This window comes from Pedobacter ginsengiterrae, from assembly GCF_039537385.1.
Taxonomy (GTDB): Bacteria; Bacteroidota; Bacteroidia; order Sphingobacteriales; family Sphingobacteriaceae; genus Pedobacter; species Pedobacter ginsengiterrae.
In genome coordinates this window covers 288,358-346,028 of the sequence record NZ_BAABAK010000015.1, presented here as the reverse complement: position 1 = coordinate 346,028, position 57,671 = coordinate 288,358, and the positions used below count along the sequence as shown (strand labels likewise).

At 35.3% G+C, this 57,671-nt stretch carries 51 protein-coding genes (2 of these 51 only partly in view); 28 read left to right on the top strand and 23 right to left on the bottom strand.

All coding sequences use genetic code 11. The annotated features are described in order from the left end of the window. A protein-coding gene (locus ABD692_RS14605) for an aldose 1-epimerase family protein (protein WP_344768145.1) crosses the window boundary here: on the bottom strand, positions 1-168 show its beginning. 699 nt of this gene lie to the left of the window's left edge; the window shows 168 of its 867 coding nt (coding positions 1-168); the start codon lies at positions 166-168; the stop codon falls past the left edge of the window. Between the two features lie 174 nt (positions 169-342). Between ABD692_RS14605 and ABD692_RS14600 the strand changes: the two genes are divergently transcribed. Further along, on the top strand, positions 343-669 hold the full coding sequence (locus ABD692_RS14600) for a hypothetical protein (protein WP_316755063.1): 327 nt from the start codon (positions 343-345) through the stop codon (positions 667-669). A gap of 45 nt (positions 670-714) precedes the next feature. Here ABD692_RS14600 and pepT read toward each other — a convergent pair whose 3' ends face one another. After that, positions 715-1,968: a peptidase T gene (gene pepT / locus ABD692_RS14595; protein ID WP_344768143.1), complete on the bottom strand. Its 1,254-nt coding sequence runs from the start codon at positions 1,966-1,968 to the stop codon at positions 715-717. 59 nt (positions 1,969-2,027) lie between these two features. On the opposite strand from pepT, the gene ABD692_RS14590 reads away from it, so the two are divergent. Genes ABD692_RS14590 through ABD692_RS14580 form a run of 3 tightly spaced genes read left to right on the top strand, consistent with a single transcriptional unit; the run spans position 2,028 to position 5,126 of the window. Next, positions 2,028-2,759, top strand: a complete 732-nt coding sequence (locus ABD692_RS14590) for a hypothetical protein (protein ID WP_344768142.1) — start codon at positions 2,028-2,030, stop codon at positions 2,757-2,759. 7 nt (positions 2,760-2,766) lie between these two features. Further along, positions 2,767-4,506: a M14 family metallopeptidase gene (locus ABD692_RS14585; protein WP_344768140.1), complete on the top strand. Its 1,740-nt coding sequence runs from the start codon at positions 2,767-2,769 to the stop codon at positions 4,504-4,506. 5 nt (positions 4,507-4,511) lie between these two features. After that, complete coding sequence (locus tag ABD692_RS14580; protein ID WP_316755072.1) at positions 4,512-5,126, top strand: rhomboid family intramembrane serine protease; 615 nt, start codon at positions 4,512-4,514, stop codon at positions 5,124-5,126. Here ABD692_RS14580 and ABD692_RS14575 read toward each other — a convergent pair. Then, on the bottom strand, positions 5,109-6,074 hold the full coding sequence (locus ABD692_RS14575) for a hypothetical protein (RefSeq protein ID WP_344768138.1): 966 nt from the start codon (positions 6,072-6,074) through the stop codon (positions 5,109-5,111). The two genes, ABD692_RS14580 and ABD692_RS14575, sit on opposite strands and share 18 nt — an antisense overlap. A gap of 253 nt (positions 6,075-6,327) precedes the next feature. Beyond that, positions 6,328-7,464, bottom strand: a complete 1,137-nt coding sequence (locus ABD692_RS14570) for a hypothetical protein (RefSeq protein WP_344768136.1) — start codon at positions 7,462-7,464, stop codon at positions 6,328-6,330. A gap of 80 nt (positions 7,465-7,544) precedes the next feature. On the opposite strand from ABD692_RS14570, the gene ABD692_RS14565 reads away from it, so the two are divergent. Then, on the top strand, positions 7,545-8,588 hold the full coding sequence (locus tag ABD692_RS14565; protein WP_344768135.1) for a dipeptide epimerase: 1,044 nt from the start codon (positions 7,545-7,547) through the stop codon (positions 8,586-8,588). Here ABD692_RS14565 and ABD692_RS14560 read toward each other — a convergent pair. Together ABD692_RS14560 and ABD692_RS14555 are read right to left on the bottom strand one after the other, a co-directional pair. Further along, positions 8,554-8,751, bottom strand: coding sequence for a DUF6358 family protein (locus ABD692_RS14560; protein ID WP_316755081.1), 198 nt, complete (start codon positions 8,749-8,751; stop codon positions 8,554-8,556). The genes ABD692_RS14565 and ABD692_RS14560 overlap by 35 nt on opposite strands. Positions 8,752-8,878: 127 nt before the next feature. After that, the gene (locus ABD692_RS14555; protein ID WP_316755083.1) at positions 8,879-9,196 is read right to left on the bottom strand and encodes a rhodanese-like domain-containing protein; all 318 of its coding nucleotides are present in this window, start codon (positions 9,194-9,196) and stop codon (positions 8,879-8,881) included. Between the two features lie 160 nt (positions 9,197-9,356). Between ABD692_RS14555 and ABD692_RS14550 the strand changes: the two genes are divergently transcribed. The 3 genes from ABD692_RS14550 to ABD692_RS14540 all read left to right on the top strand — a co-directional run bounded on the left by ABD692_RS14550 (position 9,357) and on the right by ABD692_RS14540 (position 13,760). Continuing rightward, positions 9,357-10,481 carry a DUF4407 domain-containing protein gene (locus tag ABD692_RS14550; RefSeq protein WP_344768132.1) on the top strand — a complete coding sequence of 375 codons (1,125 nt, stop codon included), beginning with the start codon at positions 9,357-9,359 and terminating at the stop codon, positions 10,479-10,481. A 94-nt stretch (positions 10,482-10,575) separates the two neighbouring features. Further along, entirely contained in the window at positions 10,576-12,408 is a 1,833-nt protein-coding gene (locus tag ABD692_RS14545) for a M61 family metallopeptidase (RefSeq protein WP_344768130.1), read from the top strand. Between the two features lie 44 nt (positions 12,409-12,452). Further along, on the top strand, positions 12,453-13,760 hold the full coding sequence (locus tag ABD692_RS14540) for a M20/M25/M40 family metallo-hydrolase (protein WP_344768128.1): 1,308 nt from the start codon (positions 12,453-12,455) through the stop codon (positions 13,758-13,760). 170 nt (positions 13,761-13,930) lie between these two features. Here the strand turns inward: ABD692_RS14540 and ABD692_RS14535 are convergent, their stop codons facing one another. The 6 genes from ABD692_RS14535 to ABD692_RS14510 all read right to left on the bottom strand — a co-directional run bounded on the left by ABD692_RS14535 (position 13,931) and on the right by ABD692_RS14510 (position 20,881). Continuing rightward, the gene (locus ABD692_RS14535) at positions 13,931-14,425 is read right to left on the bottom strand and encodes a GNAT family N-acetyltransferase (protein WP_344768126.1); all 495 of its coding nucleotides are present in this window, start codon (positions 14,423-14,425) and stop codon (positions 13,931-13,933) included. Then, on the bottom strand, positions 14,422-14,982 hold the full coding sequence (locus ABD692_RS14530) for a thiamine pyrophosphokinase (RefSeq protein ID WP_344768124.1): 561 nt from the start codon (positions 14,980-14,982) through the stop codon (positions 14,422-14,424). The genes ABD692_RS14535 and ABD692_RS14530 overlap by 4 nt, the downstream gene beginning before the upstream one ends. Positions 14,983-15,045: 63 nt before the next feature. Beyond that, positions 15,046-16,338 carry a hypothetical protein gene (locus ABD692_RS14525; protein ID WP_344768122.1) on the bottom strand — a complete coding sequence of 431 codons (1,293 nt, stop codon included), beginning with the start codon at positions 16,336-16,338 and terminating at the stop codon, positions 15,046-15,048. 52 nt (positions 16,339-16,390) lie between these two features. Further along, positions 16,391-17,023, bottom strand: a complete 633-nt coding sequence (locus ABD692_RS14520; RefSeq protein ID WP_344768120.1) for a thiamine phosphate synthase — start codon at positions 17,021-17,023, stop codon at positions 16,391-16,393. Between the two features lie 181 nt (positions 17,024-17,204). Continuing rightward, positions 17,205-19,646: a TonB-dependent receptor gene (locus tag ABD692_RS14515; RefSeq protein WP_344768118.1), complete on the bottom strand. Its 2,442-nt coding sequence runs from the start codon at positions 19,644-19,646 to the stop codon at positions 17,205-17,207. 701 nt (positions 19,647-20,347) lie between these two features. Then, positions 20,348-20,881 carry an AAA family ATPase gene (locus ABD692_RS14510; RefSeq protein ID WP_316755099.1) on the bottom strand — a complete coding sequence of 178 codons (534 nt, stop codon included), beginning with the start codon at positions 20,879-20,881 and terminating at the stop codon, positions 20,348-20,350. A gap of 492 nt (positions 20,882-21,373) precedes the next feature. On the opposite strand from ABD692_RS14510, the gene ABD692_RS14505 reads away from it, so the two are divergent. The 4 genes from ABD692_RS14505 (at position 21,374) to ABD692_RS14490 (ending at position 26,149) form a co-directional block, all read left to right on the top strand. Next, complete coding sequence (locus ABD692_RS14505) at positions 21,374-21,691, top strand: carboxypeptidase regulatory-like domain-containing protein (protein WP_316755101.1); 318 nt, start codon at positions 21,374-21,376, stop codon at positions 21,689-21,691. 209 nt (positions 21,692-21,900) lie between these two features. Continuing rightward, on the top strand, positions 21,901-24,738 hold the full coding sequence (gene carB / locus ABD692_RS14500; protein ID WP_344768115.1) for a carbamoyl-phosphate synthase large subunit: 2,838 nt from the start codon (positions 21,901-21,903) through the stop codon (positions 24,736-24,738). Positions 24,739-24,854: 116 nt separating this feature from the next. Continuing rightward, a complete protein-coding gene (locus ABD692_RS14495; RefSeq protein ID WP_344768113.1) occupies positions 24,855-25,373 on the top strand; it encodes a hypothetical protein in 519 nt (172 codons plus the stop codon). A 101-nt stretch (positions 25,374-25,474) separates the two neighbouring features. Continuing rightward, a complete protein-coding gene (locus ABD692_RS14490) occupies positions 25,475-26,149 on the top strand; it encodes a hypothetical protein (RefSeq protein ID WP_344768112.1) in 675 nt (224 codons plus the stop codon). A gap of 79 nt (positions 26,150-26,228) precedes the next feature. Here the strand turns inward: ABD692_RS14490 and ABD692_RS14485 are convergent, their stop codons facing one another. The 4 genes from ABD692_RS14485 to ABD692_RS14470 all read right to left on the bottom strand — a co-directional run bounded on the left by ABD692_RS14485 (position 26,229) and on the right by ABD692_RS14470 (position 34,883). Beyond that, positions 26,229-28,466: a S41 family peptidase gene (locus tag ABD692_RS14485; protein WP_344768110.1), complete on the bottom strand. Its 2,238-nt coding sequence runs from the start codon at positions 28,464-28,466 to the stop codon at positions 26,229-26,231. A 222-nt stretch (positions 28,467-28,688) separates the two neighbouring features. Continuing rightward, positions 28,689-29,993, bottom strand: a complete 1,305-nt coding sequence (locus ABD692_RS14480) for an IS110 family RNA-guided transposase (RefSeq protein ID WP_344768108.1) — start codon at positions 29,991-29,993, stop codon at positions 28,689-28,691. A gap of 313 nt (positions 29,994-30,306) precedes the next feature. Next, on the bottom strand, positions 30,307-32,748 hold the full coding sequence (locus ABD692_RS14475) for a TonB-dependent receptor domain-containing protein (RefSeq protein ID WP_344768107.1): 2,442 nt from the start codon (positions 32,746-32,748) through the stop codon (positions 30,307-30,309). 452 nt (positions 32,749-33,200) lie between these two features. Continuing rightward, positions 33,201-34,883, bottom strand: a complete 1,683-nt coding sequence (locus ABD692_RS14470) for a dipeptidyl-peptidase 3 family protein (protein ID WP_344768105.1) — start codon at positions 34,881-34,883, stop codon at positions 33,201-33,203. Between the two features lie 114 nt (positions 34,884-34,997). On the opposite strand from ABD692_RS14470, the gene ABD692_RS14465 reads away from it, so the two are divergent. Next, positions 34,998-35,834 carry an N-acetylmuramoyl-L-alanine amidase gene (locus tag ABD692_RS14465; RefSeq protein ID WP_344768103.1) on the top strand — a complete coding sequence of 279 codons (837 nt, stop codon included), beginning with the start codon at positions 34,998-35,000 and terminating at the stop codon, positions 35,832-35,834. A gap of 177 nt (positions 35,835-36,011) precedes the next feature. Here the strand turns inward: ABD692_RS14465 and ABD692_RS14460 are convergent, their stop codons facing one another. Further along, a complete protein-coding gene (locus ABD692_RS14460) occupies positions 36,012-37,667 on the bottom strand; it encodes a glutamine--tRNA ligase/YqeY domain fusion protein (protein ID WP_316755114.1) in 1,656 nt (551 codons plus the stop codon). 116 nt (positions 37,668-37,783) lie between these two features. On the opposite strand from ABD692_RS14460, the gene ABD692_RS14455 reads away from it, so the two are divergent. The 6 genes from ABD692_RS14455 (at position 37,784) to ABD692_RS14430 (ending at position 41,709) form a co-directional block, all read left to right on the top strand. Continuing rightward, positions 37,784-38,203, top strand: coding sequence for a cobalamin B12-binding domain-containing protein (locus tag ABD692_RS14455; protein ID WP_316755116.1), 420 nt, complete (start codon positions 37,784-37,786; stop codon positions 38,201-38,203). Positions 38,204-38,206: 3 nt separating this feature from the next. After that, on the top strand, positions 38,207-38,986 hold the full coding sequence (locus ABD692_RS14450; RefSeq protein WP_344768100.1) for an enoyl-CoA hydratase/isomerase family protein: 780 nt from the start codon (positions 38,207-38,209) through the stop codon (positions 38,984-38,986). 480 nt (positions 38,987-39,466) lie between these two features. Beyond that, positions 39,467-40,516, top strand: a complete 1,050-nt coding sequence (locus ABD692_RS14445) for an AI-2E family transporter (protein WP_344768098.1) — start codon at positions 39,467-39,469, stop codon at positions 40,514-40,516. Between the two features lie 68 nt (positions 40,517-40,584). After that, entirely contained in the window at positions 40,585-40,851 is a 267-nt protein-coding gene (locus ABD692_RS14440) for a YtxH domain-containing protein (protein ID WP_316738034.1), read from the top strand. Positions 40,852-40,904: 53 nt separating this feature from the next. Continuing rightward, on the top strand, positions 40,905-41,285 hold the full coding sequence (locus ABD692_RS14435) for a phage holin family protein (protein WP_316755122.1): 381 nt from the start codon (positions 40,905-40,907) through the stop codon (positions 41,283-41,285). Beyond that, positions 41,269-41,709, top strand: coding sequence for a hypothetical protein (locus ABD692_RS14430; RefSeq protein WP_344768095.1), 441 nt, complete (start codon positions 41,269-41,271; stop codon positions 41,707-41,709). Before ABD692_RS14435 ends, ABD692_RS14430 begins: the two co-directional genes overlap by 17 nt. 179 nt (positions 41,710-41,888) lie before the next feature. On the opposite strand, the gene aspS is transcribed toward ABD692_RS14430, so the two are convergent. From aspS to ABD692_RS14415, 3 genes are all read right to left on the bottom strand, one after another. Continuing rightward, positions 41,889-43,634 carry an aspartate--tRNA ligase gene (aspS, locus tag ABD692_RS14425; protein ID WP_316755126.1) on the bottom strand — a complete coding sequence of 582 codons (1,746 nt, stop codon included), beginning with the start codon at positions 43,632-43,634 and terminating at the stop codon, positions 41,889-41,891. Positions 43,635-43,783: 149 nt separating this feature from the next. Continuing rightward, positions 43,784-44,254: a DUF4265 domain-containing protein gene (locus ABD692_RS14420; protein ID WP_344768093.1), complete on the bottom strand. Its 471-nt coding sequence runs from the start codon at positions 44,252-44,254 to the stop codon at positions 43,784-43,786. A 1-nt stretch (position 44,255) separates the two neighbouring features. Next, entirely contained in the window at positions 44,256-44,657 is a 402-nt protein-coding gene (locus tag ABD692_RS14415; RefSeq protein WP_344768092.1) for a hypothetical protein, read from the bottom strand. 349 nt (positions 44,658-45,006) lie between these two features. Here ABD692_RS14415 and ABD692_RS14410 point away from each other — a divergent pair, with 349 nt between their 5' ends. The 5 genes from ABD692_RS14410 to ABD692_RS14390 all read left to right on the top strand — a co-directional run bounded on the left by ABD692_RS14410 (position 45,007) and on the right by ABD692_RS14390 (position 48,864). Then, a complete protein-coding gene (locus ABD692_RS14410) occupies positions 45,007-45,564 on the top strand; it encodes an RNA polymerase sigma factor (protein WP_316755130.1) in 558 nt (185 codons plus the stop codon). Next, positions 45,557-46,084 (top strand): hypothetical protein, encoded by a 528-nt coding sequence (locus ABD692_RS14405; protein WP_344768090.1) that lies wholly within the window; start codon positions 45,557-45,559, stop codon positions 46,082-46,084. The genes ABD692_RS14410 and ABD692_RS14405 overlap by 8 nt, the downstream gene beginning before the upstream one ends. Positions 46,085-46,168: 84 nt before the next feature. Next, complete coding sequence (locus tag ABD692_RS14400; RefSeq protein ID WP_344768088.1) at positions 46,169-47,470, top strand: hypothetical protein; 1,302 nt, start codon at positions 46,169-46,171, stop codon at positions 47,468-47,470. A 69-nt stretch (positions 47,471-47,539) separates the two neighbouring features. Beyond that, a complete protein-coding gene (locus ABD692_RS14395; RefSeq protein ID WP_344768087.1) occupies positions 47,540-48,097 on the top strand; it encodes a peroxiredoxin family protein in 558 nt (185 codons plus the stop codon). 137 nt (positions 48,098-48,234) lie between these two features. Continuing rightward, positions 48,235-48,864 carry a Pr6Pr family membrane protein gene (locus ABD692_RS14390; protein ID WP_344768085.1) on the top strand — a complete coding sequence of 210 codons (630 nt, stop codon included), beginning with the start codon at positions 48,235-48,237 and terminating at the stop codon, positions 48,862-48,864. On the opposite strand, the gene ABD692_RS14385 is transcribed toward ABD692_RS14390, so the two are convergent. Further along, complete coding sequence (locus ABD692_RS14385; protein ID WP_486352093.1) at positions 48,861-49,847, bottom strand: bestrophin family protein; 987 nt, start codon at positions 49,845-49,847, stop codon at positions 48,861-48,863. The genes ABD692_RS14390 and ABD692_RS14385 overlap by 4 nt on opposite strands. Before the next feature lie 38 nt (positions 49,848-49,885). Between ABD692_RS14385 and ABD692_RS14380 the strand changes: the two genes are divergently transcribed. Both ABD692_RS14380 and ABD692_RS14375 read left to right on the top strand, forming a co-directional pair. Then, on the top strand, positions 49,886-51,409 hold the full coding sequence (locus ABD692_RS14380; RefSeq protein ID WP_344768082.1) for an MFS transporter: 1,524 nt from the start codon (positions 49,886-49,888) through the stop codon (positions 51,407-51,409). 5 nt (positions 51,410-51,414) lie between these two features. Continuing rightward, the gene (locus tag ABD692_RS14375; protein ID WP_344768080.1) at positions 51,415-51,666 is read left to right on the top strand and encodes a DUF6814 family protein; all 252 of its coding nucleotides are present in this window, start codon (positions 51,415-51,417) and stop codon (positions 51,664-51,666) included. Positions 51,667-51,765: 99 nt separating this feature from the next. Here ABD692_RS14375 and ABD692_RS14370 read toward each other — a convergent pair whose 3' ends face one another. Next, entirely contained in the window at positions 51,766-52,950 is a 1,185-nt protein-coding gene (locus ABD692_RS14370; RefSeq protein ID WP_344768484.1) for a class I SAM-dependent rRNA methyltransferase, read from the bottom strand. 78 nt (positions 52,951-53,028) lie between these two features. Continuing rightward, positions 53,029-54,063, bottom strand: a complete 1,035-nt coding sequence (locus ABD692_RS14365; protein ID WP_344768078.1) for a LacI family DNA-binding transcriptional regulator — start codon at positions 54,061-54,063, stop codon at positions 53,029-53,031. 266 nt (positions 54,064-54,329) lie between these two features. Here ABD692_RS14365 and ABD692_RS14360 point away from each other — a divergent pair, with 266 nt between their 5' ends. Together ABD692_RS14360 and ABD692_RS14355 are read left to right on the top strand one after the other, a co-directional pair. Continuing rightward, a complete protein-coding gene (locus tag ABD692_RS14360) occupies positions 54,330-57,536 on the top strand; it encodes a SusC/RagA family TonB-linked outer membrane protein (protein WP_344768076.1) in 3,207 nt (1,068 codons plus the stop codon). A gap of 16 nt (positions 57,537-57,552) precedes the next feature. Further along, positions 57,553-57,671: the 5' portion of a RagB/SusD family nutrient uptake outer membrane protein gene (locus ABD692_RS14355; protein ID WP_344768074.1), read on the top strand. Its footprint extends 1,675 nt past the window's final position; 119 of the gene's 1,794 nt are visible here — the first part of the coding sequence; the start codon lies at positions 57,553-57,555; the stop codon falls past the right edge of the window.

The following is a 57,671-nucleotide window of genomic DNA, read 5'->3' as shown; positions in this document are numbered from 1 at the left end:
TTTTAAAGAGCCAACAATAGGGAAAAGAACAGGACTATGCTTGCCCCAGTATTCCGAATCCCCATTCCATAAATATTCTATATTAGTTTCTTTACTAAATAAGCCTTGTAGCTCGGCACCCTTATTGGCAATTCGGACTTTAATAAAGTCGTTTTCTAGTGTTATCATTTGTATTTAAAAGTAGCAAATTTGATAATAAATCGATTATCTTTTATTAAAATACAGAAAAAGTAATTTTCTTGCGAGCTGGTTATAACCTTCTGTTTTTTATTTAAATTTGATAATTTTCCAATGGTTTTAGCATCTATCTAGTAATTCATCTCACTCAATTTAGTGTAAATAATGGCTGTCGATTTAAAGAAACTAACAAACAGAAAGGTTAAGGCAGCAATAGAGGCATTACAAAAAGGAGATCATAACGCCTGGTTTTTACTTTTCGCCGAAGAAGTTGTTTTATACGACGATGGAAACCAAATGCAGTTTAATAATTTTTTTAAAAAAGCTTTGGGCCACGAAAGATTTACGAGTATTGATAAGGTTGAAAACAATGGCTTGCATGTTTATGGCCATTTTCATTCTGATCAGTGGGGCGATTTTAAAACCTTTTTTAAATTTCAACTTAATAAAGAAGGAAAAATAAATAGATTGGATATCGGGCAAGATCATTAATAGTTGGCAATTTACAGCTTCTCTAAACTGCCAACTGAAAACGGGTTAACTGTTTTCTTCCCAAATGGTAGCAATATTAATAATGGTTTGAACCGCTTTTTCCATATCCCGTACGCTTACCCATTCTTGTTTACTATGAAATGCATGTTCACCAGCAAAAATATTCGGACACGGTAAACCCATGTACGATAATCGAGAACCATCGGTACCACCACGAATACTTTGTTTTTTTGCCTTTACACCCGCTCGTTCAATTGCTTCAATACCGTATTCTACAATTTTAGGGAACTGATCCAATACTTGTTTCATATTTCTGTACTGCTCTTTAATTACTAAATTATAAGTGGATTTTGGGTACTTTTCTAAGATCTCCTCAGTTATTTGCCTAAGAAGATTTCCATGCTCTGCCAATTTCTCGTCGGTAAAATCACGAATAATAAACTGTGCTTCTGCTTGTTCAACCTGGCCTTTAATTGCAACGGGATGAATAAAGCCTTCTTTGCCACTGGTTGTTTCGGGCGTTAGTTTATCTTTTGGTAAAACATCCAAAATTTCAGCAAGAATTTTTATGGCGCTTTCCATCTTTCCTTTTGCAAAACCTGGGTGACTGCTCACGCCATTTATGGTTAAAGTTGCACCATCAGCAGAAAAAGTTTCATCTTCTATAGAGCCTAAGGTTTCTCCATCGATGGTATAAGCAAAGTCGGCAGCTAACTTTTTAAGGTCGGCTTTGTCTACACCGCGTCCAATTTCTTCATCAGGGGTAAAAAGAATTTTAATTACCCCGTGTTTTATAGCCGGGTTTTTTACAAGAAAGCTTGCAGCTTCCATAATTTCGGTAACACCAGCCTTATTATCGGCACCTAGCAAAGTAGTACCACTTGCTGTTATAATATCATTTCCAATTTGATGCTGCAGATCTTTATGCTCTGCAAGTTTGATTACAATATTCGTATCATCAGGTAATACTAGATTTTCGCCTTGATAATTCTCATGTATGATCGGTTTAACATTTTCTCCGCTACAATCTGGCGAAGTATCCATATGTGAACAAAAGCAAATTACTGGAACATTTTTTTCGGTTGTTGACGGGATTGTTGCATATACATAACCATTTTCGTCTATATGAGCATCTCTTATGCCGATTTCTAAAAGCTCTTCGACTAAAAGTTTGCCCAGGTTTTTTTGTTTTAAGGTTGAAGGGCAAGTTGAAGATTCAGGGTCAGATTGTGTATCAATTTTTGCATAATTGATAAATCTCTTCTCTAGCGATTTGTTGAAGTTTTGATAGATATTCATATTTCAAAGGTAAAAGTTATGGATATTGAATAAACATATTATTTTTGTAAAAAAACAATATGAATTCTAACCGCCTCAAAATTATATTCCTAGCTGTTCCCCTTTTGATGTTTGCCAAGTTTTCTAATGCTCAATCTAATTATTTTAAGTGGGATTATGGGATAAATGTAGGGCCAAACTATTCTAAAACGGACGTTTATAAAGGAAGCTGGGGCTACACTATTGCTGGTACAATTGATCATCATCTTACCCCTTTTGTTACTGCTGGTTTAGAGGCGCAGTATGGTATGGTTCAAGGTGGCGATATTGTTACTGACCCACATAATCGCCAGTTTGTAAATCAATACACGGGTGTAAATTTTAATATGAAATTCGCTCTGGGTGAATTTATTAACTATAATAAAACTGATTTTTTATACAATATTAAAGGTTTATATATAGGCTCGGGAATTGGAGCTGTGAAAAATAAAATTACAGATATTGTTCGTTATAAGCCAAGTTGGGCTGCTTTCGATCCAGGTTATGGCCCATTTCCAGGAGAAGATAAAAGTACCAATCTTTGGGTGCCAGTTAATTTAGGTATTAACTTTTATATAAATGATGGCTGGGGTTATGTACGTTATGTAATTAACGTAAATGCGCAAAGTAATTTTACATTTGGCGAGGGACTAGATGGTTATAATGATCCCGCAACTAAGTTTAAAAACTACGATCCAGATACTTATAATGTTTACAGCATTGGCTTTAAATATTACTTCGGTAATATTAAAGTTTATCGCAAAACACTTTAATTATTGTATGAGAAAAATCTTAGTGTTTTTCCTACTTCTTGCTAACTTTAGTATTATGGCACAACAAACCCCATACGAACAAAGCGGCAAGAAAGAAACAACGACTTATGATAGGGCAATTTCTTACTATAAATCTTTAGTAAAATTATACCCTAAATCAAAACTTTTAACCTACGGAAGCACCGACTTCGGCAAGCCTCTGCATCTTTTAATTCTATCAAGAGATCAGGTTTTTGAACCATCGGCAATTAGAAAAGCAAATAAGCGCATTCTGCTTATTAATAATGGCATTCATCCTGGCGAACCAGAAGGTGTTGATGCATCGATGATGCTTGCCCGCGATTTACTAAGTGCAAACAAACTCCCGAAAGATGTAGTGATCTGCATTATTCCGATGTATAATATTGATGGAAGTTTTAACAGGAGTGGAACTTCAAGAGCCAATCAAAACGGGCCTGTTGCTTATGGTTTTAGAGGGAATAGTAAAAACCTCGATTTAAATCGCGATTTCATTAAAACAGATTCAAAAAACGCTGCTGCTTTCCAGTTAATTTTTAACACCTGGCAGCCCGAAATTTTTGTGGATACGCACACCAGTAATGGTGCCGATTACCAATACGTAATGACTTTAATTCCTACACAAAAGGATAAATTAAATGGTATTCTTTCTGCTTATTTAACCAAAACTTTAGTGCCTGAGTTGTATAAAGGAATGGAGCAGAAAGGCTACCCAATGATACCTTATGTAAATTCAATCGGCCAAACACCAGAAACTGGAATTACAGGTTTTATCGAATCGCCAAGATACTCTACTGGTTATACCACGCTACATAATACGATTGGTTTTATGCCAGAAACACACATGTTAAAATCGTACGATTTGCGGGTAGATGCTACATACAAATTATTGCAAACTTACATTGATGTTGTTCAACGTGATGCAAAAATTATTGGCGAAAATAAACGCAAAGCTGATGAATTTGTGGCTGTACAAAAGGAATTTCCTTTAGAATGGGCTTTGAATAAAAATGAAAGCGATAGCATTCCGTTTAAAGGTTTTCAGGCAGGTAAAAAGCCAAGCGAAATAAGCGGTGTAGATCGGCTTTACTATGATAGAAATAAGCCCTTTACCAATAATATAAAAGAATACAATAAGTTCGAACCTGCCGTTAGTGTGCGGAAACCAATTGCCTACATCATTCCAAAAGCATGGGATCGGGTTATCGCTTTGCTTAAGTTGAATAATGTTAAAATAGAGCAACTTAAAACAGATACAAAGATTACTGTCGAAAGCTACTACATTGGCGATTTTAAAACAGGAACAAGGCCTTATGAAGGACATTATTTGCATTCGGCTGTTAAACTAAATCCAGTAGCGCAAACTTTGCAGTATTACGCAGGCGATTTTGTGGTTTATGTTAATCAGTTTACCAACCGATATATTGTTGAAACATTAGAGCCGCAAGCAACGGATTCTTTTTTTAACTGGAATTTCTTCGATTCTATTTTAGATATGAAAGAGCACTATTCTGCTTATGTTTTTGAAGATACAGCGGCAGAATTGTTAAAAAATAATCCAAAATTAAAAGCGCAGTTAGACGAAAAAAAGGCAACCGATACCGTTTTTGCCAAAAGCGGTGCTGCACAATTAGAATTTGTATATAAAAATTCTGATTATTACGAAAAAACACACAACAGATACCCAGTTTCGCGTTTGCTTACTAATGTAAAACTCGATTTAAAATAAGTTAAATGGAATATTTAAACGTAGCACCAGTTGCCTCAATAATTTTTGTTTTTACAATTGTAACTAGCCTTTACGCCTTTTATGATAACAGCGTTTACGGTAAATTTATGCTGCATCCATACAGTGTTTCAAAAGGAAATAGTATTTATACTTTAATTACAAGCGGTTTAATTCATGCCGATTGGATGCACCTGTTTTTTAATATGTTTACTTTTTATGCTTTCGCATTTACCTTGGAGCGTTTAATGGGAAGCTGGCAATTTGGTTTATTGTATTTTTTAGGCTTGATTTTAAGCGACATACCAACCGTTTTTAAACATAAGGATAACTTCCATTATAACAGTTTAGGAGCTTCTGGAGCAGTTAGCGCAGTGCTTTTTAGTTATATTTTGTTTAACCCGATGTCAAAGATTTACATCATGTTTATCCCGATCGGAATTCCAGCAGTTGTATTCGGATTTTTATACCTGATTTACTGTGCTTACGCCTCTCGCAACTCCAGAGATCATATCAATCATGATGCACACTTTTTCGGTGCGTTAACTGGATTAATATTTACAATAATTTTTGTGCCTGGAATTATTCAGAATTTTATAAGCGTATTAACCGGCAACAGGTAGGCAAGGGTTTTCAAAAAAGCTCATCGGTTTATCAGGATTTTTAATAATTTCGAATTTAACGTAACCCCACGGTTTCCAGAAATTTTCTAAAACCTGTGCGTAAACTTTATGCTGCCAAACATCAAAAAGTGGCTTACTCATATTGCCACGAAGGGGCATCGCTTCTATGTAAGTTGTACCTTCAACGGGCATAAAAGTATATTCGGGTAAACGGTTAAACAGGTAGGCCGAATAATAAAAACGAGCAGTTAGCTCTTCAAATTGCTCAGCGGTTAACGCTTTTCCTTTTACTTCATTTACAATATCCTGATGGTAGCGTTTGTTGGTTCCATTATCCTGCAGGCAAGCAATAATTCCGAAATTTTTAAACTTTAATGAAAAAGTTAAGGTATTAATCTCATCACGGAAACTGAATGGCGTTTCTTCATTTTCTAGCTTAACAATTACAATAGACCAAGGATTAAAATCTTCAAATTCGATACTGGTGTACAGATTTTGCATCATGAAATTCAGGTTGGCAAATTTCATCATTAACGATTGCGACATGTTTAAACCATCGGCAGTCATTTCCTTGCGTAAAGCCGAATGCATTTCGATATAAACAAAGCCATATAAAAACTTTCCAATCCAGTTAAACAAATCCAATTCGTTTAAACGAGAGATTGATTCATACCCATTTTTAAAAGCGTTCTCAATTTGTTCTTCCAAGGGATTTAAAAACTGCTCATTAATCTCGCTATTTACAGGGATTACAAGTGTGCTGTAGGATCGAATACTCTCATCTAAAAATTGAATTTGCTCTTCGCCTGTTAAGCCCGCCTGATCCAATAACCACTTTGGAAGCAATGGCACCTGAACTACGGGAGAGTTGAATGTTTGACCGCTTAAAAAGCAGGTTTTATATAAAAAATCGAATTTCTGGAAAGGATTGTATAAGCCGGTATTCATTGCTGCAATATTAGCTATTATATTTTTACGGCTTAACAACGATGATTTATTTTAACGTTGCGATTACTAAGTCGGTGATTTTTCCAACAAACTTAAAAGGCGCTAGAGTTATGCCCTATCCTTATGGATTTGTAAAAAGGATTTTTTGAGCTTGTCGAAGAACCTTTTTTGAAAAATCTTTTATATTTCGACAAGCTCAATGCAACAAATTTGGGGATAGATTTATATTGTTGAGCCAATTTAAATCCGTTAACTAATAATTGTTGTAATAATAGCTAATATCATCTACCAGTTGGTTGTAAATAGGTTTTGTAAACTCTAAAAACAAAACATCTGGCGGTGGTGGAATCGTTTCTTTTCTCCTCGTCATCGCTAACTGCTGGTTGCTTAATGCTCGGTCGTCACCTTTATAACTTGCCCAACTATCTTTCCAAATGTAGGTTCCAGGGAATTTTTGCTTACGAACGACCTTTTTACTCTGCCAATCGGTAATGGTTAAATCCAACAGTCCTGATGAAGATATGTTTTTTTCGAAAACGCTTAAGTTAGCTTTTACTGTTCCATAAACAGGTTTTCTCTCACGGGTTTCGCCAATTATAACACTATCTCTTTTCAGTCTTTCAACACGTTCTTTAACATAAGTTTGCCCAACAACAAAATCATCGAAATTTAAACTCAACACTTGGTCGGGTACAATTTTTTGCTTTGTTGCCTGTTGTTCCGAGTAAAAAATAACAAACTTATTCCTGGAATAATTTCCAATAAAATTATCGATCTGTTGCTGGAAATAATCGCCACTTAACTTATAATAGCTGCTATTGATCATAATCGGCTGAACTACAATTCGGGTTACTGCTGCCCAGTAGGCATCATCCATTTTCGCTACAGCATCTTTGTAATTTGGAGCAAGGTTTTGCGATTTTTCAAATTCGTAATAGGCTTTTTTAGCACTTACCCTAGTATTTTGGTTTAGGAAAATAAGCCCAGAATTATATCTTGCAATACCTGAATTCAAGCGGCTTTCGGCTAATTCGTCAATATATTTTATTGGTTTAGGTACAACGGTTAAACACGCTGGGCAACTATTAATTTCATCAACAAGCTGATTAATTTTTTGATAATTATACATCACGGCTTCCCATTTATATACATCAATAGATGCTTTAGCTTCATCAATTTTTGTTAAATGATCTTGCAAGGCAAAGTTAAATGCTGCTGGTAATACACCTAATGCTTCGCTGTTTTTAGGTGAGCTTTGTAAACGGCTTACCGCCTTAGAAACTGATGCGTCGTAATCGCCTTTTTCCAAGGCTTTTTTTCCTGTGGTACATCCTCCAATAATTATGCAGGATAAATAAATAAAATACCGTAATCTTGAAATGTTTTTCATGGCAGGATTGGTTTGCGTTAATAAACAAATATACCTTTGTAAAGCGAGTTCCGCCTTATTTATTTAATAGACGATTGATAATGAAAATAAGTTGCAAGCAGTTTGAATTAGAATTAAAACATCCTTTCTCTATCTCCAAATTTACAAGAACCAGTACACCGCTGATGCTTTTAAAAGTTCAGTATGAAGATGTTATTGGCTATGGCGAAGCATCTATGGTGCCCTATATGGGCGAAAGCTACGAAAGCGCAAATGCCTTTTTAAAGCTTGTCGACTGGAATACAATTCAATACCCTTTTAATTTTGGAGCAATAATTTCTTACCTGGATAGTCTTGCTCCAGGTCAGCCAGCAATTAAAGCTGCCATTGATATTGCATTAAATGATATCAACGGTAAAATTTTAAATAAGCCTTGTTACGAAATTTACGGTGCAGAGCTAGCAAAAATGCCTGTTACCTCTTATACCATTGGTATTGACACTCCAGAGGTAATTCGTGAAAAGTTAAAAGATGCCGAAGCCTTTAAAGTGATTAAGGTAAAACTTGGCAGAGATAATGATAAAGAAATAATCGAAACGATTAGAAGCATGACTGATGTGCCGCTTTATGTTGATGCAAATCAAGGCTGGGCAGATAAAATTCAGGCTATTGATTTAATTTACTGGTTGCATAACAAAGGCGTGGTTTTAATCGAGCAACCGATGGATAAAAATAATTTGGATGGCAATGCCTGGCTCACAGAAAGAAGCCCGATTCCATTACTGGCAGATGAGGCTGTACAAAGACTAGCTGATATGGGTCAATTAAAAGGCGCTTATCATGGTATTAATGTAAAACTGATGAAAAGTTGCGGGATGTACGAAGGCCATCAAATGATTATAAAAGCCCGTTCGTTCGGGATGAAGGTTTTAATTGGCTGCATGAGCGAAACCAGTTGTGCAACCCTCGCGGCTATAGCATTGGCGCCACTTTGCAACTGGGCTGATTTGGATGGACCCTGGTTAACCAAAAATAACCCTTTCGCAAATCCTCAATTCGAAAACGGAAAGTACATTCTTAAAGATTTGCCAGGTTTGGGTTTGGAAGGTGTTAATCCTGATCTTTTTCCTTATACGACTTTCTAATATCTTTCATTAATTGAATTTTGAAATAGAAAAGGCAGGCAGCAGTTCCTACTAAAAAAGCAGATGGAAGATATTTACCATTGTTATAACACCACACTAATCCAAAAATTGAAAGGATGATTCCAAGGTTATAAAAAATGTTTAGTGCGAATTTTTTGCCCACAGTAAGAAGGTTAAAGTGTAAATATTCAAATAACAATTATCAAACTCGCATGAAGCAAACGATGTTGAAAAAACTTGTTTATGCAGCCTAAAAAGTTTGATAATTGGAAAATGTATGTTGGTTATTTTTAGTACACTGGCATGTTTGGATCGAAAGCCTCTTGCCAAGCTAAAATACCACCTTTTAAATTATATAAATTTTCAAAGCCATACTGCGATTCTAACTGCATAACTGCAGCAGCACTTCTTTTACCGCTACGGCACTGAATAATAACAGGTTTATCTTTCGAGATTTTATCAGCTTCAATTAAAATGCCACCCAAAGGGATGTTTTCTCCATCAAGGTTAGAAACCTCGTATTCAAATGTTTCGCGAACATCGATTAATTGGAAATCTTCTTTATTGTCGATTTTCTGTTTTAGTTCCTGTACTGATACTTCTTTCATGTGAAATTTATTTTTACAAACTTATATAAATTAGTTCATGGGTACAATAATGCTTGATCTTATAACATTTTAATTACTGTAGTTAAACATTTAAAGACAAATATTTCGCTTAAAACTGTAACATATTTAATTCTCAGGCGTTTAATTGTAAATAACTTTTATGAACAAACTGAACCGATTTTTCTGGTTTTGTTCTGGTGCCCATATCCCGACACTGGAAAAATATTCTACTGAACAAAATAAATATACAGGCATTGGTGCCACAATTTTCTTTACAGGTCTGTTTGCTGCTTTATCTGGTGGCTACGCCATGTATTTCGTTTTTAAAGGCGATGATCTGGCTGTAGTTTTTGCCATAATTTTTGGCTTTTTATGGGGCGCAGCAATTTTTAATATGGATAGATATATTGTATCCAGTATAAATAAAAGCGCTTCAACTAATAAACAAATTTTACAGGCTACACCTCGTATTTTATTGGCAATTATGATTGGTATTGTAATCTCGAGGCCAATAGAGCTGAAAATTTTTGATAAGGAGATTAAGGAACGTTTAAAAGTGAGTTATTTAAACGGGCAGCGTTCTAAAATTGATACCTTAAATAAAGCTTTCCAGAATAAATATCAGGTAGAATTTGGTAGACTAAACCAACAAAAGGCGACAAGAGATTCGTTGGAAAAGGGAATAAAAGCCGATAGGCAGAAGCTTAACTTTGAAATTTTTGGAAATAAAACAACAGAAACATCAGGCGTATTAGGTTATGGCCCTTTTGCAAAACGTAAAGAAGAAGAAATAAAACAACGAACAGCTGAGTTGGATAGTTTGAAAATAAATATCAATAAATCAGAATCTTTTATTGATAAACGGAAAGAATTTGATGGCCTTTTTACCGAAAAACTTTTCACCAAACCGCAGTTAGATAGTTTGGCAAATATTGCTGGCTTTGCCGATCGAAACTGGGCTTTAGGACAGTTAAAATTTAATGCAAACGGAACCAGCGACAATAATACGGCGCTTGCGGTTACTTTTATTGGCCTGCTGTTTATTTTCTTCGAATGCTTACCTGTTTTTGTAAAACTAATGAGCGCCCGTGGCCCTTACGATTACGTTACCGCTGATGGTGATGAAGCTGATATTTATGAATCAAAAAAGAATAAAGATTTTAGAATGGAAGTAGCTGATCATGTTCACGAAACCCGTGTTGATTCAGAATCATCTAAACAAAAAGAGATTTTAAAAGGAAAAGCCTACCGCGATTTACAAAAATACGATTGGGACAAAGAATAATGGCAGAATTAAGGTAACCAAAGCGGAATCCATCATCCATCTTACATAAAACATCTTCCATTTTTTGTAATTTAAGCCCGTCAAACCCCGATTTATGAAAAAAATTTTAGGAACGGCTGCGGTAACGTTATTATCGTTAAGCGTTTTTGCTCAAAATGAAATCAGCTACAATGTTTCATTCCCTAATGCCATTCACCACGAGGCAGAAATCAGTATGCAAATTCCAAATGTTCCTGCTGGCACTTTGAAAGTTAGAATGAGCCGTTCTTCGCCTGGGCGATATGCAACCCACGAATTCGGTAAAAATGTTTACAACCTAAAAGCTTTCGATGGTAATGGAAAAGTATTGGTGTTAAATCAATCTGCTGGCGATGTTTACGAAATCCCAAATCCTGGTAAAAGCGTTAAAATAACCTATACGTTATTTGGTAACTGGATTGATGGAACATACGCTGGGTTCGATGAAACACATGCACACATGAATATCCCTGCAACATTTGCATTTCCGATCGGATTGGATGAGCGTGCTCGTTTGGTAAAATTTAACTACAACGATAAACAAAACTGGAAAGTGGCTACGCAATTAAAGCCAATGGGTAACGAAACTTATTATGCCCCAAGTTTTCAGTATTTTATGGATAGCCCAATTGAAATTGCTAACTATAAAACAGCAAGCTGGGAAGTAAAAAATAAAGATGGAAAAATGCAAACCATTCATCTGATTTCACATTCTAATGATGAACAAAAAACAGTAGATAATTATGCAAATATGCTCAAGAAAATGGTTGATGAGCATTATGCCGTTTGGGGCGAATTTCCAACTTACGATTATGGAAATTATTATTTCCTTCACGATGTTTATCCAGATAATGCTGGCGATGGGATGGAACATAGAAACTCTACTTCAATTGTTCAGCGTACACCAAAAATTGAAGGATATGAATCTAATCTACTTGGAACGTTTTCTCACGAATATTTTCACAGCTGGAATGTTGAACGGTTAAGACCTAAAACCTTAGAGCCTTTTAACTTTAATCATTCTAACATCAGTAATGAGCTTTGGCTTGCTGAGGGTTTTACACAATATTATGGTTCATTGTTGCTTACCAGAGCAGGTTTTAAAACGGTAGATAATGCTGCTCAAACTTTTAATGGTTTAGCAAACGCAGTGCTAAATTCGCCAGGGGCTAAAAATTATTCGCCAATACAATCTAGCAGATATGCTGTTTTTGCTGATGCAGGTGTGGCTATTGATCAAACAAACAAAGCCAATATTTTTCTTTCATACTACACTTACGGAGCGGCAACGGCTTTGGCATTAGATTTACGTTTGCGCAGCGAATTTAAACTTAGCCTTGATGACTACATGCGTGCCTTGTGGGAAGCTTATGGTAAGCCAGAAATTGCATACACCGTTTCCGATTTGGAAAAAACGTTAGCCGCTTTAACAAAGAATCCCGCTTTTGCGGCAGATTTTTTTAAGCGTTATATTTATGGAACGGAGAAGAATGATTACGCAAAATTATTACTGAATGCTGGATTTGTGCTTAGAAAAGCAAATCCAGGAAAAGCTTATACAGGCATAACACGCTTAACAGTAGAGAATGGTAAAGTTACATTACCGCAAACAACAATCGGAACACCAGCTTATAACGCAGGTTTAGATGTTGATAATGTATTGTTAACTATTGATGGTGTGGAAATAAAAGACCAGGCTGCGTTAACTAAGTTAACAGAAGCACATAAACCTGGCGATGTTGTAGAAGTAACTTATTCTTATCGCGGAGAAGCAAAATCGACAAAGTTAACTTTTGCTGAAAATCCATTACTTGAGGTTGTTTCTATTGAAAAAACTGGAGGAAGTTTAACAAAAGAGATGCAAAATTTCAGAGATAACTGGTTAAATTCTCAGGTGAAAACAAAATAATAATCAAATCAAAAAACTAAATTAGTAGATAAAATAGATAAAAAATGAAGAAAATTTTTCTTGTTGCAATTGCTGGAATGGCCACTTTACATCTGAGTGCACAAAATATTGATAAAATAATTACCCGTGAATATACCGACCACTTAATTAAAACTTTAAGTGCTGATGATATGGAAGGCCGTGGGACATTTACGCCTGGAATAGATAAAGCTGCAACGTTTATCGAATCTGAGTTTAAGAAAATTGGTTTGAAACCATTAACTGGCGCCGATTCTTTCCGTCAAACTTTTTTTAAAATTAAACTAAGTCCCGAACCAACTAAACTGGTTATCGATGGCAAAACTATTGCGCAGGAAAATATTCTGGTAACAGGTAAATCACCTTTGGTTACTTTTAACCAAACCAATGGGGATGGAGTTATTAAATTAGATACAACAAAAACATTTGCGGTACAATACCGTGCGTTAAGTCGGGCAGGTAAAAAACAAATCGTTTTGGTAAATGAAAAATTTGCTGCAGATTTTAAACGTTATAAATCTTTTGGAGGTCGTGGCGCAATTTTAGATGAAAAGGATATGCAGAGCCCAACACAAGATGCGATGGTGTTTGTGTTTGGTGTAAATGATGCAAAAGAATTTAACGTTGAAGTAAAGAACAAAACTGAAAAACTGCCTCTATTTAATGTTGCAGGCATGATTCCTGGTAAATCGAAAGCTAAAGAACTAGTTGTATTTTCTGGTCATTACGATCATTTAGGTATAATTAAATCAGTTGATGGCGATAGTATTGCAAATGGTGCAGATGATGATGCATCGGGAACAACTGCAATGATTGCCTTGGCGAAATATTATAAAGCACAAAAAAATAACGAACGTACTTTAATTTTTGTTGCTTTTACGGCTGAAGAAATTGGTGGTTTTGGTGCAAGATACTTCTCTGAAAAATTAAATCCTGATGATGTGGTAGCCATGTTTAATATTGAAATGATTGGCAAAGATTCGAAATTCGGAAAAAATACAGCCTTTATTACTGGATTTGAACGTTCTGATTTCGGAAAAATTTTACAGAAAAACTTAGCTGGTACAGAGTTTACTTTCCATCCAGATCCATATCCAGAGCAAAATTTATTTTACCGTAGTGATAATGCAACCTTAGCCGCATTAGGTGTTCCTGCGCATACAATTAGTACAGATCAAATAGATATCGATAAGCTTTATCACTCTGTTAAGGATGAATACAGTTCTTTGGATGTAGAGAATATTTTATCTACCATTAAAGCAATTGCTAAAAGCGCAACTTCGATTGTACACGGAACTGATACGCCTACAAGAATCCCGAAATTGAAGCAATAAAATATCAGCTACGATTTGCTTTGTGAAGACACAAACTATATAAATGAAAAGCCCTGATTTGTTTTCAAATCAGGGCTTTATTTCTTAATTAATTTTTAGCAGTTATGATAAAGAAATGTTTGAATCAACGTCAAAATATTACTTTACTAAGAGCAAAAGGGTTACTATTTCTAAAATTTATATTCCATTACATAATCATCCATGAAATAACCACCGCCAATATCCAATTTAACAGATTCTTTAACTGTAAAACCTCCTTTTAGGTAGAAATCTTTTGCTTTATTATGCTTGTTAACGTTAAGTTCTAATGCCGAAGCTCCAGCATCCTTTACCTGATTAAAGACCTCATTTATTAAGATTTTACCAACGCCTTTACCATGTGCGGAAGGCAACACGTAAAGTTTATGTAACTTATAAATGCGTTCATCATGACCGATAATCGAATAGCCAGCAAAGCCATATTGATTTTCATTATCTTCTGCGATAAGAAAAATATGCCCGTCCATAAGCTGCTTAAGTAACTCACCACGGTTATACATTTTCTCTAACATATAATCGATTTGAGCTTGCCCGATAATGTCTAGGTAAGCATCAGGCCAGGTGCCTGCAGCTATATCACGGATAATTTCTAAATCTTCTTCTTTGGCTTTTCTAAGGGTAATCATATTGGTTCACTAATAAAAATAGGTTGACCAGAAAAAGTAAATTCTACAAATCCATCATTAACGACTTCGAAAATACCTTCCTCGTTTTGCATGAGGTTGTTTACTTCAAAGTACCTGTTGCCGTGAATTAAAAATTCACTTCCAGCAGGTTTCCAAACTGAAAAGCCAGATTTGATGGCATAGTGTTTTGCCTTCTCGGTAAATACAACAAGATTAATTTTATCTTCAAAACCTGCAAATTTTTCTAGATCGAATTTAGAGGTAATCACATTTACAGCAGGGAATTTCTCTTCATATAGATAATTCATGGCAACCATTAAATCATCTACCAGGCCATGAACAAACTTGGTGTCTTCCTGAGTATCAGTTTCTTTTCCGTTTACTAAAACATCGACTTTTAAACCTAAAGAGATAATTTTATCATAGTTTTCGCCATTTACTAAAAGCGTTGGACTCCATTCTAATAGCTGGCCTAAAAGCTCTTCGTTAAAATTTCCAAGCTCATCAATGTATAAAGCTGGCTCTTGTTTTTCTTTTACAATATGGTGTGAAGACATATTGCGAAGATAAAAAATAGTATCAAGAAGTGAGTATGGATTGAACTATAATGATGTATAACTTTATCGATTATATGGATACTCATTAATCCAATGAAAACCCCGGTTAATTAATCTAAATTCTTTCAAATCTTTACGTTTAAAACTTATGTAAATGGAGTCTGTGTTCTTTTTACCATAGAAAATAAGATGATCTTTATCGGGGAAACTATATTTCAGTGTATATTTTTCAAAGTCTTTATTTCTTGAATTTAATATAAGTTCTTTTTTGCCCCTATCAAATACTGTAGCGAAATTTAATGTACTATCATTCATCAGTTTTATCTGAGCATAATCAGTTCTACTAATAATCATTTTTTTCCAGCGTGTACTATCGGTAGTAAGTGGAAGCACTTCATTACCTTTAAATTTAACAATTTCAACATCGTATATGCCGTATAAAAAAGGTTTTGGCGCTAGTGAGCCGTAGGTATATTGTTGCTTTAATGCATTGCTGAACATGATTCCAATTGTCCAAACAATTATTATATATTTGAAGCTTCTAAACAAAATAAAGTACCAGCGTTTTCTAAAAGCAGGAACCTCAAGAAGCGTTATTTTTTGAGGTTGATTGGTTAAGAAGAACCTGTATATCGCCAGCATATTAGGAGCTAAAATAAATAGACACATGAAGACGAGTGTTGTCGAAAGGATTTTTACGGGTATATCGAAGAAGTAGTTCATAGCCATTACGTGCACACTTGCAGCTAATGATAAAAATGCGCCTACAACCATTGTTCTTTTAAATAGTAATAGGATAGCTGATACTTCAATAATACCCATAAAGATATTATAGCCTTTTGAGAAACCTAAAAATGTCCAAGCTAAACCCATTGGAGAGGAATCTCCAAAAGGCTGTATTAAGCGGTTTAAATAAGGCTGTGGAAACTGTAACTGAATTACTTTTACTGAACCGTAAAGTATAAGCGTAAAACCAAGATAGAATCTTACCAATACGATAAGCCAATAGTAGAGTTTATTATAGTCTTTGCTTTTGCTATCTAATATTGACCAAACCAAACACCCAAATGCTGAAAAAATAACAAACAAAAGTAGAAGAATATAATCGTAGGTTGTATCTCCACTTCCATTTGTGAATATGGTTAAATTATATTCATGTTTGAGTACATTTATCGCTATCCAAGGTATTATTTGATGCAATAGTTCTGTAGGATAGAAAAAAATCTGTCTAGCATAGGGAAATGCACCATTGTTGTTTAAGAATATAATTAGAACTAATAGAATGAAAAAAAATCTGAAAGCTATTTTCTTTGATAGACTCCAGTTTAAATCTTTTTCGAGAGAAGATGTGGACATAATTTAGATTTGAGTGTTTCCAAATCTAAAAAAAAATTTACTTCTCTAATTTTTAACTCTTTACCGCCTCGTAAAAATCCTGATAGGCTTCAATAAAGTCATCAGCAAAATTTACAGCTCCAGAAACTGCAATACCGTAAATTCCTGTTTGCATTAAGGCTTCTACATCATAAATCTTTATGCCACCAACGGCTAAAACGGGGAGCTCAATATTTAAGTCTTTTAACTGTCTTAAGGCTAAGGTATAGTCTTCAATACTCAAAAGCGGATAATTGTTTGGCTTAGTTTCCGTAGTAAAAAATGGGCCAAATCCTGTATAATCAGCGCCTTCTTTTGCTAAGCGAATCAGATTTTGTACTGTATTTGCCGAGCCGCCTAAAGTAATATCATTACCAACTTGCTTGCGTAAGGCAGTAAAATCTGCGTTCATGTCTTCAATATGAAAACCTTGAATATCGGCTTTGCCATTTAAATGAATATGATCGGTAACGATGAGCGTCGTGCCCCAATCGTCGCAAATTTCGGCAATGGCATTAATGTCTTTTAAAAGCTCATCATCGGGTTTACTTAAACAACGATATTGTATCCACTTTGCACCAGCTTCGCAAGCATTTTGTACTTGCTCAATATGCGTAAGCTGTGGAATATCATGTGTGATGTAATGGAACTTTTCTATGTATTTCATGCCAGGATTTTTTAAGATTTAAGGATTACCAGGATTTTGTATTGTCGATTTAATTATTGCCAACATAAACTAAATTACCCATAAATAGCATTGCGAAGCACGAAGTAATCTGTTTCATGTAAAGATTAAGTCCGTGCCTCGCAGTTGAAAATAGGTTTTCTGCTTTAGTCTATTAGCTTTATTAAAACTTAACGTTTAAACTTAATAAAAAATTGGTTCCAGCCTGAGGATAGTAGAAATTTTCTGTAGTTCTGCTGCCTCCCGAAAGGTAACCATAAGTATAGCCATTGCTTTCATATTTTTTATCGAAGAAATTATTTACCAAGAAACCTAGGTTTATATTTTTAATGCCTGCCAATTTGAAATCGTAACCTAAACGGGCATTGCTAACCCAATAACCATTAATGGTTCTATCGTTGTTTTGTGTATTATCTAAATATTGCTTGCTTACATATTTACTTTGTAAAGCAATTGCAAAACCCGCAGCTGGTTTGTAAACGAGTTCGCCAAAAAGTACTGCGCTTGGAGAAAATGAAATATTGGTTAGCGTGTAGTTGTTAACCACTTGCCCGCCATTATCGTAGTCATCATAATACTCGGTAAAGTTTTTAATTTTATTTCTGCTCAATGCCGCATTCGCATTTAAAACAAAAGATTTACTAATGATGTACGAACCATCTAACTCAATTCCTAAACGATAGCTATTGTCAACATTCTGGCGGAAATTCCCACCCGTATCGTTAATTTTTCCAGTTTCTACCAATTGATTTTTATAGAACATACCATAAGCATTTGCACCTATATTTAGCTGTTGGTTTTTAAAGCGATAACCTAATTCAACATCATTTAATCGTTCAGGTTTCGGCGAAACGCCAACAGGCGCATCGGTATAATCATTTCGATTAGGTTCTTTATTTGCAATACTAAAAGATGCATATAAATTACTTTGTGTATTAATAAAGTAGGTTGCGCCAAACTTTGGATTGAAGAAGTTGAGTGTTTCATTAATCGCTAAAGTATTTAACTTATTCTCTGTTCCGGCAATATCATAATAAACACGGCGGTATTGCAAATCGGCAAATAAACTTAAGGCTTCAACAGGGCTGTAATTTATCTTACCATAGGTGTTAAAATCTGTTTTAAATCCATCATTATCGTAATAATGTCTATCTATATTTCCGTTTGAAGCATATTGAGCCCAGATAATTTGACCAAAGTGAGCGCCTTTATATTCGTTATAAGCGCCACCTAAAGTAAAATTCAAATTCTTTTCAGGTACATAATTAAACGCATAGGTAACGCCATAAAAATCATTATCTAACCATCGGCGACGAATCAAATCTGTTCTTGTAATGGTTGAGCCACCAATAACTACTGGGTTTAAGCCATAATCGCTTAGCTTATTATTTACCCTGTATTCTTCGTAATACCCAGCACCTTGTGTGTAATGTAAAGCGCCATTAAAAGAGAATTGATCAGAAAACTGTCGGGCGTATAATAATTGATAATGACTTTGAGTATAATTATCCGTTTGATTGTTATATAAGAAACTGTTATAAGTTCTGCCAGAGTTAAGCAAATTGGCCGCATCTTCTGCATTCAGCGCATTCCTGTCTATATATGCCTGCATACCCGCAACATCGTTTGTTAATCTTGATTCAGGAATACCGTTCCAGGATTGGTAGGTTTTTTCCGTTCCCGCAAATACATTTAAGCGCAGCAAATCCTTATTGCCATGATAAGCACCAGAAAGGAAATACGATTTCAATAACGAGGAACCTCTGTCAACATAACCATCAGAGCTAATTCTTGATAGGCGACCATCAAAACTAAAGCGATTGTTAATTAAACCTGTTCCAACTTTTATTGTGTTTTTCCAGGTATCGAAGCTGCCATAAGTGCTGTTTACTTCTGCATAGGGTTCTAACTCGCTGGCAGTTGTTTGAATATTTAAACTTGCGCCAAAAGCGCCAGCGCCATTTGTAGAAGTACCAACGCCACGCTGAATCTGAATATTATCAACCGACGAAGCGAAATCAGGCATGTTAACATAAAAAGTACCCTGACTCTCGCTGTCATTCATCGGGATTCCATTTACCGTTACATTTATACGGCTATTGTCGCTCCCGCGGATACGAATTCCAGTGTAACCTACACCAGCACCAGCATCCGAGTTAACCACAACTCCAGGGGTATTCTGCAAAATAAAGGGTAAATCTTGCCCGAAGTTATTTTGTTGAATCTCCTCCTTACTTACATTTTTGTATGTAGTGGCCGATTTTTCATTAGCTCTTGTTGCCCTAACCACAACTTCATCTGCTAAGAAATTTTGTGGAGCGAGGCTAAAATTTAGCGCTTGATTTTGGCTAAGTTCAATCGATTTCTCAATCGATTTGTAACCTAAATAACTTACATTGATAACGTACTTTCCAGCGTTAAGATTGCTTAAACTAAAGTTTCCTTCAGCGTCGCTAAGTACTGCAGTTTTTAAATTTTTTAACCGAATGGTTGCGCCAGGTAAGGCTTTTTGATTGTTATCTGTAACTTTTCCAGTAACAGAAATTTGGGCCAAAGCAAAGAATGGCAGCATTGCAGCGATAACTGCAAAAAGTAATTTTTTCAATTTTTAATTGTTTTAGTTAAACCCATCGGAAATAGGGGTACTCCCGATTTCAGTTAAACTTCCATAACTCCAATCCCTACGCCGGCATTACCCGGATCAGGTGCATTCAAGTTAAAAGTTGAGGGTTAAAAGTTGAAAGTTTGCATGATCCAAACTTTTCACTTTCTACTTTTCACTTTCTACTTAAAATGGGTATGATCTCAGCCCGTTTTTGTGTTTATAACAAACAAGGCACCCCTAATGATGCGACAAATGTAGAAAATATATTCAAAAGAAAAATTTATCTTTTTATTCTATGATTTGACTTTACTATACAGGGTGTTGTTTTCGTGTATAAGAGGGCAACTCAAGACTTACAACAGCGTTACCTTTTTGATGAATTTATATCGTAATTAGACCGCAGTTTATTCGGGTAGAATTGTCACACATCCGAACCAACTCCGAATCAAATGCGTCTCAAATCAGAATTATTAGTTAACGGAACATACACAAAACATACGCATGTTAACAGCAGACTATATGCAAAACGTATTGTGAATATGGTCGAAAGAATAGGATTTGCAAGCTAGAGCAACCAACCTTAGATCTGGATTTCAATTTAGTTTATATTGTTTTCAGAAAACGCTATGATATTGGATAAGGAGCGAAGTAATGGAGAGTGTTTTTCAATTCAATTTTTAAAAATCGGGATTCTCTGCTTTTTAGGGAATTTTTAAAAAAGCATCAATTACATCGATTGCATTTTTAACTCGCTCATCGGCAACTCCGCCTACAACTTTGTAGGTTGCGTTAAGGGCCTTTAATTCTTTGTGCCAAACCTCCATAAAATATTCTCTTTGGTTAGGGAAATCTCTTAAAGGATCGTCTTGCCATGGCAAATCTATATCCATGAGTAAATATAAATCATAGGTTCTTTGCTGCAGTGCTCCTAAAACAACTTCTGGTGTTACGCCTAAAACCTCATCGCTCCAGATTTTAACTGTAATAAATGTGGTGTCACAGATCACGAAATCATCCTTCGCAATCGTTAAAACAGCATCTTCAAGCGATATTTGGCCGTAATACATATTTACCTCATCTTGTAAGGTATAAGGGGCCGTTAAATTTGCACAATAATAACGAGCATACTCTGGCACCCACGAAACATTGTAATGCTTAGCTAATAGTAGGGATAAAGTAGATTTTCCTGTACTCTCTGGGCCAACTATGGCTATTTTTTTTATTAATTTATTCAAAATATGGTAATTCAAAGTGGGTTAGACAATAGAAACAAATTGCCCTATCACTTAAAAAGATAAACAAAATTAAAGAAAAAATCCGGTTGAGGAGGGCTCCTCTAACCGGATAATAAACCAAACAAACTATTTATGAAGAAATCCTCATTGCGGTTAACTACTCCGCGAGGAAGCTTTAGATCTAACTAAAGTATTTACAAAACGTAAATACATACTCGTTATTACAACATTATTGCCAAATATCAGACAATAACAGTTTCGTGACGTAAACATGACTTGTATCGAAAATCAGACTGGCTTTTTGCTTAAAAGCTTTAACAATATACAACTAAATGGATTTAGTATGTATTCAATTTTGTTCAAGTAAATATACAGTGTTTATATAATTGTTCAGTTTTTGAAACTTTTTGTGCCAGTTATCGTTTACACTTTAACACTATTTAACTTTTTCAGTAATAACAATTAATTTATCCCTAATAAATATTTATCGCTATGAAAAAATTGAATTTAATTATGGCCACAATGATGATATTAACGCTTGTTGTTTTTGGGTTTACCAAAATAAGGCTTGGTGGTATTACTGGAAAAATTACACCGCCAGAAGGTGTAGCTCAGGTTGCATTGGTTGCAGGTACCGATACTTTGAGAGCTGAAATTAGTAAAGGAGCTTTCACATTTGTTAACCTTAAAGAAGGCGTTTATAAAGTTTGGATTAAAGGTAATGCTCCCTATAAAGATGCGACAATAGAAAACGTTGCAGTAAAAGATAGTTCTACAACAGATTTAGGCGAAATTAAATTGCAACAATAGCGGTTTAAGCAAAAGAAAAAACTAAAAAGAGCGCTCGTTAGACGCTCTTTTTTATTTTAAAAAAAGCAGCTTAAAATACATCTAAAGATGTATCTTTGCATCCCGACAGAACAGTTGGGATTTTCTTCAAAAAAGCAAAAAACCTTCTTGCTTCTTCACCCGTAAGGGTTACAAAACTTTAGAATTTTAATTATTGTTTAAGCTTTATCATGCCTAAAGACACTTCCATACGCTCAGTACTAATTATCGGATCAGGCCCAATTATTATTGGCCAAGCCTGCGAATTTGATTATGCAGGTTCGCAAGCGGCACTTTCTTTAAAAGAAGAAGGTATTACCGTTTCAATTATCAACTCTAATCCGGCAACAATTATGACGGATAAAGTTATTGGTGATCATGTTTACCTTCATCCTTTAACTGTTGATTCAATTGAAGCTATTCTTCAAGAGCATATAGACTCTGCTGATTTACCTAGAATTGACGCGGTATTGCCAACTATGGGTGGTCAAACTGCATTAAATCTATGTGTAGAAGCTTCAGAACGTGGAATTTGGGAAAAATATGGCGTTAAAGTAATCGGTGTTGATGTTGATGCAATCGAGAAAACTGAAAATCGTGAGTCTTTCCGCCAGTTAATGGTTGATATAGGTGTTGGTGTAGCGCCTTCTAAAATTGCCAACTCCTTTTTAGAAGGTAAAGAAGCTGCTCAAGAAATCGGTTTTCCATTGGTAATTCGTCCATCGTACACTTTAGGTGGTTCTGGTGGTGGTTTTGTGCACAAAAAGGAAGAATTTGATGCCGCACTTAAACGCGGTTTAGAAGCTTCGCCAACGCATGAAGTTTTAGTAGAACAAGCTGTTTTGGGCTGGAAAGAATATGAATTGGAGTTATTGAGAGATAGTAATGATAACGTAATCATTATCTGTTCAATCGAAAACTTCGATCCAATGGGTATCCACACAGGAGATTCGATTACGGTTGCACCTGCGATGACATTATCTGATCGTTGTTATCAGGAAATGCGTAACCAGGCGATTAAAATGATGCGTGCCATCGGTACTTTTGCGGGTGGTTGTAACGTTCAGTTTTCGGTTAATCCTGCCAATGATGATATTATTGCCATCGAAATTAACCCACGTGTTTCGCGTTCATCAGCGTTAGCAAGTAAGGCAACTGGTTATCCAATCGCAAAAATTGCGGCTAAATTGGCAATTGGTTACAACTTAGATGAAATTGAAAATCAGATTACTAAAACAACTTCAGCATATTTCGAACCTACTTTAGATTACGTTATCGTTAAAATCCCTCGTTGGAATTTTGATAAATTTAAAGGCGCTAATAAAGAATTAGGTTTACAAATGAAATCGGTGGGTGAAGTAATGGCCATTGGCCGTACGTTCATCGAGGCTTTGCAAAAAGCTTGTCAGAGTTTGGAAATTGGTCGATCAGGATTAGGTGCAGATGGCAGACAAGTTCGCAACATAGAAGAAATTATGGATGGTTTGGAGCATGCTTCATGGAACCGTTTATTCTTAATAAAAGATGCCATGACAATGGGTGTGCCTTTGGAATCGATCCGTAAGGTTACTAAAATTGATAAATGGTTCTTAAATCAAATTCAGGATCTTGTAGCTTTAGAAGTTGAGTTAAAAAGATATTCATTAAACAACATCCCTCAGGATTTCTTCTTCACGTTGAAACAAAAAGGTTTCTCTGATATTCAAATTGCCTGGTTATTGGGAAATGTTACTGAGGATGAGGTTTACGACAGGCGTAAAGCTTTAGGCATAAACCGGGTATATAAAATGGTTGATACCTGCGCTGCGGAGTTCCCAGCGAAAACACCTTATTACTACTCATCATTTGATGAAGAAAACGAATCTATTTCTTCAGATAGAAAAAAAGTAATTGTTTTAGGTTCTGGTCCAAACCGTATTGGTCAAGGTATTGAGTTCGACTACTCTTGTGTACATGGCTTGTTGGCAGCTAAAGAATCGGGTATTGAAGCGATTATGGTTAACTGTAATCCTGAAACGGTTTCTACCGATTTTAATATGGCCGATAAACTTTACTTTGAGCCAGTTTTCTGGGAACATGTACGCGAAATTATCGAGTTAGAAAAACCAATGGGTGTTATTGTTCAGTTAGGTGGTCAAACCGCTTTAAAAATGGCTGAAAAATTAACAGAGCATGGTATCAAAATTATCGGTACTTCTTTCGAAAATATGGATATCGCTGAGGATCGTGGCCGTTTCTCTGATTTGTTAAAAGAATTGGATATTCCTTATCCTCGTTATGGTGTTGCAGAAAATGCTGAAGAAGCAATTGTTGTAGCAAACGAAGTGGGTTATCCAGTATTGGTTCGTCCGAGTTATGTATTAGGCGGACAAGGCATGAGTATCGTAATTAACGATGAAGACCTTGAAAAAGCTGTAGTTAAATTATTGGGCGATTTGCCAGGTAACCGTGTGTTAATCGATCACTTTTTAGATCGAGCAGAAGAAGCAGAATCGGATTCGATTTCTGACGGTGATGATGTTCACATTGTAGGTATGATGGAACACATTGAACCTGCAGGTATCCACTCAGGAGATTCCTTCGCAGTTTTGCCAACATTTAGCTTACCAGAATCTGTTACCAAATCGATGGAGGAATACTCTATTAAAATTGCAAAGGCTTTAGATGTACGTGGTTTGTTAAACATTCAGTTTGCCATTAAAGACGAGAAAGTTTACGTGATTGAAGCAAATCCAAGAGCTTCCCGTACCGTTCCCTTTATCGCTAAAGCTTACGATGTTCCTTATATTAATATCGCTGCAAAAATTATGTTAGGTGTAGCGAAGTTGAAAGATTTTACTATCGAACGTAAGTTAAAAGGATACGCAATTAAAGAACCTGTTTTCTCTTACGAGAAATTCCCTGAGGTTGCAAAGGAATTAGGTCCTGAAATGAAATCGACTGGTGAAGCCATTCGTTTCATCAAAGATTTAGAAGATCCTTATTTCCGCAAGCTTTACAAAGATAAATCAATGTACTTGAGTAAATAATAGCAAAGGGCGATGGAAACATCGCCCTTTTTGATTTTAGGAGGTTGGGATTTGACCTAAAATTTCTTTTGTAGCGTTTAGCTGAAAATTCACGTTTTCATTAAAAAAAACCAACTATGAAAAGAAATCTTACTGTATTAGTATTATTGCTAGTTTTTGCAATAAGTGGCTGTAAAAAGGAAGCAATTGAGTTTCAAAAGGATTTTGATAAAAGCTTTAAAACCTGGCTTGATTTTAAAGCTTCGGCCAGCAATAATTATAAGTATCAACTGGTTACCAATTCATGGTCAGGCTCCTCTACACAAACTACAATTACGGTAAAAGATGGTAAAGTTGTACAGCGGGAATATATTTCTAAAACGGTTAAACAACCAGGCAATGTCATCACGATACATGAAGATTGGGTGGAGAATGGGCAAGAGCTATATAGTCATAAAAATTATGGTGCAATTTTAACGCTTGATGAAATTTACGAGAAGGCAAAAACTGAATTATTAATAAAAAGGGATGATGCCGAAGTAAGTTTTGAATCCAAAAATAATGGAATGATATCAAGCTGTGGCTATGTGCCCAAAAATTGTGCAGATGATTGTTTTAGTGGATTCAGCATATCTTTTATTGAACGAATTAAATAATAAAGAATTTAAGGGCGATGGAAACACCGCCCTTTTTAATTTAAATGACGATATTTAGTTTTAAGATATTTGATTAACAAACTCAAATTAGTCAACTAAACATGAAAGAGATTCCGTATTGGATGCCTGAATTCGAAAAACTACTTTTAAAAGTAGCTTCCAATCTATCTTCTTTGATCTGGATAGATGAGCTCCATACATTCTATAAACAATATGAAGGAAAAGGAGAATATGTAAGAGTTCGATTTGAATGTGAAAGCCTAATGAGTATGATTTATAAGCATACTGGTTTTTTCGAACAATCCTTTGATATAGATTTAAGATTGTTAAAAGAGAATCCACCAGAAACAGCTAGTTATTGGGGTGTTATTTCCAGGGCTGTAGCTACCAGTGATACCTTAGGCCGCAAGATTGAAATAATACCTTATGCAGAAGCATTTCTAAATACACAGGATGATAGCTTCGCTAAAAAACATGTAGTTTTGCTTTGGTATGTCTTAATATTTGCTCAAAAAGAAAATTCATATTTCGAGAGCTTTAATCCCATTGTTAAGAATGTTGAACTTTTCCTTGAAGAAAAAGGCGAGATACAACTCTCATTCGCTGAAAGGGTCAAGTATTTAAACGATAAATACGTAAATGCATTAATCACATCAAATTCATTTGAATTGGCTTATAGCAAAGCAAATAAAGAAGAGCGGGCACAGCTCGCCAAAGACTATTTAGCAACTAAACCGCCAAAATTTTTTAGAGAGAGATTAAAATTATATGTTTGAAATAAACACAAAGTCTGCAAATATTAGTGATAGTTTTTAGTGCCTCATGAAGCACCGCCCTTTTTAATTTAAATGATTGCTACCATCCTTTGTTTAATGTTTCGATAGCTTTTTCGAGCAACTCATCTTTTCCTTCTTTTATCCCATTAATTGTTGGGTAAATTACCTCATCAATCCTTACACCAACCCTTTGTGTTGGTTTCCCATCAGGATAAAAAACGCCAATCCCTGATATCATTGTTCTTAATCCTCCAGGTAAAACTATTGGAGATACATCTCCATCAGCTCCAGCTGTTTTACTACCTATAACCTTAACGTTTGGCGAACTTTGAAATGCCATTGTTGTATATTCAGCCTGGCTTTGCGAAGTTGAATTAACAATAATTACAACTTTTCCTTTATAATTATCATGATTCATCTCGCCATTGTTTATCGCATTGCTAAATTTAAAAGCGCCAGGATATGCTGGGTTCCCGATACTAAATTTTACAAATGGTGTTGAAGAGCTTTTGATGTAGTTGCCAAAAGTAAAAGGCATAAAATCAGAGGGATAACAACGCATATCGATTATGATGCCCTTAGTGTTGGCAAAAAGTTTAATAATTTCGCGCAACTTAGCATTTTTATATTTTCCTGGAAACACGTACCCTATGTTTTCATTTATTAACCTAAAGGCTTCTGCCTTTTCGAAATCTGGATCTTTATAAACCTGCATTAATTTACCCATTGGCAGATCATATTCAAAGCTTTTGCCAACTCGCTCGACTTTGATTTTTAAGCTGTTTTCGTTACTTCTGAGTAAGTAATTCTTAGGTAGATCCCGAAGTTGTGTATCGTAATTTGATGCTGCCGTTAATGGTAAATATTCTTTTATAAGTTCAGCGACATCTTTGTTTTGTATGGATGTAATTATATCCCCAACTTTTAGTTTGCCCTTAACATCAAGCGTATCGGTATGCAATGCTGTTATAACTAATTTTTGCTCAATAAATTTAGCTTGAAGCGGAGCGCCATATTTTCCTTTAAATTGGTTTAGCGCTTTACTTCCACTCCAAAGATTTGCATGTGTATCGTTTACCGATGCAATTAGTTTTAAGACGGCCTTAGAATAATCTAACTCATTTTTTACATCAACAAACTCTGGTAATGATTTTTTTAAAACATTGTTCCAATCCTGACCAATAGCATCCTTGTATGGGAAAAAATAATTAATCATCGCCCAGTAGCGATAAAGTGCTAACATGCGGTAACCAACATCTGAATAACTGATCTTTAAATATGGATTCTCATTTTTAAAAATGGGGTTAGATGTGCTTGGATTCATTATTACATAATAATTTCTACCTGTATTTCTATTCTCTTTGATGTATTCTAGTTTTTCTAAAAGAGAGGCTCTGAAAATTTTTTTATCAAACAATAAACCATAGTCTGGTTTAATTTCGTAAGATTCGTTCGCAATCGTTTTACAATCCTTACATAATTCAGGCTTTGGCAATTTGTCTAAAAATTTTTCCAATGCCAAACTCAGTTCAGAATTATTCTTTGCATTAATTACTGTTGGCAGCAATCTGAACAGCTCTGCATCCCAATTGTAATCTCCTTTGGCAATAGCTGGATGATGGTATTTTAGAAACCCCCAAAATTGACCAGTTGCTATTAAATTGTTAGTGGTTTGATCATCAAGTTTAAAGTCTTTTATTTTTGAGCTATTTATAAAAGCGGTGTCGGTTTTTGCCTTTGCTAATGCTAATTTTTTTAATTCGTTGCTGGTAATTGGTATACCATCAATAAAAATTTCAAAATTATCAAACCAGGCTTTTCCATCTCCCGAAAGAAGTCCGCCGATGTAGAGCGTTTTAACTTCTTCGCTATGATAATCAAGTTTTATCGAATATTGTTTCCAGTCAGTAGTTCCTTTTACACCTCTGGTGCCCATATTATCAAAGGCTATCATTTTAGAATTTTCATCATCAATCCGCATATATAAGCCAGCGTAACCTGTTGAAACGCCTTCGGTTTTTAAATATGCTTTTAATTCTATCGTTCTGCCTTCGAAAATTTGTGGTATGGGATAGGTTATTACACCAAAAGAAGATTGGGAGCCTTTCTTTTCGAGTAAGATGCTATATTTTCCATCCTGTTTTATGGTGCTATCTAAAGAAATTTGGTAAGCTTTATTTTGTGCTTCACTAAATTTAACTAACCAACCTTTTGGTTCCCTGTTTTTAGCAAGATTCTCAAAACTGCCATTTATATCAAATTGCGAATAGGTTTTGCATGAAGATAATAGTAGAATAATGAAAAGTAATTGTTTCATGAGATTGAGAGTTTAGATGTTTTAATCTAAAGTAATTATAAAAAATAGATTGCCAATTTGCAACTGTTAATAGTAGCAGGAAATTTTGTTTATAAACGGGATTGAAGCGATATCCTTTTAAATTAGAAGCCGCTTCGTTCACATTGTCATTCTGAGGTACGAAGAATATGCAACCGATGAAACAGATGCTTCGTGCCTACCATTGACGTTATTTTTAACTATCTATATTTCAGTTAATTGCATTTTAAGTTCATTTGCTTTTTTATGAAGAAACATAATTTGTTGCTGCTTGATTTTTTCTTCATACTTTGCTATTCCTGTCTCAACATACATCATTCCCTTATCGAATATCCTGTAGTATAGTTCAGCCAATTTTCGTGCAGTTGCTTTTATTGCAATTCCAGAGCCTTTTCTTGCCTTTAATCTTCGGGCAAAAGCGCCCAGTCCAGGCTGTTTGCTCAGGATAAGACTCTGTGCAGCTTGTTTGAATATTTGTCCGGCTCTTGTGGCAGGTTTTTTCTTACTCCTCTTGTTCATCTTACCGGATTGGTGTTTTCCGGGCGCAAGCCCAAGCCAGGAAACGAAATTTTTAACAGAAGGCCATTGGTTTATATTGTTTCCTAATTCGGCAGTAAGTCGCATTAGGCTATAATCGGTTAGGCCGGGTAGCGTGGTGGGATTCGCTCCATGAATACCCAAAAGCAGATCATGCAAATGATTTATTTTAGGTTTGTTATGGCGGATTGGTTTTATTGGATGATTGTCCGTGTAATTTTTATTAGATGAACTATTATATTCTTCAAGTATTTTTCCGGTCTCGGTATCACATTTGGAGACTTGGTTGAGGTAAAACATGTACCCATCATAAGCTTGCTGAAGTTCGAAAATATATTCTTCTTTGTAATTACCTTCCAGGGCCAGCAAGATATCCTTGCCTTTGTTTTTGATCAAACTTGTAGTACAATAGCCTAAAAGCTTTTCAGGATTTCGCTCCCCGGCCAGAATAGCCTCTATCATGGCTAGCCCACTAGCTCCGTGGGTTTGCGAAAGCACTTCGGGCAAGCGGATATTCATTAGAATCATGGCTTTTTGCATATGCTGAACATGGGTGGATGCCATTTGCAGTTTATCCTCCCGCATCCGCGTATAAACCCTTAGTTTTCTTACAATATCCTCAGGAACAAAACTCTTGCGCAGCAGGCCATAGCTAAAAAGCTGCTGTATCCACTGACAGTCCTGAACATCGGTTTTTCTACCCGGAAGGTTTTTACTGTCAGAGGGATTTACCAATGTTACATCAAAGCCATCGGCTTCTAAAATATCGTAAAGGGTGATCCAGTAGACACCCGTGGCCTCCATCGCTACATGGGTTATCGAACATTCCTTCAGATAGGCACTTAACTCCTTGTAACTTGCGGTAAAGGTGCGAAAGTTCCTGACCGATTGTCCCTCTACCGAAACATAAACTTTTTCACTGCCAATATCGATACCGGCACTGTTGGGATAAATCTTGCTTAAAATATCCATAATAACAAACGAGTACTTTTTTAGAATGAGCTTAGGGTATATAAGATAGAAATATTACCACCATGCGGGATATCTCTCGATTCACCAATATTGATTAATAAAATACCCTAAAACAAAACTCAGTTTCAGGTTGAAACACTAATGATACGACTGTTATGATGCTCATCTCTTACTCACAATAAAGTTAACGTCATTTATATTGATTTTTATGAAATAAATTAACCCTCAGAATGACAGAATAATTAAAAGATCAAGCAAAAAGCCCGACTAACGATATTCGTAGCCAGGCTTTGCTTTTCAAAGGATTTGTAATTTAGTTTTTCATTCTGCCTTGTTCAGATTCTGTACCTGTAGAGCGACGACGGGCGGGTTTTATCTCATTTTTACCAAAACGATAAGTGAAACTTATTCTGCCAATCTGGCTTTCGTTTTTCTGGCGAACCTCATACTTTAAACCAGGATAACCACTCGATAGATTATTTTTGTACGTGTTAAATATATCTGATAAAGCCAGCTTTAAACTTGCTTTTTTATTCATTAAAGATTTACTCAAACCTGCATCAATAGAATATCTTTCTTTTAGTTTTAACGTGCCATAATCTAATGGTGATTCGTAGCTGCCATTTAACTCTGCTGTTAACCCACTAACTATGGTAAAACTTTGTTGCGATTTAAATTGAAATGATGTTTTACCTGTTTTCAATGCCTGACCAGCTAAATTCGGAGCCTCGAAACTCAAGTAGAAAACATTTAAATTATTGTTCATCGACCACCATTTAGCAACCTTAACTGGAATATTCAAATTAGCATTATAACTGATGTTTTTCGCAAGATTTTCATTGGTTTGGTATAACGCTTTTTGAGCCTCGTTTGGTAACAGAACTTCGGTAATTACATCAGTTGTTCTGCTGTAACCTACCGATAACATATACTTTTGCATTAAGGTATAACTCAACTCAAAATTGTTAGTGTATTGAGGTTTTAGAAACGGATTACCTTGATTGTAGGTGTACTGGTCTAAGTAGTAAATGAAAGGATTCAAGGCATCGTAACTCGGGCGGTCAATTCTTCGGCTGTACGACAAACCTAACTGGTTGTTTTTTGAAAGTGTTTGTTGAACAAATAGTGTTGGAAAGAAATCCCAATAACTTCTTTCTACGATTGTATTTGTTGTAATTAAATTTCCTTTCGAGTTGGTTTGCTCTACTCTTAAACCAAGTTGAATACTGGTATTTTTAAACTGTTTATTAATATTTGTATAAGCGGCATTTACATTTTCATCGTAAACAAACTGGTTGCTTCTACGAACATCATTTTGCCAGTTATTGTTTGTAAGTTCTTCTGCCTGCAAATCGTTATCTGTTTTTACCCAGCTACTTTTTAATCCAGCTTCAAGCTTTACCGTTTTGCTTAAAGCAACATTGTAATCTACTTTAAATGCTTTAATATCAATTTTCGAAGGTGTATTATTTCTAGTATAACTAATCGGTCGAATTCTATTTCCATTTGCAAACATATAGTCGTTTGTGTAATCAGAGCCATCATTGCCACTATATTTTGAATAATCGAAATCTGCAGAAATTTCCGAACCAGCAGTATCCAAAATCGACTTATAATTTAGGTTATAAGCAATATTGTTATACTTATTGGTTTGCAAACTAGTAGATCTTAATGTAGAATCTGTTGTTTGGAAAGACGGGCCAATTAACGTGTTATTTGTAGCAAATTCTGTCCCGTTGTTGAAATACCCATTTACTAACACACCGATTGTGTTTTTCTTATCGATAAAATAGTCTAAACCTGCTTTAAAGTTATTGTTTTGTTGTTTTCTATTACTTAAACCTTCTTGCATAAAATAAGTATCGGGTGTACCGTTCGAGATCCTGTCGATAGCAATTGTATTTTCGCGTTTGGTTCTACCATAATTATAATTTCCAAAAATGTTTAACTTCTCTGTTCTATGGTTAAGATTTAATCCTGCATTACCTCTAAAGTTTTTACCATATCCAGCGGTTGCATTTACACTTCCGTTTGTACCGCCTGCTTTACTTTTCTTAGTTTTAATATTAATGATGCCTGAATTGCCAGATGCATCGTATTTTGAAGAAGGATTAGTAATTAATTCAATTGTTTCAATTTCAGAACTTTGCATGTTACGCAACAAATTTGCCACATCAGCGCTACTCATATAAGTTTGTTTTCCATCCAATTGAATCAATACGCCTTGCTTTCCCTGCATAGAAATATTATCATTCTGATCGACTGAAACACCTGGAGCTTTTTGTAAAACTTCGAGTGCATTGGAGCCTGTCATCACCGCACTACTCGAAACATTCATTACAACTTTATCCATCTTTCTTTCGATTAATGGTTTAGTTACTGCAATGGTAACTTCTTTTAAATTCTGACTTGTAGAAACCAACTGCGCAGAACCAAAATCTACTTTCTGATTATCTTCAGCAAGGGTAATAACTTTACTTTTTAAAGTTTTATAGCCCATGTTGCTGGCCTTATAGAAATAATTTCCTTTGGTTGGTACCGTAAAGCCAAAAGCACCGTTCGGATCTGTAAAGCCAGTTTTTACTATGCTAGAGTCTGCAGCTTTATAAAGAACAACAGTTGCGTAATCTGCAGGTTTTTTGTTCTCATCCAGTATAGTCCCTGTAATGTTTGCCTTCGAAGATGTTTGCGCAAAGAGATAACCCGAAGAAAAAGTGGCGATTATTAATAACGATATTTTGTAGATAGTTTTCATTGGTTTTAGGTTTTAATAATTTAAAAAATTTAGGCAAAACGATTTCTATAACGTATGTGCATACGTTTTCCAGAATTTTACCTTCCTGTTTTAAAGTTTAGCACGAAAACGAACGGTTTCCGTGGTTTAGTTATTAATAAGACGACCGTTTTTTTAAAAGGTTACAAGGTTTTCAAAAAAAGAATAAAAACATTAATTTAATCATAATTTGAAAGTGAATGCTGGTTGGTTATGGCTAATGTAGCCCTGCCATTTGCTCCAATCTTTTTAGGCTTCGGTAATGCGGAGTATTAAATGGTCTACACCATCTTTCCGTGCGGTATTCAATTCAGTGTGGTTGCAAAAAAAAAGTATTTCCGCTGCTGTCAGGCTATTAAACAAAAATTCTACCCATAAAAAAAGGTTTGTAAGCATTTTGCATTACAAACCTTTTCAAAATATCGAATTTAAAATTATTTCACGCCAAGAACATCTACACCTTGCTCAAAAACAAGGTCAACAGGAATGTTTTTTCTGGTTAACCGATCTAAATCTTTTTGTAATTCTGAAGAGATATTAGCTTTTTCTTTTTGGGCTTTTTCTACAGCTATTTTATCGCCATTTCCCTGCAGGGTAATGATAAATGCACTTAAATCATTCATGGTAGAAGCAAATTTATCGAAATTTACCTTGTAAGTTCCTTGTGATGTACGTTCAAATGCACCTTTTTCTTTAAAGTAATTAAAGCATTGCATATTAGCCTTTCCATGCGCTTCTGATGCCCCAAAGCGAACTGAGCGTAAAATGCCTGCCATAAAAGTAGTGTAATACTCTTTAATATCACCTTGTAGTTCGCCCTTTTTAAGTAAACCTGTCACCATATATAAGCCTAAAATATCAGCTTTGCCCTCTTCAAGCCAGCTGTATTGCTCTTTCAAAGCAGCACGAACAAAACCTTTGCCTGTTATGGTTTTTTTAATCCCTAAACCGTGGGCAACTTCATGAAACATTACGTTTGCGAAAAACGCATCAAACTTGATATATTTTTGCTGCTCAGCGTCAATTAACTCTTTAGAAATTGGCATTAAAATTTTCTCGAATTTTGCTTGCATTGCATTTTTAAGCTGAGAGCGGCGGGTTCCTTTTTCTTGTTGAATTTTCTCGTCGTTTGGTAAATTAACCGCAATGGTTTTAGATCCAGCGTTACAATCTCCTGCGTAATAAACAACATCATAAGCATTTAGTTCAGAATCGGTACCTGGTGTTTCTGCTTTGTATTTTGCAGCAACAGGTAAGTTTTTCTGTAATTCTGGAAGCATTTTTACATATTTTGCCAAACGCTTGCTCCATGCTGCATCTTTAATTAAAACGTAAGACTCATAGCTTGTGCGGGCATTAAAAAGTTTGTCTTCGTAGTTTTCAATGGGGCCAATAATAATGTCCAGCCCATTGGTTTTCATATCTAACCAGGCATAATCGCTTGCGGTAAAATTATCCGATACCAATGCATCAGCTCGTAGGTTTAGGTACTTTTTTAAACCAGCGTCTTCTGCTATTAAAGCTGCTTGTTTTAATAATGATGATGCTTTTTGTAACTCAGCAGCAAATAGTACATGATAAGGCACTGTGCTTAATTTTCCAGCGCTGTCTTTTTTAATTACCGAATAAGCACCAAATTTGTCAGACAGTGTCGATTTTTCAATTTCTTCCTTAGTTATGCCATAAGGATAAAATGATGCACCTTCAGGTTTAACCCCAACTCCTGCAACAAAAGGTTTGTCGTTATTTAATCTATCCCATGGGCCATAATTAATGTTAACGAAATCTCTCGTTTTTTCATCCTTAATGGTTGCCAGTAAACTATCGCGTTGCGGATAAGCTTGTTTCCAGTATAATTCATCCATAATTTCTGCCGCTTGAATTAATAGAGGCAAAACCTTACGGTCGTTTACACTAAGCTGATTAATATTGGTTGTTAATTTTACGCGTTCGTAAATGGGTAGGCGTTGTGCAACATATTCAGTTAAACTATCTTTTTGGATAACAACTGCCGCTTTGTCTCCTAATGGGGGATTAGCATTGTTACATGCTGAAAACAGTGTTGCCGATAATGCAATAGCTGGTAATAATATGTTTGTTTTGTATAAATTCTTCATTATTAAATTATATCGAGCCAAAATTAATAAAATTTAAAAGCATTGTATAAAGTTTGATGTAAAGGATGAACTTTAACCTAACTTTGTAACTTCGATGCATTAATAAAATACATTATGTTGTTAACAAGTCTTACAAAAAATCGTTTATCACTTTCAATTGTTTTAATTTTTTTAATTTCTGCCTGTAGCACAAATAAGTATGCTGCAACCGAAAAAATTTATAAAGAAAAGGTTAAGGGTTTTTCAAAGATTATATTGGCAACGCCGCCCGAAGGTCAGCTTTATGATTCAGTAAATGCTGCAAACCAGCAATGGATTGGCTCTGTAAATTTTGGCATTCGTAAGCCTAATTTTGTAATTATTCACCATACCGCCCAAGATAGTTTAGCCCAAACTATAAAAACATTTCACTCTACAAAAGCAGGAACTAGCGCACATTATGTGGTTAGCCGCGATGGGAAAGTAGTTCAGATGGTTAACGATTATCTTCGTTCTAACCATGCAGGGGTAAGTAAGTGGGGTAAAGATACAGATTTGAATTCTTCATCAATTGGGATTGAGTTAGACAATAACGGCACAACCGATATTTGGCCTGATGCACAGATTAACAGCTTGATAAAACTTTTAACAACGCTGAAAAAGAAATACGGAATCCCAACCGCAAACTTTATTGGGCACGCAGATATCGCCCCAAAACGTAAACCAGACCCGAACAATTTTCCATGGAAAAAATTAGCCGTTAAGGGTTTTGGCTATTGGTACGATGATGTACTTCAAAATCCACCAGTTGATTTCGATACCACTAATGCATTAAAGCTTATGGGCTACGATACAAGTGATTTAGGTGCTGCAATTATAGCTTTTAAGCGTCATTTTATTCAAACAGATTTAAAACCAAAACTAACGCCTGTAGATATTTTGGTTTTGTATAATGTTTATACAAAATATTAAAGAGGTTTGCCGTTTAGACCGAGAGATTGCGGAATAATATAATGTTCTTAAATTCCGTTAATATCGCTAATTAACATAGAATATCATCTGCAAGATTACTTTCTATGGCAACAATCTTGGCATAAAAAAACACGGATAAAACTAGTCTATCCGTGTTTATTAAGAAAGCTAAACTATTTAGTTCGGTTTCTTAAAGGTATCTTTTAATGTAACTGTTCTATTGAAAACAAGTTTTTCAGGTGTAGAATCTCTATCTAAGCAGTAATACCCTTTTCTGATGAACTGGTAACGACCATCTAAATCAGCATCAGCCAAAGCTGGTTCTATGTATGCATTAGGCAATACGGTTAAGCTTTCAGGATTTAGATAATCCTTAAAGTCTCCTTCCTCAGCATCTGGCGTTTCGGAAGTAAATAAGCGATCGTACAAACGAATTTCCGCAGTTTTTGCATGTGCTGCACTAACCCAATGAATGGTTCCTTTTACATTAATTCCACTTGTATCATTTCCGCTTTTCGATTCGGGAATGTAAGTACAATGAATTTCGGTCACGTTACCATTTTCATCCTTAACAAAATCTTCGCATTTAACGATATAGGCAAATTTTAAACGAACCATTGCACCTGGCGCTAAACGGAACCATTTTTTTGCAGGTACTTCCATGAAATCTTCACGCTCAATCCAAAGTTCGTTGCTGAATGGAATAATACGGGTACCTCCGCCATCTTCTGCTTCAGGATTGTTCTCGCCGATTAAATCTTCACTTCCTTTTTCGTAGTTGGTTATCACTAATTTAATTGGGTCTAAAACGGCCATCACACGATTAGCTGTTTTATTTAAATCCTCACGGATGCAAAACTCCAATAAACTCAGTTCTATCAGGTTTTCACGTTTAGCAATACCAATACGCTCACAAAATTCGCGAACACTTTTTGGTGTAAAACCTCTTCTGCGTAAGCCAGAAATTGTAGGCATACGTGGATCATCCCATCCACTAACTAAATTTTCGTTTACCAATTGCAATAATTTACGCTTACTCATTACGGTAGAAGTAAGGTTTAAGCGGGCAAATTCATATTGTTTTGAAGGGAAAATTTCTAATTTCTCGATAAACCAATCATATAGTTCGCGATGCGAAACATATTCTAATGTACAAATCGAATGGGTGATGTTTTCGATACTATCACTTTGTCCGTGAGCAAAATCGTACATTGGGTAAATGCACCATTTGTTGCCTGTACGGTGATGTTCTGCATGTTTAATACGATAAATAATCGGATCACGCATTAACATATTCGGACTTGCCATATCGATTTTTGCTCTCAAAATATAAGCGCCATCCGCAAACTCACCATTTTTCATTCTAGTGAAAATGTCTAAGTTTTCTTCAACGCTGCGATTACGATGAGGGCTATCTTTTCCAGGTTCGGTAGGTGTGCCTTTTAGGTTTGCAATTTCTTCTGCAGAACTTTCATCAACATAAGCCAAGCCCTTTTCGATTAGTTTTACGGCAAAAGAATACAATTCATCAAAATAATCTGATGCAAATAATTCGTTTTTCCAGCTAAAACCTAACCATTTAATATCTTCTTGCTGGCTGTTTACATACTCTGTTTTCTCCGTAACTGGATTAGTGTCGTCAAAACGCAAGTTTGTATAACCGCCGTATTTCTGTGTTAGTCCGAAGTTTAAGCAAATTGCTTTCGCATGGCCAATGTGTAGATAACCATTAGGTTCTGGCGGAAAACGCGTAACCAAAGTTTCATACTTACCACTATTTAAGTCGTTCTCAACAATTTCTTCAATAAAGTTCAATGACTTTTCTTCACTCATAAAAACCTGTAAATTAGGAATGCAAATGTAAAAAGATTAGTGCAATTCTTGTTGTTTTAGTTAATGAATAATTTGAAGATCAAAATCAATACATTTACATCAACTTAATATTCACTATGAGCAAAGAATTAAACCGCCCGATACGCGTTTTAGTAGCCAAGGTTGGGCTTGATGGGCACGACAGAGGTGCTAAAGTAATCGCAACTTCTTTACGCGATGCTGGTATGGAAGTGATATACACTGGCTTACGTCAAACGCCTGAAATGGTTGTGAATACAGCCCTGCAGGAAGATGTTGATGCAATTGGGGTTTCAATTCTTTCAGGGGCACATATGACGGTTTTTCCAAAAATAATTCATTTTATGAAAGAAAAACAGATGGATGATGTGCTATTAACAGGAGGCGGAATTATTCCAGAAGGAGACAGGACTAAACTAGCTGAACTTGGTGTTGGAGAATTATTTCCTCCAGGAACAACGATGGCAAGCATTGTACAATATATTCAAAATTGGGTTACAGAAAACAGAAACTTTTAAGCTATGTCATATCAAAATTTAATATCAGAAGTAAAAGAAAATATTTTATACGTTACCATAAACCGCGAGAAAGCATTAAATGCTTTAAATGCAGCAACGTTGGCAGAACTTGCTGATGTAGTTGAATTTGCTGCAAAAACCGACGAAGTTAGAGGTGTAATTATAACTGGTGCAGGCGAAAAGGCATTTGTGGCTGGTGCTGATATTAAAGAATTTTCTGATTACAGTGGTAAACAAGGTGAGGAATTAGCGAGAAAAGGACAGGAACAAGTCTTCAATGCGATAGAAAATTCTCCCAAGCCTTTTCTTGCTGCGATAAATGGATTTGCTTTAGGTGGAGGTTTAGAATTGGCTATGGCTTGCCATATGAGAGTTGCCGCTGAGCATGCCAAATTAGGATTGCCAGAAGTAACACTGGGTCTAATTCCAGGTTATGGCGGTACACAACGTTTAACTCAATTGGTAGGTAAAGGAAAAGCGATAGAAATGATCACTACAGCAAGTATGATTAGCTCTGTTGATGCAGAAAAAGTAGGCCTGGTAAATTATGTTGTGCCGCAAGAAGGCTTGATTTCTAAAGCAGAAGAGATTTTGAATGTGATTAAGCAACGTGCGCCATTAGCGGTTGCTGCTGCAATAAAATCTGTTATTGCTTCAATAAATGATGAAGATGGCTATGGTGTTGAGATTGAGGAGTTTGGAAAGTGCTTTGAGACCAAAGATTTTAAAGAAGGTGTTTCCGCATTTGTAGAAAAACGAAAAGCGATTTTTGCAGGAGAATAATATTTATGTTTGATTAATTCAGGTTTTATTTTAAAAAATTTAGAACACATTTACCAATAGAATTTTTTTACTAATTATGCACCCTGAATTCTCTCCTGATATTCGATGACTTTTACTATCCAACTTTATAACCATAAATGGTTTGGAAGTTTAAAATAGTATAACTGGTTATTCTGCTATCGATTATAAAGACACATACTTTTGATCTGGTGCCTTGAGATTACAGATGTGATGATACCGATGGGCGGGATGTTTTAATAAAAATCAAGGAAAATTATTCAACACAACAACAGCTGTAATCATTACTGCAGGCTATCAAGATATCATGTAAAATTAGCGTTAATCAAACGAAGGCAGCACAAATTTCAAATATCGATAGCGAAAACACTTTACAAAAAATTGAAGGTAAAGAAAAAATTTTCGCAAACTCAAACAAAATAGCTCTTTTCTATCTTTAAAAGAATACCAAGCAATTAAATTATGTCGGTATTCTCGTTTAAGCAGCGTAATAATATTAATCTTGTAATTATTATAGCACTTGGGCTATTAATTGCGTACTCTTTACAAGGTATTTTTAGTGCTATTTTAAGTACACTTGTTTTGTATACGATTATACGTCCTGTTTACATTTATCTAGCCGAAACTAAAGGATGGAACAGGAGGCTGGCTGCCTTATTTATTATAGCGGTTAGTATTGTTTTAATCGTTTTGCCTTTTTATGCTTTAAGCAGCATGGTGATTAGCAAAATATCTGAACTTAGAAATAATGAAATTTTCTTTAAAAATCTGCTTGTAAAACTTCAGCATCTTTTACCAGTTAAAATAAATGAAACCTTAATTCAAGACGGTTTGAACCGAATTGGAAATTGGGCAACGCAGCTTTTTCCTTCACTTATTTCGAGTGCTGTAAATATTATACTTGGTTTACTGGTGATGTACTTTTTACTCTACTTTATGTTGATAGAGCGAAAGAAATTCGAGCATTCCCTAATAAAATATGCGCCACTAAGAGAGCAAAATGCCTTGCGTTTTGGCGATGAAATGCGGAACACAACCTATGCAAATGTTATCGGACAAGGATTAATCTGTCTAGTTCAGGGCTCTTTAGTGAGTTTATCGTTTTATGTTTTGGGCTACAAAGATCCTGTTTTTTGGGGGGTGATTACTACATTTATATCGTTTGTGCCTGTTTTAGGGCCGCCTGTGGTATTTGTGCCAGCGGCTATTTTACAAATTGCAAATGGAAATAATTTTGCGGGTTGGGCCATGTTAATTTTTGGCTTTGTTGTTATTATTAATATCGATAATGTTCTTAGATTTATAATAGCGAAAAAAGTAGGTAACATTCATCCCATAATTACAGTAATTGGCGTAATTATTGGTATCCCTTTATTCGGAATATTGGGCTTGGTTTTTGGTCCACTATTGTTATCTTATTTTATTTTGCTCGTTAAAATTTATGAAACCAGTACACTGGCATCAGAAAGATTGGAAAGAATTAAAACAAATAATGGGCAAAATGAGTTATAATTTATAGCTTAACAAAAATAATTTGGCAATATTATTTTGTAAATGTTAAACCCTTAAAATACATTATTATGAATGATAACTCAAAAGTTGTAGTTGCCCTTTTAGCGGGATTAGCGGCTGGAGCTGCACTAGGAATTTTATTTGCACCAGAAAAAGGCGAAGAAACTCGTGATAAATTAAGCCAATCTTTAAAAGATTTAGGTGATTCGATAAGAGATAAAGCTGCTGATGAAATTAACAATTTATCAAGCCTGAAAGAAAAAGTAGTAAGCTCGATTAAAACCAAATTGAGAAGTGTAGAAGAAGAATATAGCGACGACGTAGAGCACGCATAAAAAATAAATAATAACCAGATTCATATTGAATCTGGTTAAATATCATCTGAATTATGCAGGAAAATAATGATAAGAGTATTGAAGATTTGGTAGATGATGCCAAAGGCTTTTTAGAAGCCAGGGTAGAATACACCAGACTTTATCTTGTAGAAAAAGTATCTAAAATTTTTGCCGATTTAGTAACCAGTACCGCAGTTATTGTTTGTTTTATATTGGCATTTTTGTTTGGCTCTGTAACACTTGCACTTTACCTTTCTGATGTTTTAGGAAGTTATGCTGGTGGTTTCGGTTGCGTTTCATTATTCTATATTTTATTGGCAGTAATTGTTTATTTAACTAAAGATAAATACATTGAAAAGGCTATTATTAACGTCGCTATCAGAAAGTATTTTGATAAACTAGCAGATAAGGAGGAAGATGATGAAAAGTTATAAAAACATCAGAAATCTTACTGATTTACAAGCTAAAAAACTGGAGCTTAAAGTAGAATATACCTTAAAGCAAAATATGCTTAAAGCTGATGCCAAAACATATTTTCATCAATTTACTTTAGGCGCATTAATTAAAAAATATGCTACACCGAGTAATCTATTTAAGGTTGATGATAAACTAAATTTAAGTGGAACAGCAATGTCTTTGCTTTTGCCAATGTTTATGAATAAAACCCTTTTTAGAGGTGCGGGTTTTTTAACTAAAGCAGCTGTTGGTTTAGTTTCTGGCAAAGTAGGGAAATCTTTAGATGCGGAACATATCTCTGCGATTTTTAACTCAGTTAAAGGTTTTTTTGGCAAGAAAAAAGAGAAAAAGGATAAAAAGTTTGTCGACTACGGCATTCCGCCCGATAGTGAAACATTTTAGTTCGAAGGTTTACCAGAATCGGTTTATTTGTTTGGGTATTTAACCTAAATAATTTAATCGAAAGTAAAATATATAGAAAAGGCGTCCGAAAATATTTTTGGACGCCTTTCTTATGATTTATGTTTTTATTTAGGCTCAATGCCATTGGTGAATTAATGGCTGATGAACCATTGAACCAATTACAAATCTGTCTTAATTTTCAATTCCTTTAACTGTTTATCATCAATAGTACTCGGACTATCAATCATTACATCTCTTCCTGAATTATTTTTAGGGAAAGCAATTACATCCCGAATCGAATCTAAACCTGCAAAAATCGAAGTTAAACGATCGAAACCAAAAGCGATACCACCGTGTGGCGGTGCGCCAAATTCGAATGCGTCCATTAAGAAGCCAAACTGTTTTTGAGCTTCTTCGGCACTAAATCCTAAATGCTTAAACATTAAAGCTTGTAAAGCTCTATCGTGAATACGAATTGAACCACCACCAATCTCGGTTCCGTTTACAACCATATCATAAGCATTTGCACGAACATTTTTAGGATCAGTGTCAAGCAATGCGATATCTTCTGGTTTTGGCGAAGTGAACGGATGGTGCATGGCATGGTAACGCTCTGTTTCTTCATCCCACTCCAAAAGCGGGAAATCCAATACCCAAAGTGCTGCAAATTTATTTTTATCGCGTAAACCTAAACGGTTGCCCATTTCTAAACGAAGCTCGTTTAATTGCTTACGAACTTTATCTGTTGAGCCAGCAAGAATTAGAATTAAATCTCCTTTTTCAGTTGCAAAAGCCTCGCTCCACTGTTTTAAATCTTCTTCGTTGAAGAATTTATCTACAGATGATTTAATTGTTCCATCGTCGTTATGGCGAGCGTAAATTAATCCTGTAGCGCCAATTTGAGGGCGTTTGATGAAATCAGTTAACTCATCTAATTGTTTACGAGTATAGCTAGCAGCACCTTTTGCATTAATACCGACAACTAATTCTGCATTATCAAAAACAGGGAAACCTTTTCCTTTTACCAGTTCGTTTAATTCAACAAATTGCATATCAAAGCGAGTATCTGGTTTATCTGAACCATATAAACGCATGGCGTCTGCATATTGCATACGTGGTACTTCTGGTAAATCATAATTGCGAACTTCTTTAAATAAAGTACGAATTAAGCCTTCAAAAGTGTTTAAAATATCTTCTTGCTCAATGAAAGACATCTCGCAATCAATTTGAGTAAATTCTGGCTGACGATCAGCTCTTAAATCTTCATCTCTGAAACATTTCACAATTTGGAAGTACCTATCAAAACCTGAAACCATAAGCAGTTGCTTAAAAGTTTGCGGTGATTGCGGTAAAGCATAAAATTCACCCGCGTTCATACGGCTTGGTACAACGAAATCTCTTGCTCCTTCTGGTGTAGATTTAATTAAAACGGGTGTTTCTACTTCAATAAAATCTAAGGCATCTAAATAACGACGAACCGATTGCGCCATTTTATGACGTAAAACTAGATTATTACGAACTGGATTACGACGTAAATCTAAATAGCGGTATTTCATACGCAATTCATCACCGCCATCTGTTTCATCGTCGATTAAGAAAGGAGGTAATTTTGCAGCATTTAAAATTTCTAATGCAGTGATTTTAATCTCTACATCGCCAGTTGACATTTTAGGGTTTTTGTTGCTTCTTTCTACAACCGTACCTATTGCTTTAATTACAAACTCACGACCTAACGCACGTGCAGCTTCGCAAAGTTCACGATTATCGTCCATGTTAAAAACCAACTGAGTAATACCATAACGATCGCGGATATCGATGAAAGTCATCCCGCCTAAATCTCTTGATTTTTGTACCCAACCACATAGGGTTACACTTTCGCCTAAGTTATTAAGGGTTAGTGCACCACAAGTTACTGTTCTTAACATATATTGTAATCTAAATTGAGCGGCAAAAATACCGATTTTGTTTTAAACTTTTGAATAGAAGATTCGAGGAAATTTATGTTGCTATTTTGTTAGTCACAGAAGTACTGAAAACATATAATTAAGTCAACTAACTGTTTTGCGCTTAAATACTAATTTAATTGGGTCTTATGCTTTTCTGATAAACAAGATTCAGCAAAATCAATTATTTTATCCAGCTTCAATGTCGAAAGATCACGTTTGATAGGCGCGTAATTTATTTCTCCAGGAATATTAATTACGAAATAACCTTCTGAAAGTTTTTCCGATTCGCAACCCAAGAGATTAAAGATTTCTCTGATATTATTTGTTTGGGTTGACTTTTTGGTGATTACGACTTGTATTGTCGAATTATCCGAAGCTTCAATTAATTCTCTATAGGTAAGCATTTCTTCGTCATAGTCATGTTCTGCGAAGATGATATCACCACACGCAAATGAAGCGTAGAAAGAAATGTTCTCAATTCGGAAGTAGCCTTTATCTAAATCAATGATTTCCGCCCACATTGTTTCTACAGTCCATTCTTCTAAAACGTCGCTGTAGAATTTGAAAAGTACTTTTACAAAATCATCATTATCCTCCATCTCAATATTTTTCCTCCAAAGTAATTTCAACTTCAACAACTTTCCATTGTGCGTTTAATTTTTTCCAGTGAAAAATTTCTTCGGTTTGGATGGTTTGTTTTTTTGTAAATAATAAACCTTTGATATAAATAATAGATTTTCGGGCGATTTTCTCTATGAAAATATCATTTTCTACAGCTGATTTTATGCGATAGTAAGTTGTGCTTATGCCTTTTGTTTTTCTGAAATACTTTTCTGTTTCATTAATCAATTCCTTTTTATCGAAAGTGGTGGCATCAGCATTTTTGTATGTGATACTTTCATCAAATTGAACAATATAATCTGAAATGTTTTTATTCTCGAAAGCTACATCTGCTTTCTTATGTATTGCATCAATTTCTTTTATAATTAAATCGGTTTCCATGGTATGAAGTTAATTGTTTGTTTCAGGGATTTCAAATTTATGATGATTAGAATGATTGCTTTCCATATTAAACCCGATTGAAGTGAAAATACTTTTTAATTTGCAGCAACCCTGAATAAGCCGTAATGCTGAGGCACGAAGCATCTGCAACCGATGAAACAGAAGCTTCGTGCCTCAGCATGACAGTGATTATTAAAAAGATTGAAACGAAAAGCGGGACTGAAGTACCCGAATAGCTTCTGTAAGTGCTTTTCAGAGCATGTATTTTTTAAAGGGTTATAAACTTTTTTTATACCTTGATGCAACGTTTTAAAATCTCTTATGTCTTATAATCAGAATCATCAAAAAATTGGAAGCGGTATACGTCGATAAAAACCTGGAATTGGTAAAAGCATGCATGCAGGGCAGCAGGGCAGCGCAGTTTGAATTATACAAATTGTACGCCAAGGCTATGTACAATGTGGCGTTGCGCATTTTAAATTACGAAGAAGAAGCTGAAGATGTTTTACAGGAGGCTTTTTTAGACGCTTTTACAAGAATTATAGATTTTAGGCAGGAAACCACTTTTGGGCTTTGGTTAAAGCAAATCGTAATTAACAAATCGATTAATTATTTGCGTAAGCGTAAAATGGAGTTTGTAAGTACGGATGAAATTAGCGAAGTGCCCGACGAGGTTAGTTTTGATGAATATGAGGTGCAATTACAGGCTGAAGATATTCGAAAAGCCATTACCGAATTGCCAGATGGTTATCGGGTTGTACTGAGTTTATACTTGCTGGAAGGTTACGACCATGAAGAGATATCGCATATTTTAAAAATTAGTGAAAACACAAGTCGCACCCAATACATGAGGGCGAAAAAAAAGTTAAAAAGTATTTTAGAACAGAAAGGGATGAGAGATGAATAATAGATTAGAAACCTTTGTTAAGGATAACCGTAAGGCATTTGATGTAATGGAGCCATCGGCAGGGCTTTGGGCAAAGATTGAACAAGAACTGGATGGTAAAAAAGAAAAAAAGTCGATAAAGCTGTATTTATGGATGAGTGCGGCAGCATCTATCGTGGTTGTTTTCGGTTTAGTTTGGTTATACGCAGGAAGAACGCAAAATGAGGCAATCGAAATAGCAGATGTTAATGCGGCTGCGGCTCAAAAGGAAGTTCATTTTACAAATCTAATTACCGAAAAAAGAGACAGCTTGGCCATTTTTGCTTCGGCAAATCCAGAGCTGTATAAAAAATTTACGGCAGATTTAAAAAAGCTTGATGAAGATTACGAAAGATTAAAATCTGAGCTGCCTAGCACGCCCAATCAACTTTTTTTGGTTAAGGCAATGGTAAAAAACAGAGAGCTTCAGCTGAATTTATTAAGACAACAATTAATGATTATAAACCAGGTTGACGATTATAAAAAAGTTAATCAGATTTAGAATAGAAACATGCGCTCAACACATTTATCGGGCTTAAAATCGGTCGGCAGGATTTAAGCAGGTAAGTGTTTAATAATTAATAATATGAAAACGATAAAATTATTTTTAGCCTTTATGGCTTTAATCGCCGTAAAAACTTACGCTCAACAGGGCATTGTGGTTAGCAGCCCATCAGAAAATTATGCTGTTAACACTATAACCACTAGTTCAGTTAGTTCATCGAAAAATGCACCAATAAGTATTACCGTAAGTAATCAAACAGGTGGCGATGCTGAACGTTCTAAGTCGTTTAGCAAAACTTTTAGTGTTGATAACGGTGATAAAGTTAGTTTTAATAACCAGTATGGTTCTATGGTAATTAAAACCTGGGACAGGAAAGAAGTTAAAGTAGATGTAGAAATCAAAGCCTACAGCAACTCGGATAGTGATGTTCAGAAACTAATTGATGAAGTTACTATAGATGCGAACAAAACTGGCGACCAGGTTTCTGTTAAAACTAATATGAGTGATAGAAATGGTCGTTATGGTAGAGTAATTACCAATGGCAGCACAAAGTGGAGAAGAGAGATAAAGGTAAACTACGTAGTTTATATGCCTGCAGTAAATGCATTGACGGCTCAACAACAATATGGCAATATCGAATTGGCTGATTACTCTGGTCCGACATCTTTAAAAGTTCAATACGGAAATTTAACGGCTGGTAACTTAAATAGCGGTAACAATTACATTTATGTACAATACGGTAAAGCAACTATTCAGGATATTAACACAGCTGTGGTAAAACACGAGTATGGCGGTGGCGTAAGCATCGGATCGGTTGGTACTTTACAATTAGATGCAGAATATGTTCCTGTTAATGTTAATACGATTTCGAAATCGGCAAATATAAAGATCCAGTATGGTTCGGGTTTAACCGTTGGTTCTATTGCCGGTAATCTGCTTTTAAATAGCGAATATGCTAAAGTAAATATCAATAGTGTTAAAGGAAATACTGTTATAAAACAGGGTTATGGAAGTTTATCTATTGCAAATGCGGGCAAGCTTTCGATTAATTCGGAATACACGAATGTTACTTTGGGCACATTAAATGGCGATGCAAACATTAAGATGGATTATAACAGATTAAGCGTTGCTGAACTTACACCAGCTTGTAAGAGCTTTATTTTTAATGGCGAATATGCAAGCGCTGGAATTGGCTTTGCAAGCAATTATAACGCTAATTTTAATATTACCACTACGTATGCTGGTTTTAAATACGGTTCGAATGTTTCTGCAACTAAAAATAGCGATGATGATGAAACCAAAAGATATTCGGGTAAGGTTGGTAATGGTAGCGGAGGTAGTATAAATATTAGGTCGGAGTATGGCGCCATAACCTTTAAATAAAAGATTTTAACCAAACAAATTTGAGTCTTGCCAAAATTTTGGCAAGACTCTTTTTATATTTACCCTACCATGAGAACTTTCTTATTACTTATTATTTTATGTTCAGCTTCTTTTGCAAATGCACAAACAAAACCAGTTAAATGGGCTACGCAAGAAACCTTTTTCGAAGAATTAATAGGTAAAGATTTGCCAGATTTCAAAGGGGTTAACATAAATAATAAACAATTTTTATCAAGCAGTTTAAAGGGTAAAATTGTGGTAATTAATTTTTGGTTTGAGGCTTGTCCGCCTTGTGTTAAGGAAATGCCCGAACTAAATAAACTGGTAGATAAATATGGCGAAGCTGGTGTTCGTTTCATTGCCATAACCTATGATTTACCTAAATCGGCCAAGAAGTTTCAAAACCAAAGTGGTTATAAATATGAAATTGTTTCATTAACTGATGATGAGATCAGGAAGTTAAATATCAATCACGGTTATCCAACAAATATTTTAATTGGTAAAGATGGTAAGATCATTAAAGCGATTAATGCTGTCTCTTTTAATAATGAAATCCCATCAATAAAAGAACAAACCTTAGTTTTTGAAGAAAAGCTTAAAGCGGAAATAAATAAAGGCTCGAATTAGATTCATCAGCAGGCATTAAAAGATCTCAAAGAGAAAATTCTAGTAAACGATATAGAATTTAAATATGCTTATCTTAGTTTTAGATAAGTATTATTTTGCGTAATAATAATAAGGCTTCTCATCCCATAAATTTAGTTATGAAATCTTCATTAAGTGAAAAGGTCTATTTAACAATTGCAGTAATTGTATTGTGGTTTGCAATTGGTCTTCAATTTAATTTGAGTTTAAATACTTTAAATGACGATGTATGGGCAACTTTGAAAATAATGTTATCTTTTTTTACCGTGCTTTCTAATATTTTATGTGCAATAGCTTTAACGGTTATATTGTTATTTAAAAATTCTAGTGTGGGGCAGTTTTTTGAGAAATCATCTACAAAAGCAGCAATAACTGTTTATATTGTTATTGTAGGAATAATTTATAATCTAGCTTTACGTGGATTAGCGGTTCCGAGTGGTTGGCATAGCGTTGCTAATGAGTTGTTGCATGTGATAAATCCTCTGCTTGTTTTAGTTTACTGGATCTTCTTTGCAAATAAATCTAATTTGGAATATAAGAATGCATTTACCTGGTTATTGTACCCATTGCTTTATATAATTATGATTATTGTCCGTGGAATCATGATTAATAAATATCCCTACCCATTTATTAATGTTGTAGAGTTAGGTTATCCAAAAGCACTGCTAAATACGCTTATAATTCTAATTGTTTTCTATCTTGTTTCTGTGCTCTTTATTTTCGCAGGAAAAAGGCAATCTAAAGCTTAGAGAATATATTCTTCGTTAATTGGTTTTACAGGTTCAGGAATATCTTCTTCTTTAAGCATCTGTAAAAGGTTAATTTCGATGGTTCTCGTAATCTGGTTTAATGGAACACCTGCCGAATTATTTTCGAACGGATTAACCAAACTCATTCCGTTTATTTGCGTAGATACGAACACAAAACCGATCATCCAGCCTAAAAATATTGATGCAATACCGGCCGATTGGCTAATAACCAATGTAAAAGTAACTACAAATAACCAGATAAATACTTTGGTTAAATAGGTGTAAGTTGTTGGGAAAATGGTGTTTTTTATACGCTCGCTCATGCCCATCGAATCAGAAAACCGGGTAAGCATTTCATTAATTTCTATAAACCTAAAACCATCAATTGCATTTGCTTTCGATAATTTTTGTAAATCTCTTGATTGAATATTTAGCAATGCGTTGTGAATGTTCTTGTGCTTTTCTATCTCCGCCAAATCTTCTGCCGATAAATATTTAGTATAGATTTCATCAACAGTTCCACGTAAATTTGCTTTTAATGCATATAAGAAAGCAATGTGCCTGTAAACCATTTTTTTAACACTTTCATCATCATGATCTACGTAGTTAATTAAAGATCTGGTAAACGACCTGGAATCGTTAACTAAGGCACCCCATACTTTTCTTGCCTCCCACCATCTATCGTATGCTTGATTGTTGTTAAAGCCAATAAAAAAAGCAATAGCTGTACCTAAAACCGTTGGAATTATCGCTGGGATTTCGAAATGGTGGGCTATTAAATATTCGCGAACAAGGTATGCTGCGGTACAAGAAGCAATCATAATAAGATCAACTTGCCATGTATTCCTTAAAATTCTACTTATTCTAATGTTTTGTACTAAAAGCATATGTTCGGTTTTGTGTATGAAAATACAAAAGTAATGCGAAAATGTTTTATTGTAACAATTTAAATCAGTGTAATTGATCTTATTGTTTTGTGACACAAATGTTTATCTTAGAAAACCAAATATTCCTAGTAATTATGAGTGAAGCTCTTCCAAAGAACAATATTTTTAAAGTTATTGGCGCATCGTCTTTAGGTACGCTAATCGAATGGTACGATTTCTATATTTTTGGAAGTCTTGCCGTTATTATCGGTCATCAGTTATTTCCTGAAGATGCAGGTGCATCAGCCCTAATTAACACTTTAGCAATCTTTGCTGCAGGTTTTATTGTTCGCCCTTTTGGTGCATTGGTTTTTGGCAGGTTAGGCGATTTAATAGGTAGGAAATATACATTTTTGTTAACACTCGTTTTGATGGGTGGCTCTACATTTCTAATTGGCTTGATTCCATCATACAAAACCATCGGTTACGCAGCACCCATATTAGTTTTAATTTTAAGATTGATACAAGGCTTAGCGCTTGGCGGAGAGTATGGCGGCGCAGCAACTTATGTTGCCGAACATGCACCAAAAAACAGGCGAGGCTTTTTTACGAGCTGGATTCAAACTACTGCAACTTTGGGTTTGTTTTTATCGTTGGGCATAATTGTAATTACAAAAAATATTTTAGGAGCAGAGACCTTTAGCGATTGGGGTTGGCGGATTCCATTTTTGTTATCAATTGTTTTGGTAGGTGTATCGATTTACATTCGAATGAAAATGCACGAATCGCCCATGTTTTCCAAATTGAAAGCAGAAGGAAAAGTTTCTAAAAACCCACTTAAGGAAAGTTTCAATAATAAGGCAAATTTTAAAATGGTTTTGCTGGCATTATTTGGTGCAACAATGGGGCAGGGCGTAATTTGGTATACAGGCCAGTTTTATGCGCAATCTTTTTTAGAAAATACCTGTAAACTCGATTTTAACGATTCGAGATACATTTTGCTTTGGGGAATTGCTTTTGCCACACCTTTTTTCGTTGTTTTTGGAGCATGGAGCGATAAGGTTGGCCGTAAATGGATTATGCTTGCGGGTATGCTTTTAGGAATTGTTTTTTACCGCCCGATTTATCAAACTTTTTTAGACGATACAAGTATTGAAAACTTCAATCAATCAAAGCAAACATCTTCTGTTGTTGGTTCACCTAAATTTACGGCTATCGCAAATACCAGTGATACGCTAAGAACAGTAGAAAACAAATTTGCTTTTGAAAATGGTTCAAGTTATACCAAAGTTCAAACCGATACGATTTCAACTTCGAAAGGAATTTTAAGCGCTAAAGATTTAATTAAAGACAAAGTGCTGCCAAATCCAATTTTTTGGAAATTTGTGGGGTTAATTTTCTTCCAGATTTTATTGGTTACAATGGTTTATGGACCAATTGCTGCATTTTTAGTAGAACTTTTCCCAACTAAAATTCGCTATACTTCAATGTCGTTACCTTACCATATAGGTAATGGTGTTTTTGGTGGATTAGTACCATTTATCGCAACCTTGATCGCAAGTTTTAGTGGATCTACGCCATTATCAGGACTTTGGTATCCGATAGGAATTGCAGCACTAAGTTTAATTATTGGAACGGTTTATTTATCAAACAAAAGAGACGAAAACATTAACGATTAAATATTATGAATGCGTTAAAGAAAACTTTAGGTTTAGCCTGGATGGTTTTAGGGCCGTTAGCCATGACTTTTTTATTTATTCAGGCGATAGATAAAATAGGCTTAACCCACACCAGCATAGAAAGAACAAATACCATTTTACAATGGAGCATTATTCTGTTCATTTTCTTCCCAATTTGCCTGGGCTTAATGATATTTGGATTCTACGCCTGGAAGGGCGAATATGAAAAACTCCCAGAAAATTCTGAAGAAATTTAGTTAATACATAGTCCTATTTGAGCCTGTAGAAGAAAAATTTCTCAAATTTAAGTCCTTCGACAGGCTCAGACTGACAGGGGTATAAATGATTAATCTAAATTATAAAACTCTTAATAGTAATCCTTTTAAATATTCTCCTTCGGGGAAAGAAATTCGAACTGGATGATCTTCTGGTTGACAGAATTGTTTAATAATTTGAACTTCTTTACCTGCATCTAATGCTGCCCAGGCAATAATTTGTTTAAAGGTTTCGATATCTACAGCACCTGAACACGAGAAGGTTGCAAGTAAGCCGCCTTTTTCTAAAAGCAGCATTCCTAGGCGATTTAAATCTTTATACGCTCTTGCAGCACGATCTAATGCAGAACGTGATGGTGCATATTTTGGTGGATCTAAAACCACAATATCGAACAATTCGCCCGTTTCTTTGAAAGCTCGTAATTGCTTGTTTACATCAGATTGTATAGCTGTAATTTTGTCGGAGTCGAATTTATTTAATCCTACATTTTGTTTTAGGGTTTCAAGGGCTAAGGCCGAGCTATCTACACTGGTGATACTTCTCGCTCCATTAGCAAAGCTATTCAAGCTAAAACCTCCGCTATAACTAAAGCAATCTAGAACTTTTTTGTCCTTAGTATAGCTTGCTAAAATACTTCTGTTATCGCGTTGATCGCAATAAAAGCCAGATTTTTGTCCTTCGGCGATATTAATGTTGTAGGCAATTCCATTTTCTTTAACCTCTAAAAATTCTGGCGGGTTTTCGCCCCACAACAAGCCATTTTCTACCGCTAAACCTTCATGACCACGAGCCGTTGCATCACTTTTATCGAAAATCCCCTTGGGTTGTAATTCTGCTTTTAAAATCTCAACAATATCATTCTTTACCTTTTCAATGCCAGAACTCAGGATTTGTAATGAAAGAAAATCGGCATATTTATCAACGATTAAGCCAGGTAGAAAATCGGCTTCGCTGAAAACTAATCTGCAAGTATTCGTTTTATCAGATAAAATAAATTGACGAGATGCAATAGCCTGGTGCAAGCGATTTTGATACCATTCTTTATCGATAGTTTGTTCTTCATCCCATTCCAAAAGCCGAACGGCAACACGAGAATTGCTATTGTAATAACCGTAGGCAAGAAATTCATTATCAAAAGCAAATAACTTTACAACATCTCCATCTTCTGGTTTCCCTTTAACTTTTTCTAAAGCGCCCGAAAATACCCAGGGATGCCTTTGTAATGCTGCTTTCTCTTTGCCCTTTTTTAATACGATTTCTACCATGGAGCAAAGGTAATAATTTATTTCTTGCAAGTCTTCGGCAGATGAGACCTGATGCATTCAGTAAAAATATATTGCTTTTTACAAAAACCTGTTTCCCAATTGTTTTTGCATTCTGATGAGCTCTGTATCCAAAACTTTTGTTTCAAATTCGGTAATTGGCCTTTTGGCTTCAATCATAGAAATTAGTAATTCTGTTGCTACCTGACCGATTTCGAATGCGGGTTGTTTAACTGTTGTTAAGGATGGGCTAAACAACTCGACAAGATTGGAGTTGGTAAAGCCAGCAATAGCAATTTTATGGGCCACTTCTGGATTTGTTTTTCTTAAGGCCATAATACAACCTGTTGTTAAGCGATCGCTCGATATAAAAATTCCATCGGGCTTTAATGGTAAAAGCTCTTTAACGGCTTGTTCTAATTCGATGCTGTGCATGCCGCCATGCTGGCAATATTTAACGAGTTCGGGCCTAAATTCGATATGGTATTTAGCTAGAGCGGCTTTGTAACCTTCTAATCTTTCTTTAGTGTTCGAAAGCGTTTCTGAATTGGTTAAATGCGCAATAACTCTTTTTCCTGATAAAATAAGATGTTCAGTAGCATCAAAAGAGCCCTTGAAATTATTGGCAATAACTTTATGGGTTTCGAAATTATCGGGAACACGATCAAAAAAAACAATTGGTAAGCCTTTTGAATATAAATCGCGTAGGTAATCGATGTCTTGTGTTTCTGATGATAGTGCAATTAATAAACCATCAATAGAACGGGATGCGAGATGCTCAACATTCAGCTTTTCCTGCTTGTAAGACTCGTGGCTTTGAGAAATGATTACGTGATAATCTTTAGCGTAAGCAATGGATTCGATACCATTGATTACCTGCGAAAAGAAGTTGTTTGCAATTTCACTTACAATAATCCCGATAGAATAGCTCCTTCTTTCTTTTAAGCTTCGGGCAATAGGATTAGCTCTGTAATTTACCTTTTCGGCATAAGCCAGAACTGTTTTTTTAGTTTCTTCGCTAATTTCATAACGATCTCGTAAAGCTCTGGAAACTGTAGAAGTAGAAAGTCCTAAAGCTTTTGCAATATCTTTTATAGTTGAAGTTTCGAATCTCATTTTTTGTACTTGCCCCCCAAGTTACGAAAAATATATCTCCTGACCGTTTTGAACCCGATTTTTAATAAACGTTGAAACTACGTTTTTGGGAACGTTTGCACAGATTTTTAGTTAAAACTGTATTCAAACGGTTTTTAGTTTGTAAAATTGTTACATCAACGTAGCCAAATATTAACCAAGAATATTTCTATAACTAAGAATAATATTCTAAAAGTAAGCGTTTGTACACGTTTCTATAAAACCAAATATTCAAACAAAGAACAGTTATGAGCAGAATTTTACTCTTTTTTAGTGTATTCGCTTTTTATTTCAGTACAGCACTGGGTCAAACCAAACAAGTAACAGGTACTGTATCAGAAGAAGGAGGCGAGTCTATCCCAGGCGTTAGCGTTTTAATTAAAGGAACAAAAACAGGAACGCAAACAGACAATAATGGAAGGTTTTCGATTTCGGTAGCTCCTGGTACCATTTTGGTTTTTAACTACATTGGCTATAAAACAAAAGAAGTTTCGGTAGGAAATCAAACCAATATTAAAGTTAGTTTAGCATCAAACTCAACTGATTTGGATGAGGTTGTTGCAATCGGTTACGCTACTGTAAACCGTAGAGATTTAACTGGATCTGTTTCATCTGTAGGTGCAAAACAATTAAAAGATATTCCAAATAATTCATTGGCAGAATCAATTGCTGGTCGCTTGGCTGGTGTTCAGATTACAGTTTCAGAAGGTACGCCAAATGCAAGTGCTCAAATTAGAGTGCGTGGTGGCGGCTCAATTACACAAGACAATACGCCCCTTTATGTTGTAGATGGTATTCAGGTAGAAAATGCTTTATCTGTTTTATCTCCTCAGGATATTGAAAGTATTGATGTTTTAAAAGACGCATCAGCTACGGCAATTTACGGTTCGAGAGGCGCTAACGGTGTGGTTTTAATTACTACCAAAGGCGGAAGGGAAATGAAAACCCAAATTAACTATAATGGCTTAGTCGGTTTCAGACAATTGGCTAACAAATTGGAAGTGATGAATCCTTACGATTTTGTTAAATATCAATATGAAGCCAGTCGTGGTAATGCTACAGCAGAAAGTTTGTATTCAGGTTATTACGGTAATTTTAGTGATTTAGAAAGCTTTAAAAGCGTTCCTTTTGTAGATTGGCAGGAAGAATTATTCGGCAGAAATGCTTTAATGCAAACTCATAATGTAAGCGTTACAGGTGGCGATGCAAAATCGACTTTTAACTTAAGTGTTACATCGAATACAGAAGATGGCGTAATGTTAGCTTCGGATTTTGATAGAAAGTTGATTAACTTCAAATTCGACCACAAGTTTAATGATAAATTAAAAGTTGGTTTTAATGTTAGATACAATAACACGGTTGTAAACGGTGCTGGTACAAGTAGCGAGGGTTCTTCTTCGCTTAACAGATTACGTCAGGCCGTTAAATACAGACCATTATTGGTTAAAGGACAAGATATTTATGCTTACGACCCTGATTACGCAAGTGAAACCAATGGAAATAGTCTTTCACTAGTTAACCCGTTGTTATTAAATGATGCGGAGTACAAAAAGGTTTTTACCAACGTAACTAACTTTAATGGTTATTTTAGCTATAATCTTTTTAAAGGCATAACATTTAAAAGTACATTAGGCTTAGATTTTAGCAATAACCGTTCTGATGTTTTTAACGATATCATTACGAACGAATCCAGATTAGTTGGTTCTTCTCAACCAATTGCTTCTATTGCAACCAGTAACAGGCAAACGCTAAATAATTCTAACGTTATTTCATATTCAAACTCTGGTTCAAAAACAGAATTTAGCAAACACCATAGTTTCGATGCCTTAATCGGGCAGGAACTTTATCAGGATAGAGTTAAAGCCTATTATATCGAAAACAGATTATTCCCAATCGGGATTACTGCCGAACGTGCTTTGGCAAACATGGCTTTAGGTACTACACCAGCGGGTGCAGCAACTTCCAGCGATTTAACCGCAAGATTATTTTCTGTGTTTAGTAGATTTAATTATTCGTTCGATAAGAAATACTTGTTAACGTTAAGTGTACGTGCCGATGGTTCATCAAAATTTGCCGAAGGAAATAAATGGGGCTACTTCCCATCTGGGTCTGTGGCCTGGAGAATTTCAGATGAGAAATTTATGGATAAAATTAAATCTGCTATTCGCTTAAATGATTTAAAACTTAGAGTAAGTTATGGTGAAGCAGGTAATAATCGTATCGCCGATTTCTTATATACAACCCAATTTAAACCAAGTGCATTTTACGATATAAATAACACTTTGGTAACCGCATTAGTAGCTACTGAACTTTCAAATCCTAATTTGAAATGGGAAACAACAGTTTCTAGAAATTTAGGTTTGGATGCTGGTTTCTTAAACAACAGATTACAATTCTCATTTGATGTTTACAGCAATAAAACCAAGGGACTTTTAGTAAATAACCCATTCCCTTCTACTAGTGGTTATGCATTCCAGTTGCAAAATATTGGTTCAACTAGCAATAAAGGTATCGAGTTCCAGATTAATGGTACACCTGTTCAAACTAAAAACTTTTCATGGTCAACTAACTTCAATATCTCGTTTAATAAAAACAAAGTTGAAAGCTTAGGCGATTACCAAAAATCGTTTTTAATTAATTCTGGATGGGCAGGAACAAACGTACCTGCAGATTATCAGGTAGCAGTAGGGCAAGCGGTAGGTAAAATGTACGGATTGGTTAACGATGGCTTTTACAAAATAGAAGATTTTAATTATGCTAACGGTGTTTACACTTTAAAACCAGGTGTTCCTAATAATTCAAGTGTAACCTCATTAACGCCAAAACCAGGGGTTATTAAATTTAAAGATTTAAATGGAGATGGTGTTGTTGATATTACCAACGACCGTACAATAATTGGCGATGCAAATCCGAAATTTACGGGTGGTTTTAACCAATCGTTTACTTACAAAAACTGGGACTTAAATGTGTTTGTTAACTTCCAGGTTGGTAACGATATTTTAAATGCAAACAAACTCGAATTTACAAGCGGATACACCGCAAACGGTAACTTATTGGCCACAATGAATGGCAGATGGAGAAATGTAAACGATCAGGGCGTTGTGGTTACAGATCCGACAGAACTTGCTGCCTTAAATGCAAATGCAACACTTTGGAGTCCGTTAACCAGTAATAGTTCTTTCTTCGTAAATTCATACGCGATTGAAGATGGCTCATTCCTAAGAATCAATAATATTACTCTTGGTTATACTTTACCAGCAGATTTATTAAGGAAATTTAAAATAAACAGAATGCGTTTATATGCTACTGTAAATAATCTGGCGGTAATTACAAACTATTCAGGCTATGATCCTGAAGTGAATACACGCCGTGCAACAGGTACCACTCCAAGTGTAGATTATTCGGCATATCCACGTAGCAGAGCATTTATTTTCGGTATCAATTTTACGCTATAAACTAATTAGAGCAACAATGAAAACTAATTTAAAATTAATTATAGGCGGAATTTTTATCACCGCATCAATTTTCACAATTTCTTCGTGTAAGAAATTCTTAGAAGTAGAACCAATTTCATCTTTTGGTAACGATTA

Bases quoted from the DNA above. Each gene is read 5' to 3' on its own strand.
- ABD692_RS14600 (WP_316755063.1), top strand. From the start codon at position 343: ATGGCTGTCGATTTAAAGAAACTAACAAACAGAAAGGTTAAGGCAGCA.
- pepT (WP_344768143.1), bottom strand. From the start codon at position 1,968: ATGAATATCTATCAAAACTTCAACAAATCGCTAGAGAAGAGATTTATC.
- ABD692_RS14590 (WP_344768142.1), top strand. From the start codon at position 2,028: ATGAATTCTAACCGCCTCAAAATTATATTCCTAGCTGTTCCCCTTTTG.
- ABD692_RS14585 (WP_344768140.1), top strand. From the start codon at position 2,767: ATGAGAAAAATCTTAGTGTTTTTCCTACTTCTTGCTAACTTTAGTATT.
- ABD692_RS14580 (WP_316755072.1), top strand. From the start codon at position 4,512: ATGGAATATTTAAACGTAGCACCAGTTGCCTCAATAATTTTTGTTTTT.
- ABD692_RS14575 (WP_344768138.1), bottom strand. From the start codon at position 6,074: ATGAATACCGGCTTATACAATCCTTTCCAGAAATTCGATTTTTTATAT.
- ABD692_RS14570 (WP_344768136.1), bottom strand. From the start codon at position 7,464: ATGAAAAACATTTCAAGATTACGGTATTTTATTTATTTATCCTGCATA.
- ABD692_RS14565 (WP_344768135.1), top strand. From the start codon at position 7,545: ATGAAAATAAGTTGCAAGCAGTTTGAATTAGAATTAAAACATCCTTTC.
- ABD692_RS14555 (WP_316755083.1), bottom strand. From the start codon at position 9,196: ATGAAAGAAGTATCAGTACAGGAACTAAAACAGAAAATCGACAATAAA.
- ABD692_RS14550 (WP_344768132.1), top strand. From the start codon at position 9,357: ATGAACAAACTGAACCGATTTTTCTGGTTTTGTTCTGGTGCCCATATC.
- ABD692_RS14545 (WP_344768130.1), top strand. From the start codon at position 10,576: ATGAAAAAAATTTTAGGAACGGCTGCGGTAACGTTATTATCGTTAAGC.
- ABD692_RS14540 (WP_344768128.1), top strand. From the start codon at position 12,453: ATGAAGAAAATTTTTCTTGTTGCAATTGCTGGAATGGCCACTTTACAT.
- ABD692_RS14535 (WP_344768126.1), bottom strand. From the start codon at position 14,425: ATGATTACCCTTAGAAAAGCCAAAGAAGAAGATTTAGAAATTATCCGT.
- ABD692_RS14530 (WP_344768124.1), bottom strand. From the start codon at position 14,982: ATGTCTTCACACCATATTGTAAAAGAAAAACAAGAGCCAGCTTTATAC.
- ABD692_RS14525 (WP_344768122.1), bottom strand. From the start codon at position 16,338: ATGTCCACATCTTCTCTCGAAAAAGATTTAAACTGGAGTCTATCAAAG.
- ABD692_RS14520 (WP_344768120.1), bottom strand. From the start codon at position 17,023: ATGAAATACATAGAAAAGTTCCATTACATCACACATGATATTCCACAG.
- ABD692_RS14505 (WP_316755101.1), top strand. From the start codon at position 21,374: ATGAAAAAATTGAATTTAATTATGGCCACAATGATGATATTAACGCTT.
- carB (WP_344768115.1), top strand. From the start codon at position 21,901: ATGCCTAAAGACACTTCCATACGCTCAGTACTAATTATCGGATCAGGC.
- ABD692_RS14495 (WP_344768113.1), top strand. From the start codon at position 24,855: ATGAAAAGAAATCTTACTGTATTAGTATTATTGCTAGTTTTTGCAATA.
- ABD692_RS14490 (WP_344768112.1), top strand. From the start codon at position 25,475: ATGAAAGAGATTCCGTATTGGATGCCTGAATTCGAAAAACTACTTTTA.
- ABD692_RS14485 (WP_344768110.1), bottom strand. From the start codon at position 28,466: ATGAAACAATTACTTTTCATTATTCTACTATTATCTTCATGCAAAACC.
- ABD692_RS14480 (WP_344768108.1), bottom strand. From the start codon at position 29,993: ATGGATATTTTAAGCAAGATTTATCCCAACAGTGCCGGTATCGATATT.
- ABD692_RS14475 (WP_344768107.1), bottom strand. From the start codon at position 32,748: ATGAAAACTATCTACAAAATATCGTTATTAATAATCGCCACTTTTTCT.
- ABD692_RS14470 (WP_344768105.1), bottom strand. From the start codon at position 34,883: ATGAAGAATTTATACAAAACAAACATATTATTACCAGCTATTGCATTA.
- ABD692_RS14465 (WP_344768103.1), top strand. From the start codon at position 34,998: ATGTTGTTAACAAGTCTTACAAAAAATCGTTTATCACTTTCAATTGTT.
- ABD692_RS14460 (WP_316755114.1), bottom strand. From the start codon at position 37,667: ATGAGTGAAGAAAAGTCATTGAACTTTATTGAAGAAATTGTTGAGAAC.
- ABD692_RS14455 (WP_316755116.1), top strand. From the start codon at position 37,784: ATGAGCAAAGAATTAAACCGCCCGATACGCGTTTTAGTAGCCAAGGTT.
- ABD692_RS14450 (WP_344768100.1), top strand. From the start codon at position 38,207: ATGTCATATCAAAATTTAATATCAGAAGTAAAAGAAAATATTTTATAC.
- ABD692_RS14445 (WP_344768098.1), top strand. From the start codon at position 39,467: ATGTCGGTATTCTCGTTTAAGCAGCGTAATAATATTAATCTTGTAATT.
- ABD692_RS14440 (WP_316738034.1), top strand. From the start codon at position 40,585: ATGAATGATAACTCAAAAGTTGTAGTTGCCCTTTTAGCGGGATTAGCG.
- ABD692_RS14435 (WP_316755122.1), top strand. From the start codon at position 40,905: ATGCAGGAAAATAATGATAAGAGTATTGAAGATTTGGTAGATGATGCC.
- ABD692_RS14430 (WP_344768095.1), top strand. From the start codon at position 41,269: ATGATGAAAAGTTATAAAAACATCAGAAATCTTACTGATTTACAAGCT.
- aspS (WP_316755126.1), bottom strand. From the start codon at position 43,634: ATGTTAAGAACAGTAACTTGTGGTGCACTAACCCTTAATAACTTAGGC.
- ABD692_RS14420 (WP_344768093.1), bottom strand. From the start codon at position 44,254: ATGGAGGATAATGATGATTTTGTAAAAGTACTTTTCAAATTCTACAGC.
- ABD692_RS14415 (WP_344768092.1), bottom strand. From the start codon at position 44,657: ATGGAAACCGATTTAATTATAAAAGAAATTGATGCAATACATAAGAAA.
- ABD692_RS14405 (WP_344768090.1), top strand. From the start codon at position 45,557: ATGAATAATAGATTAGAAACCTTTGTTAAGGATAACCGTAAGGCATTT.
- ABD692_RS14400 (WP_344768088.1), top strand. From the start codon at position 46,169: ATGAAAACGATAAAATTATTTTTAGCCTTTATGGCTTTAATCGCCGTA.
- ABD692_RS14395 (WP_344768087.1), top strand. From the start codon at position 47,540: ATGAGAACTTTCTTATTACTTATTATTTTATGTTCAGCTTCTTTTGCA.
- ABD692_RS14390 (WP_344768085.1), top strand. From the start codon at position 48,235: ATGAAATCTTCATTAAGTGAAAAGGTCTATTTAACAATTGCAGTAATT.
- ABD692_RS14380 (WP_344768082.1), top strand. From the start codon at position 49,886: ATGAGTGAAGCTCTTCCAAAGAACAATATTTTTAAAGTTATTGGCGCA.
- ABD692_RS14375 (WP_344768080.1), top strand. From the start codon at position 51,415: ATGAATGCGTTAAAGAAAACTTTAGGTTTAGCCTGGATGGTTTTAGGG.
- ABD692_RS14370 (WP_344768484.1), bottom strand. From the start codon at position 52,950: ATGGTAGAAATCGTATTAAAAAAGGGCAAAGAGAAAGCAGCATTACAA.
- ABD692_RS14365 (WP_344768078.1), bottom strand. From the start codon at position 54,063: ATGAGATTCGAAACTTCAACTATAAAAGATATTGCAAAAGCTTTAGGA.
- ABD692_RS14360 (WP_344768076.1), top strand. From the start codon at position 54,330: ATGAGCAGAATTTTACTCTTTTTTAGTGTATTCGCTTTTTATTTCAGT.